The organism is Citrobacter sp. Ce006, assembly GCF_030336535.1.
GTDB lineage: Bacteria > Pseudomonadota > Gammaproteobacteria > Enterobacterales > Enterobacteriaceae > Citrobacter > Citrobacter europaeus.
Genome location: NZ_JAOWDO010000029.1, coordinates 1 through 57,671, shown reverse-complemented (window position 1 = coordinate 57,671; position 57,671 = coordinate 1). Strand labels below are relative to the sequence as shown.

The window sequence follows — 57,671 nt, the reverse complement described above, 5'->3', positions numbered from 1 at the left end:
CCCCTGTCACTTACTGATGTAAGCTCCAGGGGATTCGTTGCGTCGCCGCCTTCCTGAAACGTGAATAATTTAGGGGGAATTCGCCTTCTCAAGACTTTCTGATAGTGCCAGCTTAATCGGTTCAACAGCGAAGGTCAGCCCCTTTTCCCCGTTATCTGCAACAACATAGCGAATTGCGCCTTCAGTTTCGGCGTAATAGTGCTTACCTTTGCCCGCTGCGAGCAGTTTTTGCAGCTTTTTCTGGCTCTGTTCTTTCGTCAGCAGCGGCGCGACGGTGCGGATGACGGCGCTCATATATTCCAGCGCTTTCGCTTTGGCCGCCTTTTGGTCTGGTCCCTGAATCGGCAACCAGGTTATTTGCATACTTTTGATTTTTAAGGTGCCGCGCTCAAGGGCGGAGGACGCATACAGGTTTTCATTGATTTTGCTGGCCGCGCGGGTGAGATTTGCCCGATCGCGACTGCTGTCGATGGCGCGGAACTCATTCAGGATAAGCTTCGGATTCTGCGTATTAAAGTTTTCGCGAAACTGGCTAATCGACAGGTCAAAAGTCGGCGCACCCGCCAGTAAATAGGGGGCCGTGGTTGCCGTCGATGGCGCTTCCGCCAGTGCCGCAGTGCTTGCGGTTAAGGCTGAAAACAATAATAAAAACAGTGTAAATCCTTGCTTCATCAATCGTACCTTTCATTCTCACTGCTCACGATTAAAACGGTAACCGTCGAGCTTGTCAAAAGGGTAAACTGTTCTGGAAGGTAATAATAAAGGAACTTACATGACCATACAGCAGTGGTTATTCTCATTTAAAGGGCGCCTCGGGCGCCGTGATTTCTGGATTTGGATAGGTCTGTGGATTGTCGGTATGTTGGTTCTGTTCTCGCTGGCGAGCAAGCAATTACTCGATATTCAGACCGCGGCATTTTGTCTGGTGTGTCTGCTGTGGCCGACGGCGGCAGTGACGGTAAAACGCCTGCACGATCGGGGACGTTCCGGGGCGTGGGCGCTGTTGATGATTCTGGCCTGGATGCTGCTTGCCGGAAATTGGGCGATGTTGCCCGGCGTCTGGCAATGGGCAGTTGGCCGCTTTGTTCCGACGCTGATTCTGGTCGGCATGCTCATCGATCTGGGCGCGTTCGTTGGCACCCAGGACGAAAATAAATATGGTAAAGATACGCAGGACGTGAAGTACAGAGCTGACTCGTAGGCCGGATAAGGCGCGTTAGCGTCGCCATTCGGCAAAATGCCCGGGGGCGCTTACCGGGCAAGTAAAACGTTCTTACCAGTAGTGCTCAGCAGTCATATGGCCCGGTCGACGGCGCAGATGTTTGGTCATCTGCCGGGTTTCTTTCAGCAGTTGCTGCGTATCGCGTACCATTTGTGGATTTCCGCACAGCATCACATGGCTGGTTTCTTTATCCATTGGCAGCCCTACCGCTTTTTCCAGTTCACCGTTTTCAATCAGCGCCGGTACGCGCCCGGTCAGCGAATCTGCAGCTGTCTCCCGGCTGACAACCGTCTGGATGCGTAATTTACCTTCATAGCGCTTTTCCAGCGCCTGCATCAACGGCAGGTAGCTCAAATCGGCGGCATAGCGCGCGGCGTGGACCAGCACCAGATTTTTAAAGCGATCCAGGTCTCTGCCTAACTGCAGAATCGACAAATACGGGCCGATAGCCGTGCCGGTTGCCAGCATCCATAGCGTTTCGCAATCAGGGACCTCATCCAGCACGAAGAAGCCAGCGGCTTCACTCACCACCTGGACTTCATCGCCAGGTTTTAGCGCCGCCAGGCGGGGGCTGAGTTTACCGTCGGGAACCGTCACCAGATAAAATTCTAAGTCGGGGTTGTCAGGCGCATTGACGTAGGAATAGGCGCGCTGGACGCGCTCGCCGTCGATCTCAAGGCCAAGCTTGGTGAACTGACCAGCAGTGAAAGGAAGAACCGGAGCTCGCACGGTCAAACTAAACAGGGCATCGGTCCAGTTCTGCACCTTTGTGACTTTGCCTGTTACCCAATCTGCCATGGTTTTCTCCTGTCTGCTTTGATTGCCTTATCTTCGTTCGTTGGAGGAAAGATTTCCAGCCCGGATGGGCTGGAAGGCTCTATTGATCAAATCAATTACAGGATGTGCGCCTGCACATCGGGATCTTTGCGATCGAGGTAGTGAATCGACTGAATGCGGCGGATCGTGCGCGATTTGCCGCGGATCAGCAGCGTTTCGGTGGTCGCGATATTGCCTTTACGGCTAATCCCTTCCAGCAGATCGCCTTTGGTGATGCCAGTGGCGGAGAAAATGACATTGTCGCTGCGCGCCATTTCATCCAGACGCAGCGCTTTGCCTGCTTCGATGCCCATAGCGGTACAGCGGGCCAGTTCCTGCTCGCCAATACGACGGTTCTCTTCGCTGTCGCCTTTGACGTCGTGACGCGCCAGCAGACGGCCCTGCATGTCGCCGTCCAGCGCGCGGATCACGGCTGCGGAAACCACGCCTTCCGGTGCGCCGCCAATGCCGTACAGCACATCAACTTCACTGTCTGGCATGCAGGTCAGAATCGAGGCCGCAACGTCGCCGTCAGGAATAGCGAAGACGCGCACGCCCAGTTTCGTCATCTCTGCAATAACTTCGTCATGACGTGGTTTTGCCAGAATGGTGACGGTCAGATCACTCAGCGGTTTGTTCATCGCGGCTGCAATGTTTCGCAGATTGGTTTCCAGCGACAGGTTCAGATCGATGGACCCTTTTGCGCCAGGGCCGACAATCAGCTTTTCCATGTACATGTCCGGCGCGTTCAGGAAACAGCCTTTATCGCCCACCGCCAGCACCGCCAGCGCATTCGCCTGGCCCATGGCCGTCATGCGCGTGCCCTCGATAGGATCGACGGCGATGTCGACTGCATCACCGTGACCGGTTCCGACTTTCTCGCCGATGAACAGCATCGGCGCTTCATCAATCTCACCTTCGCCAATCACGATGGTGCCGTCAATGTTGACCTGATTGAGCATAATACGCATGGCGTTTACCGCCGCGCCGTCAGCGGTATTTTTATCGCCGCGGCCCAGCCATTTATAGCCAGCCAGCGCGGCCGCTTCGGTCACGCGTGAAAATTCAATGGCAAGTTCTCGTCTCATTGCAAACTCGTAGCAGAAAGGAATGGCGCGAAGTGTAGCACAGGGGAGGGTGGGCGATTATTGATGTGTGTGCGGGGTTGCCCCCGCACGAAGATATTGCCGGATAAGGCACAGTCGCCATCCGGCAATGACGTATTACTCGTCGTGATCTTCCCACGCCATGGCGCGTTTGACCGCTTTTTTCCAGCCGCTGTAGCGGAAATTACGTTCGGTGGTTTCAATGCCAGGGCGGAATTCACGCTCGATAACCGCTTTCTCCTGCAGCTCATCCAGATTTTGCCAGAAGCCAACAGCCAGACCGGCGAGGTATGCCGCACCCAATGCGGTGACTTCGCGGACTTCCGGGCGCTCAACGCGTGTGCCGAGAATATCGGACTGGAACTGCATCAGGAAGTTGTTGGCTACCGCACCGCCATCGACGCGCAGGGCATGCAGACGAATACCGGAGTCAGCCTGCATCGCTTCCAGTACGTCACGGGTCTGATAAGCAATTGACTCAAGCGTTGCACGGATGATGTGGTTGGAGTTTACGCCACGGGTCAGACCGAAGATGGCCCCGCGTGCATACGGGTCCCAGTACGGTGCGCCAAGGCCGGTGAATGCCGGAACGACGTACACGCCGTTGGTATCTTTCACTTTGGTAGCGAAATATTCGGAGTCGAATGCATCGCTGATGAGTTTCATTTCATCACGCAGCCACTGGATGGAGGCGCCAGCCATAAATACCGCACCTTCCAGCGCGTAGTTCACTTCCCCGGTCGGTCCGCAGGCGATGGTGGTCAGCAGTCCGTTTTCGGACTTAACGGCTTTCTCGCCGGTGTTCATCAGCATGAAGCAGCCGGTACCGTAAGTGTTTTTCGCCATCCCTTCCTTCACGCATAGCTGGCCAAACAGTGCCGCCTGCTGGTCACCGGCAATACCGGAGATAGGAATACGCGTGCCGCCCTTACCACCGATGTTGGTCTGGCCGTACACTTCAGAAGAACGACGTACTTCTGGCAGCATGGCTCGCGGAATATCCAGCGCATCCAGCATCGTGTCATCCCAGTCCAGAGAGTGGATGTTGAACAGCATGGTACGCGAGGCGTTGGTGTAATCCGTTACGTGTACGCGTCCCTGCGTCATTTTCCAGATAAGCCAGGTGTCTACGGTACCGAACAGCAGTTCACCGCGACGAGCGCGCTCACGCGAGCCTTCTACGTGGTCGAGGATCCATTTCACTTTGGTGCCGGAGAAGTACGGGTCAATGACCAGACCGGTGTTATTGCGGATGTACTCTTCCATACCGTCGCGCTTGAGTTTTTCGCAGATATCCGCGGTACGACGACACTGCCACACAATGGCGTTATAGATTGGTTTACCGGTTTCACGCTCCCAGACGATGGTGGTTTCACGCTGGTTGGTAATACCGATCGCTGCAATCTCATCGGAACTGATATCGGCTTTCGCCAGAACTTCTACCAGCGTTGAGCTTTGGGTCGCCCAAATTTCCATTGGGTCGTGTTCTACCCAACCTGCTTTCGGGTAGATTTGCTCGAATTCGCGCTGTGAAACGGCAACGATATTCGCATCGTGGTCCATTACGACCGCGCGGGAGCTGGTGGTGCCCTGGTCGAGCGCAACGATATATTTTTTTTCAGTCATAATTTTTTTGTCCCGTAGTCACATTACTGCGAAGCTTTTTGTTGAGTGTTGGTCGCAACGTCTTTTTCTTCAATCGCGCAGACATCGCACGGTAAATGACGACCAATCAGTTTGCGATATGCCCATGCGCCTAAAATCGCGCCGGTAATCGGGCCAAACACCGGGACCAGGAAGTAAGGGATATCGCGACCACCCGTGAAGGCAATCTCACCCCATCCGGCCATCCAGGCGAAGAGTTTCGGTCCGAAGTCACGTGCCGGGTTCATGGCAAAACCTGTCAGCGGCCCCATGGAAGCACCAATAACGGCAATCAACAAACCGATCAGCAGCGGTGCCAGCGGACCACGAGGCACACCGTTACCATCGTCGGTCAGAGCCAGAATCAGCCCCATTAGAATAGCGGTAATGACCATTTCAACCGCGAAGGCCTGCACAAAATTGATATGCGGATTCGGGTAGGTGGAGAAAGTACCTGCCAGACCCAGGCTCTCGGTACTGCCGCGCACGATATGGTTAGTTTGTTCGAAATCGAGGAAAAGATTGTAATAAAGCCCGTAAACCAATGCCGCTGCGCAAAAGGCGCCGGCAATTTGCGAAATAATAAAAGGGACAACTTTGCGTTTATCAAAACAGGCGAACAGCCAGAGTGCGATGGTTACCGCTGGATTCAGATGTGCACCAGAAACGCCTGCGGTCAGGTAGATAGCCATTGCTACCCCCAGACCCCAGATGACACTGATTTCCCACTGACCAAAAGTAGCCCCAGCTACTTTGAGTGCAGCGACACAGCCCACACCGAAGAAAATCAACAACCCGGTACCGAGGAATTCAGCAATGCACTGGCCTTTTAAGGTTGAGGTTTGACTCATAATCGGATCCTGAAGAGAGTTTAATGTTTATTGTTTGCGAGAAGGTCACTGACATCCCCGGAGCCGGTAGGCACACTGTTAATTTATCGTTAACGCGCAAAAACGAGAAATATCGAAATTAAAATGTGTGTACTCCATCAACAAAATGAGCGTTTTCGCGCCATTGCGCGGTATTTGTTATACAAAAATAGTGTGAGCTGAATCATTTCACTGAACAACCTGTTAACACTTAAGAGTTATGACAGTAATGTCACCAGGAGAAAGACTAAAAGTGTTGCAAACCGCAATCTGCGCGGGATGCCGCTGGACAGGGATGACGCGGCTTCATACAATCGGTGTTAAGTAGAGTGCGCTCGTTTTTATTAAGGCGTCGCCGGTTATCGGGACGAGGATTTTTATCCATCAACGCCTTGCAATTCAGGAGAGGTATGACGATGTCATTAGAAGTGTTTGAGAAACTGGAAGCAAAAGTACAGCAGGCGATTGATACCATCACGCTGTTGCAGATGGAAATCGAAGAGCTGAAAGAAAAAAACAACTCACTGTCGCAGGAAGTTCAGTCTGCACAGCAGCAGCGTGAAGAGCTGGAGCGTGAGAACAACAACCTGAAAGAACAGCAGAACGGCTGGCAGGATCGTCTGCATGCCCTGCTGGGTCGTATGGAAGAAGTCTAATCCTCGTCATATTTCACGTTATGGCGGCGTTGGCTGCGTGCATTCACCCCAGTCACATAGTGGCCTATGCTCCTGGGGATTCACTTACTTGCCGCCTTGCCCTGACGCGAAATCTTTAGAGGATTTAGAGTACGAGTTTGTAGGCCGGATAAGGCGCAAGCTGTCATCCGGCAATACAATAGCTTACCGCAATACAACGTTCGTTTCAGGCATTCAAACCCCCATCTACGTCCAGACCGGTGCCGGAAATCTGCCCAGCCGCTGTGCTTGCCAGAAACGTCACCGCCGCTGCAACATCCTCCGGTGTTCCATAATGCCCTGTAGCAATAAGCTGCCGTTGGGATTCTGCCTGCTCGCCATCTGCTGGGTTCATATCACTGTCAGTTGGGCCAGGATGGACAAGGTTAACGGTAATACCCCGTGGGCCGAGATCGCGAGCCAGGCCACGGGTTAGCGAGTTGAGCGCTGATTTAGTCATCGCGTAAACAGCAATCCCCGGTTGGGCGACGCGGTTGGCAAGGCAACTGCCAATATTGATAATTCGCCCACCTTCAGGGAGATGTGGCAACGCGGCCTGTATGGCTACCACCACGCCACGGATATTCACGTTAATCAATGCGTCGATGTCTTCCAGTGACATCGACTCCAGCGGGCCGCCGCGTGCGATCCCAGCGTTGTTGATCAGAATATCCAGTCCTCCAAGTGACTGTACCGTGCGGTTTACGGCGTTCTGAATTGCCTGAGCGTCAGCACTGTTTGCCTGAATGGCCTCACCATGGCGGCCAAGCGCTGTAATTTCATCGGCAACGGCCTGGGCTTTCTCCGCAGATTTTTCATAGGTTATAACAACATCAGCACCGGCTTTCGCCAGCGACAGTGCGATGGCGCGCCCTAACCCTCGACTGGCCCCTGTGACCAGCGCTTTTTTACCTGTCAGATCGATATGCATGATGACCTCGTGATGAGAGTGATGAGATTCATCATTAGGTATAGAGAGAGTTTTTTCTTCGTCAATGCGCAGGATGGGGGAATCGAAAGGGGGAGCGGCAAAAAAAAGCCAGTCAGTTGTTTACCGACTGGCATCACACCGACTTGCGGTATTTTCTTTACTCGATATCGAGCGGGTCTTCGGAGAGGATTATCCCGGTGTTGTCGGCGTACAGGTGATCGCCGGAGAAGAACGTCACGCCGCCAAAGTTGACGCGCACATCGCTTTCCCCAATCCCTTCACCTGCAGCACCTACCGGAATGGCGGCAATCGCCTGAATGCCGATATCCAGTTCTCCCAGATCGTCTACCTGGCGGACTGAGCCGTAGATGACCAGACCTTCCCATTCATTCTGTACGGCCAGTCTTGCCAGTTCGGCATCGACCAGTGCACGACGGACAGAACCGCCGCCATCGACCAGCAGAACACGACCACGGCCGTTTTGTTCGAGCAGATCGTACAGCAACCCGTTGTCCTCGAAACATTTTACCGTGATGATTTGTCCGCCAAACGACGCCCGTCCTCCAAAGTTAGAGAACAGCGGTTCCACGACGTTGACATCTTCCTGATAGATGTCACAAAGCTCGGATGTATCGTATTTCATAGGCTTAACGTTCAGTTGCTGCGAGAATTTTTAGTATATCGCGCTATGTGTACTGTTGGCAAAATCATCAATTGTTAATTGATATTTGTCAGTTAAAGAGACCACTGACTTAAGAAAATCCCGATAACAAACAGTAAGTTAGTTAATAGCGCTGCTTTTACGGTGCGTTCCAGCATTGGGCGCATTGCCGCAGGATCCATCTCGCGCATCACGTAACGTGCCTGTTTGATTAGCAGCGGAGCGGCGAGAATAAACAGCCATCCCCACAGACTTTGCAGCGAAAACAGGTTAAACAGCGCCAGGCAGACCAGTGTCCCCATCAGCAGGCAGGCATGGTAGCGGCGGGCATTGACGGCGCCTAAACGCACGACCAACGTATTCTTGCCGTTCTCCCTGTCGCTGTTGATATCGCGCAGGTTGTTGACGTTGAGCACGGCGGTTGCCAGCAGGCCGCAGGCGGTGGCAGGCAGAATCAGCGCCGGAATCAACGTATGCGCCTGCAGATACCAGCTCCCCATCACGCTGAGCCAGCCGAAGAATACCAGCACGGAAATATCGCCCAGGCCGATGTATCCATAAGGGCGATTGCCCACGGTATAAGTGATCGCGGCGATAATTGACAGGCCTCCAAGCACCAGGAAGCCGACAAAATCCGCCAGCGTGTGACAGGCCAAAGCAACCAGGGCCAGACCGGACAGACAGATCAACACCACGGTGACGATCAGCGCGCGCTTCATCTGCTGTTGGGTGATAACCCCTTTTTGCATCCCGCGCAGTGGTCCAATACGGTCGGGCTTGTCGCTGCCTTTGACGGCATCGCCATAGTCGTTAGCGAGATTGGACAGAATTTGCAGCAGTCCTGCCGTAATCAATGCCAGCAGAGCAACCAGCGGATCGAAGTATCCTTGCCACCATGCTAATGCCGTACCGACGATGATCGCCGCGAAGGCGAGCGGTAAGGTCTTAGGTCGTAAACTTTCCAGCCAGGCTTGTGAGCGGCTAATTTGTTGTTGTTCAGTCATATTTAGCGCCAATAAAAATGGGGCTTTATCAGCCCCATCAACAGTGATGAAAATGCATTGAACGCGATTATAGGATAAAACGGCTCAGATCTTCATCTGCGACCAGCGCATCCAGATGTTTGCTCACATAATCGGCATCAATTGTGATGCTTTGGCCGTTTAAATCGCTCGCATCATAGGAAATATCTTCCATCAGACGCTCAAGAACGGTATGCAGACGACGCGCACCGATGTTTTCGGTGGTTTCGTTGACCTGCCAGGCCGCTTCGGCAATGCGTTTAATGCCCGATTCGGTGAAGTTGATGTCCACACCTTCGGTCGCCATCAGCGCTTTGTACTGAACGGTGATGGAGGCATTCGGTTCGGTAAGGATACGCTCAAAATCGCTGGTGGTCAGCGCCTGCAGCTCGACACGAATCGGCAGACGACCCTGCAGTTCCGGGATCAGGTCAGACGGTTTCGCGACCTGGAATGCGCCAGAAGCGATAAACAGAATGTGATCTGTTTTCACCATACCGTGCTTGGTAGAGACCGTGCAGCCTTCAACCAGCGGCAGCAGGTCGCGCTGTACGCCTTCACGGGACACGTCCGGGCCGGAGGATTCGCCGCGCTTACAGATTTTGTCGATTTCATCGATAAACACGATCCCGTGCTGCTCAACGGCGTCGATAGCTTCCTGTTTCAGCTCTTCCGGGTTTACCAGTTTGGCTGCTTCTTCTTCAATCAGCAGCTTCATCGCGTCTTTGATTTTCAGCTTACGCGGTTTTTGCTTCTGACCGCCCAGGTTCTGGAACATGGACTGTAGCTGGCTGGTCATCTCTTCCATTCCCGGAGGCGCCATAATTTCAACGCCCATCGGTGCGGCCGCGAGATCGATTTCGATCTCTTTGTCATCCAACTGGCCTTCACGCAGTTTTTTACGGAACGCCTGACGCGCTGCAGAAGGCTCCTGCGGCTGCTCAGACTGTCCCCAGTTATTTTTAGCTGGTGGGATCAGCACGTCGAGAATGCGCTCTTCCGCCATCTCTTCGGCACGGAAGCGGTTTTTCTCGATTGCCTGAACGCGGACCATTTTGATGGCTGCATCGGTCAGATCGCGGATGATGGAGTCAACTTCCTTACCAACATAGCCAACTTCGGTGAATTTTGTCGCTTCAACTTTGATGAACGGCGCATTGGCCAGTTTTGCCAGACGACGGGCGATTTCGGTTTTACCAACGCCGGTCGGGCCAATCATCAGGATGTTTTTCGGTGTGACTTCATGGCGCAGCTCTTCGTTAAGCTGCATACGGCGCCAGCGGTTACGCAGGGCAATCGCCACGGAACGCTTAGCGTTATCCTGGCCGATGATGTGTTTGTTCAGTTCGCTGACAATTTCGCGTGGGGTCATTTCAGACATGGGGGATCCTTACGCTTTGGAGTTCAATTCTTCGATGGTATGGAAGTGGTTGGTATAAATGCAGATATCCCCTGCAATATCCAACGCTTTCTCAGCAATCTCGCGTGCGCCAAGCTCGGTGTTTTCCAGCAGAGCGCGTGCAGCAGCCTGGGCGTAAGGGCCGCCGGAGCCGATGGCAATCAGATCGTTTTCTGGCTGGATGACGTCGCCGTTACCGGTGATGATGAGCGATGCCGTTTCATCTGCGACGGCCAGCAGCGCTTCGAGTTTGCGCAGCATACGGTCAGTACGCCAGTCTTTTGCCAGTTCAACGGCAGCTTTCACCAGGTGACCCTGATGCATTTCCAGCTTGCGTTCGAACAGTTCAAACAGCGTGAATGCATCCGCAGTACCGCCCGCAAAGCCCGCGATGACTTTGTCGTTATACAAACGGCGGACTTTCTTCACGTTGCCTTTCATTACGGTGTTACCCAGTGTGGCCTGACCATCACCGGCGATTACCACATGGCCGTTACGGCGTACGCTTACTATTGTTGTCACGAGCAGACCCCTTGGTTACAAATGCAAAATACAGGCCCCGCGCAGTGAGCGGGGCGTAATGCAAGTATAGATGGGGGGGATTTTGGGGGTTTCAACCCCCAGTGGCGAGTCGAATGCAGTTTGTGTGACCAGCAACCTTCAGGCGGCTGATGGTGTTGTCGGCATTCTCTTTGCCTTTGACCGGACCAATGACCACGCGATTCCAGCCGTTATTGGTGGTAATTCGTGAGTTGAAGCCTTCAAAGGCCAGCTGCGCACGCACCGTTTCTGCTTGCTCAGCACCTTTAAATGAGCCGCACTGTACCATCCAGCGGCGTTCATCTTTTTTCTCCGCCGTCTGTTTTGGCGGCTGCGTTTCATTGGTTATTGGCGCGGCCGGCTGTGTTTTCGGCTGAGCAGCGGCGGTATGCGCCGGCGTTTGCAGCAGATCCTGATACGGCTGTTGGGCTGCCGGTTTTGGCTGCGCTTTCGGCTGCTGTACCGGGGCGGCTTGCGCAGTACGCGTTTGCGGCTGCTGGTACGGCTGTTCTGCTGCCCGTTGGCGTGGCTGTTGAGCCTGCTGCTGGGTGTTGTTCCACTGCTGCTGTTGCACCTGACGCTGACGCTGCAGCGTTTGCTGGCGCTGTTCAGGCGTTTGTTCGTTCCACGGTACTTCGTTGAGCTGCGTTGGCTGTTGACGCATATCAGCCTGCATTTGCGCCAACAACTGGCGTTGCTCATTGGTTAGCTGGTCGGCGTTCAGCACCTCGCCGCCTGCAGACGGTTCGGTAGGCGCACGTACGCCAGGCTGACGGCTTTCCAGCTCTTTGATGTATCGCCAGCGCTCTTCCGGTTTTGGTGGAATGCCATTACCGGTGACTTTCTGGTTTTGCAGCGTTTCGGACTCTTCTTTCTTGTGATGCGTAATGAAGTACAGACCACCGATAAAGGTCACGAGTACGGCTGCAGCAATAGCAACCATAGCGGGCGATACCGCAGGCGTATTGCGTTGTTTTTTCCGTGATGTGCTCTTCTTGCGCCGCGAAGGTGCCGGTTGGCCGCGACGTACATAATCTCGTTGTGCCACTATCGTTTCGCTGTATTTATTCGTTCGTCAGCCCGCCATGTTACTTAAGCGGCGGGCCTTTGACCAGACAGGGGAGTCCGAAAGCACTTTACTTTACGTCAGTGCCCGGGTAGTACCCCGAATAATAAGCTCGCAGTCGAGTAAACGTGAGCCACTGCTGACGCTCTGCCCTTGTAATTGATCGAGCAGTAACAGCATAGCTTCGCGTCCGATATCGAAACGCGGCTGTGCAACGGTTGTCAGGGGTGGATCACAAAATTCCGTGAGCGAAATATTATCAAAGCCAATGATGGATAAATCGTCAGGTACCTTCAGACCCTGACGTTTGGCGTAAGAGAGGGCGCCCAGCGCCATGACATCGCTGTGGCAAAAGACCGCGGTAGGTGGTTGCGGTAGCTCAAGGAGCTGCTTCAGCGCATTGGCTCCCGCTTCATAGGTAAAGTCGCCGCGCGCGATAAAATGTGGATCGACCGTAATTCCGCTGCGGCGCAATGCCTGAACGTAACCTTGCAGACGGTAATGGCACAGCGGCATGTCCTCTGGGCCGGCGATACAGCCAATGCGTTTATGTCCCAGTTCCAGCAGATAGTTCATCGCGTTGAAGGCGGCGGTGAGGTTATCAATGTGCACGGTGGGGAGTTCCAGCTCTGGCGCGAACTCATTGGACATGACCATCGGCGGCAGGTTGCGCTGCTCTTCCACGCTGGCATCAAACGGCAGGCGCGAACTGAGCAGCACCATGCCATCGATCTGCTTGGTGATAATGAGGTTTAGGAAGGTCTTTTCCTGCTGATTCTGGTGCGCGCAATCGCCGATCAGAACCAGATATCCCTGTTCTGCGGCGGTGACTTCTATGCCGCGAATCACCTCGCTAAAAAACGGATCGCAGATATCCGGCACAATCACCAGAATGGTACGTGATTCATTACGCTTAACGTTGCGTCCCATTGATTGGGGTAAATATCCCACTTCCAGCGCGGCCTGCTCAACTTTGTTACGGGTTGACTGCGAGACTTTGTCCGGGTTCATTAATGCGCGGGATACGGTTGCCGTTGAGACTTTCGCCTTCAGAGCAACATCTTTCATCGTAGCGGCGGCAACCTGCTTATTCGGTTTCACTCTTTCTCCTCGCCAGAGGGCTGCTGGCACAGACTCGTCCCTGGGTAACCTTCATCTGAAACATTTTTATCAGATAGTTAATGGAAGCGGTTACAGAATTTTCATAAAAAGTGTGATGGATGTTTAATTTTACGATCCGCCTCGCATCATGAGGCATTATCCCTCGATGGGATCGACATCCAGCACCCATTTAACCTTACGTGCATCGGGTAACGTATTGATCAGCGCCAGCGTGCCGCTGATGATATGTTGCAGGCGAATTCGCGACGGGTGCTGCAATAAAATTTGCCAGCGATAGCGACCGCCGCGTTTGGGCGCCAGGGCGGGAACCGGGCCGAGCACCCAGAGCTTGTCATCGGCCAGCGGACTGGCCTGAATCAGATTTCGCAACTGTTGTAAGAACATTGGCGCATGCTGGTTGTTGTGATCTTCTGCCCGCACGATCACATGGCTGGTCCAGGGGGGAAGCTGGAGCGTTTGTCGCTCGGCCAGCGCCTGCTCGGCAAATGCGTCATAACCTTTATACAGCAAGGTTTGCAGCAGCGGATGTTCAGGATGGTGCGTTTGCAGCACGACTTCGCCTTGTTTCCCGGCGCGTCCTGCTCGCCCGGAAACCTGGGTGTAGAGCTGGGCGAAGCGTTCTGCTGACCGGAAATCTGCAGAGAATAGCGCGCCGTCGACGTCCAGCAGCGCCACCAGGGTGACGTCCGGGAAGTGGTGGCCTTTGGCCAGCATTTGCGTTCCGATCAGAATTCGCGCGCCGCCGCGATGCACTTCCGCCAGATGCTGCTCCAGCGACCCTTTACGGCTGGTGGTGTCGCGATCGATGCGTGAGATTGGCACGCCGGGGAAAAAAGGTGCCAGAGCCTGCTCAAGCTGTTCGGTGCCGAGTCCAACCGGAACCATATGCGTCGAGCCGCAGGAAGGACACTGGCGCGGTATCGGGCGCTGGCTGTCGCAGTGGTGACAGCGTAAATGGTGCTGTGCCTGATGTAGCGTGTAGTAGTGATCGCAACGCGGACATTCGGCAATCCAGCCGCAGTCGTGGCACAGCAGCGCAGGCGCAAAACCCCGGCGGTTCAAAAACAGGATCACCTGGTTATTCGCCTGCAGGTGCTGACGCATACGGGTGATAAGCGCAGGGGCGAGTCCGGCCTGCACCTGCTGACCTTTGAGATCCAGCACGTGCTGAGTGGCAGGGCGCGCATTTCCGGCGCGTCGCGTCAGGCGCAGCATACGATATTTGTTCTGCCGCACATTACACAGCGTTTCCAGCGCTGGGGTGGCTGAGCCGAGAATAATCGGGATCTGCTCGCTGTGGGCACGGTAAACCGCCAGGTCGCGCGCATGATAGCGCCAGCCTTCCTGCTGTTTATAAGAGCTGTCGTGCTCTTCGTCGATGACAATTACGCCAAGATTTTTAAACGGCGTAAACAGCGACGAGCGCGTGCCGATAACTATCGCCGCTTCGCCATTTTTGGCTTTCAGCCAGGCTGAAAGGCGTTCGCTGTCGTTCAAGCCAGAGTGCAGGACTTCGACCGGCGCATGGAAGCGTTCGCGAAAACGAGCAATAGTTTGCGGCGTCAGGCCAATCTCCGGCACCATCACCAGCGCCTGTTTGCCCTGGGCAAGAACATTTTCCAGAACGCTTAGATAGACCTCTGTTTTGCCTGAGCCCGTCACGCCCGCTAATAGCCATGCGCTAAAACTGTCCGATGCGCTGTGAATCGCCCCGACGGCGGTGGCCTGCTCGGTGTTCAGTCGCAGACGCTCACCGGAAACCGCGTAGTTTGTTCGCCAGTCACTAAAGCCAGGCGTTTCGCTCACCAGCTCGCACAGCCCTTTTTTCCGCAGCGCTTGTAATGCGGCGTCATTAAATTCCAGTTCAGCCACCTGGTCGCGCCAGATTTTTCCCTGGCGTAGCGCAGCCAGCGCCTGCTGCTGCTTGGGAGAGCGCTTCAGGCTGTTGAGATCGGTAACCTGACCTTCTTCAGTGGCAAACCAGTACCACATGGGCGCGTTTGTCGCCGGGCGCCCCTGGCGCAGTAAAATTGGCAGGGCATGAAACAGCACGTCGCCAATAGGATGATGGTAATAATCAGCCGCCCACAACAGCAGACGCCAGACGGAGGTCGAATAAACCGGTTCGCTGTCCAGCACTTCGAGAACGGCTTTCAATTCGCTCCGCGGCAGTTCGCTGTGCTCGCTGACGGACAGAACGATACCCACGCGCTCCTGTTGCTTGCCAAAGGGCACGCGTACACGACATCCGGCTTTGGCGCTCATGCCTTCCGGCAGGAGGTAGTCAAAGGTACGAGGAAGCGGAACGGGTAAGGCAACGTGCGCAACGGGCATTGAATCATCCTGACTTGAAATCTGGCGGGTTAGTATACACATTAGTGAAGGGTAGAATGCGGATCAGTTTGCATGAGCAGGTTAATTTCTGTATGATTCGCCGCCTTTGATGCAAATTGATTGCGTCAAATACTGACCATTACCCGAGAGTTTCGCGCGGCTGGAAGGCGGCAAGCGAGCGAATCTCTGGGAGCATAGTGAACTATGTGACCAGAGTGAGTGAACGCAGGCAACGCATCAGCAGTGTGAAAGGTGACGGGGAATAATTAACATCGCGTGGTGTCTGGCGTTAGGGCTGGAAGAGCGACGCGGCCTTAAACCGAGGTTTTCCCATGAAAAAAGATATTCACCCGAAATACGAAGAAATTACTGCAAACTGCTCTTGCGGTAACGTCATGAAAATCCGCTCTACCGTCGGTCACGATCTGAACCTGGACGTGTGCGGTCAGTGCCACCCGTTCTATACTGGCAAGCAGCGTGATGTTGCTACCGGTGGCCGTGTTGATCGCTTCAACAAGCGTTTCAGCATCCCAGGCAGCAAGTAAGTTTCAGCTGTCAGAAAAAAGCGCCTATGGCGCTTTTTTTGTTTCTGTGCATGCAGACTGAAATTCGTATTGATGTATTGAATGATGTCTTTTCTTTAATAAATAAAACAGTGTTTTTATTTTTACGATAAAATGTTTCAACTGGTGATCTGAATCCTTTTCATCTTCTGATTTTTGCCACTTATGCCAGTTTTTGGCAAAATACCAAAGGTTTCTTCCTTCTTTCTAAAATACACTTTCGTGGAAATATAAAATTATTCTTATTCCTTCATCGTTCCCTCATTTATTGATGGGACGAGATGGACAATTTCCTTGATATAGTGTGAAGAGGGATGGTCATGAAATTTAAATCCGCGTTATTACTGATTCCATTATTCTCTGCGGCCGCGCATGCGGGTTATGTTGATTATCGACATGAATATTATGACGATGGTCGCAATTACGACCGTGTTTATATGTCTCACCGTTTTGCTACGGGTTTTGGTGTGGCAGTGGAAGCCATTTCACGTTCCGAAGATACGCAATCTAATGATGCGTGGAATAATATGGAAAGTAATGGCAATGAGTATACGGCAAGCTACCAGTTCACCTGGCAAGGTCTTATCTGGCAGCCGGGCATTGCGATCGAAACGGGCGATAATATCGCGATATATAAGCCTTATATTCGCGTACAGTATAATATCAATGACAACTGGTGGACCGCGTTCCGCTATCGCCAGGAGTACATGCGCAGAAACTCCGACGGCAAAGATGACCGCATGGTCTATCGTCCGGAAGCATGGCTCGGTTACAACATCCATGACTGGATGTTTGAGCTAAATGGCATTTATAAAATTGCCGATAGCGAAGATTTATATAACAACCGAAAAGACGATTACGAATATAACTTCCGGGTGGCGTATAAAATAGGCTCATGGGTTCCATTTGTTGAGGTTGGTAACGTTTCCTCGGGCTATAACACTACCACCACGGACGATCGTCAGACCCGTTATCGCGTTGGTCTCGGTTATAACTTCTGACCATCAATACGCTTCTTATCGATTTATTACATTGAGCATCGGTATATACGCATAACTTGCGTGAATAATGTGTCTAAGGAGTTAACATCATGTCTAATGATGGAACTATGATCGGAAGTAATCAAAATATTACCGTCAGACCTTTCGGGTTAAGAGATAAATTCGGTTATTTATGTGGCGACCTCGGAACCTGTTTTATTCTTGGACTGGTAAATAGTTTTTTAATGATTTATTACACCAACGTCCTTGGTATTTCCGGCGTCATTGTTGGTTCACTCTATTTTGTGACCAAACTCTTTGATGCGTTTGTCGACGTTGGTGTAGGGCGCTTATGTGATACCTCTAAACTGACGGTTCATGGGCGTTTTAATCCATGGGTGCGGCGGATGAAGTATCCGTTCTGCATCATTGCGGTCGTCCTGTTCCTGCCGTTTGTGCATGATTTTTCTTATACGGCGAAAATTATCTACATCTGCTGTTCCTATTTTATTTACGGTTCGCTGTTATCGACGGTGAGTATTCCGTATGGCGCCATGTCTGCAGCTATTAGCTCGAACCCGGAGGATCGCGTATCGCTGTCAACCTGGCGCAGCGTTGGGTCTGCCATCGGCGGCGGGACAACCGGATTTTTTATTCCAATCCTGATGTACACCACCCTGGTGGACGGAAGCCAGGTGATTTCCGGGCAGCATTTCTTCTGGATTGCTATTGGTTGTTCAGTGCTGGGCTTTATCTTTTTAACGTTGACCTGTCAGTTAACGACGGAACGCGTGCGGGTGGAAAGAAAAGAGAGCATGCCTGTTTCTGTGCTGCTAAAGGGGCTGTTACGCAATAAGGCGCTGATTGTTTTAGTGGTTGTGGATCTACTGATCGTGATTAATCAGGGGTTGTCTGGTACCAACATGACTTACCTGTTTAACGACTATTTTCATAACAAAGAGGCTATGTCCGTTGCCTTGCTTTTCACCTTTGGCTCTCTGGTTTTGCTGGCGCCATCGGCATCCTGGCTCACAAGACGCTTTGGTAAGAAAGAAGCCAGCGTCGGCGCGTTGCTCTTTGCGGTAGCCATGTATCTGCTGATGTACTTCACCCACATTACCGACGCGAAGGTCTATTTGGTGTTCCTGTTCCTGGCAACGCTGGGGGCCGGATTATTCAATCTGATGATTTGGGCGTTTATGACTGATGTTTGTGATTATCACCAGTATGTCACCGGCGATCGTGAAGATGGAACCGTCTATGGCGTGAACTTCTTTGCCCGTAAAGTTGGTCAGGCGTGCGCAGGGGCTATTGGCGGCTTTATGCTGGCCATCATTGGATATCAATCTTCGTCAACGGGCGGCGCGGTGCAAACCAGCATCGTTCAGGAAAACATCTATACGATGGCGAATCTCTTACCGGCTTTATGTTTGTTTTTGGCGGCGGTCATTCTGATTTATTTCTATCCGTTGAACCGTAAAGAAACGCTCAAAATGGAAGAGACTTTGAATAAGCTCAATGGTATCAGTAAGTAACATAGTGAGAAGCGGCGGGAGTGATCCCGCCTTTTCTCATCTGTCTTCAACAATCAGTATTCCCACGTTTCTGGGTTGATACCCAGTTCACGCATGATTACCTTTGCTTCTTCCGGGATTTCATCGCTGCGCTCTTTACGCAGGTCGTCATCGTTGGGTAAGGGTTGCCCGGTAAAAGCATGCAAAAACGCTTCACACAGCAGTTCGCTGTTAGTGGCGTGACGCAGGTTGTTAACCTGACGACGCGTGCGTTCATCGGTAAGGATTTTTAACACCTTCAGAGGAATGGAAACCGTAATTTTTTTGACTTGCTCACTCTTCTTACCGTGCTCAGCGTATGGGCTGATATATTCGCCGCTCCATTCAGCCATGAGATACCTAATCCTCTTTGTCATTAATATTGAGGCCAGAACCTGAGCCCAGACCATAATTGCGCGTAGTTTATCGTAGTGGCGTGGCCCTGACACGAAGTAAGCCGACGCAGATGTACGCTAATGCATATAATTTTAACGGCTATTTCCAGTTTGCTCAATCTATACGCAAAGAAGTTTAGATGTCCAGATGTATTGACGGCTATCACAACTATGATTACTCTGGTGTCTGACTTTTCACCGACTCAGCCAGGATCTCCTCAATATGACGCGTAAACAGGCCACCATCGCAGTGCGTAGCGGATTAAATGACGACGAACAGTACGGTTGCGTTGTCCCGCCGATTCACCTCTCCAGCACCTATAACTTTACCGGTTTTAATGAGCCTCGCGCCCATGACTATTCGCGCCGCGGCAACCCAACGCGTGATGTCGTTCAGCGTGCGCTGGCGGAACTGGAAGGTGGTGCGGGGGCTGTACTGACCAATACCGGCATGTCGGCGATTCATCTGGTGACCACGGTATTCCTCAAGCCAGGCGATCTGCTGGTTGCACCGCACGACTGCTACGGTGGGAGCTATCGTCTGTTTGACAGCCTGGCAAAGCGTGGCTGTTATCGCGTCCTGTTTGTCGATCAAGGCGATGAGCAGGCGTTGCAAGCGGCACTGGCGGAAAAACCGAAGCTAGTGCTGGTAGAAAGCCCAAGCAACCCGCTGCTGCGCGTGGTGGATATTGCGAAAATCTGCCAGCTGGCGCGTGAAGCTGGCGCGGTCAGCGTTGTCGACAACACTTTTTTAAGCCCGGCCCTGCAAAATCCTCTGGCATTAGGCGCCGATCTGGTGTTGCATTCATGCACGAAATATTTAAATGGTCACTCCGACGTGGTGGCCGGTGTAGTGATAGCAAAAGATCCGGAAACGGTCACTGAACTGGCATGGTGGGCGAATAATATTGGTGTGACCGGCGGCGCGTTTGATAGTTATCTGCTGTTGCGCGGCCTGCGTACTCTGTCACCTCGCATGGAGGTGGCGCAACGTAATGCTCAGGCGATTGTGGATTATCTGCAAACTCAGCCGTTGGTGAAAAAATTGTATCACCCGTCATTGCCGGATAATCAGGGCCATGAGATTGCCGCGCGTCAGCAAAAAGGCTTTGGCGCGATGTTGAGTTTTGAGCTGGATGGCGATGAGCAAACGCTGCGCCGCTTCCTCAGTGGGTTGTCATTGTTTACGCTGGCGGAATCGTTAGGGGGCGTTGAAAGTCTGATCTCCCACGCCGCAACCATGACACACGCGGGTATGGCGCCAGAAGCGCGTGCTGCTGCCGGAATTTCGGAAACGCTGCTGCGTATCTCCACCGGTATTGAAGATGGCGAAGATTTAATTGCCGACCTGGAAAATGGCTTCCGGGCTGCAAACAAGGGGTAAACATGAGTGTGATTGCGCAGGCAGGGGCGAAGGGTCGTCAACTGCACAAATTTGGTGGTAGTAGTCTGGCTGATGTGAAATGTTATCTGCGTGTCGCAGGCATTATGGCGGAATACTCGCAGCCTGATGACATGATGGTTGTTTCAGCCGCAGGCAGTACCACTAACCAGTTGATTAGTTGGCTGAAGTTAAGCCAGACAGATCGTCTTTCTGCGCATCAGGTTCAACAGGCGTTACGTCGCTATCAAAGTGAGCTAATCAGCGGTTTGTTACCTCCCGAGGTGGCGGATGGACTGATCGCCGCGTTTATTCACGATCTGGAACGCCTGGCCGGGTTGCTCGACAGCGGTGTGAACGATGCCGTCTATGCCGAAGTCGTCGGGCATGGCGAGGTGTGGTCGGCGCGTTTGATGTCGGCCGTCCTTAACCAACAGGGGCTGGAGTCAGCCTGGCTGGATGCGCGCGATTTTTTGCGCGCTGAGCGCGGCGCTCAGCCGCAGGTAGATGAAGGTCTTTCTTACCCACTGCTGCAGCAACTGCTGGCGCAGCATCCGGGTAAACGTCTGGTCGTTACCGGCTTTATTAGCCGCAGCAACGGCGGCGAAACGGTGCTGCTGGGACGTAACGGCTCCGACTACTCGGCGACGCAGGTTGGCGCGCTGGCGGGCGTTTCCCGCGTAACTATCTGGAGTGATGTTGCCGGGGTATACAGCGCGGATCCGCGTAAAGTAAAAGATGCCTGTCTGCTGCCGCTGCTGCGTCTGGATGAAGCCAGCGAATTGGCGCGTCTGGCGGCGCCGGTTCTCCATGCCCGTACCCTACAGCCGGTTTCCGGCAGTGATATCGATCTCCAGTTGCGTTGTAGCTATACGCCGGAGCAAGGTTCAACGCGTATTGAACGCGTCCTGGCTTCTGGTACCGGGGCGCGTATTGTGACCAGCCATGACGACGTGTGCCTGATTGAGTTCCAGGTACCTGCCAGCCAGGACTTTAAACTGGCCTACAAAGAGATTGATCAGATTTTAAAACGCACTCAGGTGCGTCCGCTGGCGGTGGGTGTGCATCCTGACCGCCAACTGCTGCAATTTTGCTACACCTCAGAAGTCGCTGACGGCGCACTGAAAATTCTGGATGAAGCTGGCCTGCCGGGCGAGCTGCGTCTGCGCCAGGGGTTGGCGTTAGTGGCGATGGTCGGGGCCGGCGTCACCCGTAACCCGCTGCACTGCCATCGTTTCTGGCAACAGTTGAAAGGTCAGCCGGTCGAATTCACCTGGCAGTCGGAAGAGGGCATCAGCCTGGTCGCGGTACTGCGCACCGGCCCGACGGAGAGCCTGATTCAGGGTCTGCATCAGTCTATCTTCCGCGCGGAAAAACGCATTGGTCTGGTGCTGTTCGGCAAAGGCAACATTGGCTCGCGCTGGCTGGAGCTGTTTGCTCGTGAGCAGAGCACGCTCTCGGCGCGTACCGGATTAGAATTCGTACTGGCGGGTGTGGTTGATAGCCGTCGTAGCCTGCTGAATTACGAAGGGCTGGATGCCAGTCGCGCGTTGGCCTTCTTTGATGACGAGGCGGTAGAACAGGATGAAGAGTCGTTGTTCCTGTGGATGCGCGCCCACCCGTATGATGATTTAGTGGTGCTGGACGTTACAGCCAGCGAGCAGTTAGCGGATCAGTATCTGGATTTCGCCAGCCATGGCTTCCACGTCATCAGCGCCAATAAACTGGCAGGGGCGAGCAACAGTAATAATTACCGTCAGATCCATGACGCCTTTGAAAAGACCGGTCGCCACTGGCTGTATAACGCTACCGTAGGCGCGGGCTTGCCGATCAATCATACCGTACGCGATCTGATTGATAGCGGGGATACCATTCTGTCGATCAGCGGGATCTTCTCCGGCACGTTGTCGTGGTTGTTCCTGCAATTTGATGGCACGGTCCCATTCACCGATCTGGTGGATCAGGCGTGGCAACAGGGTCTGACTGAACCTGACCCGCGCGTGGATCTTTCAGGTAAAGATGTGATGCGTAAACTGGTGATTCTGGCGCGTGAAGCGGGTTACGACATCGAACCGGATCAGGTACGGGTAGAGTCGCTGGTGCCTGCGCACTGTGAAGAAGGCTCTATTGACCATTTCTTTGAAAATGGCGATGAGCTGAACGAGCAAATGGTGCAACGCCTGGAAGCGGCGCGTGAAATGGGGCTGGTGCTGCGCTATGTGGCGCGTTTTGATGCTAACGGTAAAGCACGCGTTGGCGTAGAAGCGGTACGTCCTGAACACCCGCTGGCGGCGCTGCTGCCGTGCGATAACGTTTTTGCTATTGAAAGCCGCTGGTATCGCGATAACCCGCTGGTGATCCGTGGACCGGGCGCAGGTCGTGACGTCACCGCCGGAGCTATTCAGTCAGACATCAACCGTCTGGCGCAGCTGCTGTAGTTTTTGTTGCCGGGTGGCGCTGCGCTTATCCGGCCTACGATTCGTGTGTAATGTAGGCCGGTAAGATGTGTAAGCTTCGCCATTTGGTATTGACTGGATGTTGTATTAATCCCCCCCTCTGTTAACAGACACACCATTTTACGCGTGTTGCCTTGTTGCCAAAAATATCGATAACCAGTTGCGCAATTGTTCATCGTTAAACAGTGGGGAAAAGCTCCCACATGCCCTTCAGCAATTGATAGTGAACAGTGATGTCATCCTGTTACCAACGATTTTTAATAGTCGTTGGTTTTGGCCCGCAACTATCACCGATGGATGTGAGTCTTCTCACATAAAAAAACCTTTCAGAACGTAACGTAGCGATTCTTTATATGACTGAAAGGGATTGATTATGAAGTTAAAAATGCTTGCTGTCGGTGTTCTGGTCTCTTTGCCGCTCTGGGCGAGTGCCAAAGATGTCACGATTATTTATACCAACGATCTTCATGCCCATGTCGAACCTTATAAAGTGCCCTGGATTGCCAATGGCACACGTGATATTGGCGGTTGGGCCAATATCACGACAATGGTAAAACAGGAGAAAGCGAAAAATAGCGCCACCTGGTTTTTGGATGCTGGCGACTATTTTACCGGGCCATATATCAGCAGCCTGACTAAGGGGAAGGCGATTATCGATATCATGAACACCATGAATTTTGACGCTGTCACCATGGGTAATCATGAATTCGATCACGGTTGGGACAATACGCTGCTGCAGCTGAGCCAGGCGAAGTTTCCGATCGTGCAGGGCAACATCTTTTACCAGAACAGCAGCAAAATGTTCTGGGATAAGCCTTACACCATTATTGAAAAAGATGGTGTGAAGATTGGCGTGATCGGTCTGCACGGCGTGTTTGCTTTTGATGATACGGTTTCCGCTGCGACACGTGTCGGGATCGAGGCGCGGGATGAAGTGAAGTGGTTGCAACGCTATATCGATGAGCTGAAAGGCAAAGTCGATCTCACCGTGGCGTTGATCCATGAAGGCACGCCAGCGCGTCAGTCCAGTCTGGGGGGCACCGATGTACGCCGTGCGCTGGATAAAGACATCCAGACCGCAGGCCAGGTGCAGGGGCTGGACATCCTGATCACCGGTCATGCGCATGTGGGCACGCCGGAGCCGATTAAAGTAGGTAACACCCTGATTCTGTCTACTGATAGCGGCGGCATTGATGTGGGTAAACTGGTGCTGGATTACCAGCAAAAACCGCATCAATTTACCGTGAAGAACTTCGAGCTGAAGACCATTTTTGCTGATGAATGGCAGCCAGACCCGCAAACGAAACAGGTCATTGATGGCTGGAATAAAAAGCTCGATAAAGTGGTGCAGCAGACGGTTGCCAACTCGCCGGTTGAGCTGACGCGTGCTTACGGTGAATCTTCTTCGCTGGGAAATCTGGCGGCAGATGCGTTGCTGGCTGCGGCGGGTAAAGATACCCAGTTAGCGCTTACGAACTCGGGCGGCATTCGGAATGAAATCCCTGCAGGATCCATCTCCATGGGCGCAGTCATTAGCACCTTCCCGTTCCCGAATGAGCTGGCAACCATGGATCTCACCGGGAAGCAGTTACGTAACCTGATGGAGCACGGCGCGGGTTTAAGCAACGGTGTATTGCAGGTGTCCAAAGGGCTGGAGATGAAGTATGACAGCAGTAAACCGGTTGGTCAGCGGGTTAGCGTATTGACGTTAAACGGCAAACCGATTGAGGATGCCACGATTTATCACATTGCCACCAATAGCTTCCTGGCGGACGGTGGTGATGGTTTCACGACATTTACTGAAGGTAAAGCGCGTAACACATCCGGCGGTTACTATGTCTCTAATGCGGTCGTTGATTATTTCAAAGCGGGAAATACGCTGACGGATGAGCAACTCAAAGGCATGCGTGTGGAAGATGTGAAACCGTAGTGAGGTCAGGCCAGCAGATATTCCGCTGGCCTTTGTTTTAACCTCTGTAGGAGGCAAACACCTCTTTTGCAGCGAACAAACCGTTGAGTGCCGCAGGGAAGCCAGCATAGACGGCCATCTGCATTATCACTTCAACGATCTCATCCTGCGTTAAACCCACGTGTAATGCCGCGCCAATATGCACTTTCAACTGCGGTGCAGCGTTGCCCAGAGCCGTTAATGCCGCGACGGTAGCGATTTCTCTACTGCGTAAATCCAGCCCCGGCCTTGAATAGATGTCGCCAAAAGGAAATTCAATCAGGTACTGGGCGAAGTCTGGCGCAATATCCTGCAGACTTTCGACGACCGCATCGCCCCCTTTACCATCCACTTTTTGCAACATTTCCTGACCGGTAATAAAGCGTTCTGAAGGCATCATTTCTTCCTCTTTCGTGTGGTCTGTGGCGTGAGGATAGAGCGTGCGGAATGATTGGGATAATACCGTTTCCGTGATACCTTTTCGGTATGACAACATCGTCTTTGCACTCTCTGGATATTCGCCTGCTGCGTTACTTTTCCGTAGTAGCGGAAGAGAACAATATGAGCCGGGCGGCGCAGCGCTTGTTTATGTCGCAGCCGCCGCTGAGTCGCCACATTCGCCAGCTTGAAGAACGCCTGGGGGTGACGCTTTTTGTCCGTCATACCCGGGGGCTTACGCTGACGGAGGACGGGCAGCGCGTACTTGAAATCGTACGCCCGCTATTGGCGCTACAGGATAAAACCTGGGCGACGCTGAGTCAGTTAGCGAAAACGGGGGAGCAATCTCTGCGCTTAGGACTAAGTACGGCGTTTGAGCAGGGCGTTTTTGCGGCGCTTGAGTCGCAGCTTAATATGCGCGTACAGAAGCTACATATTGTCCGGCATAGTTCGCCGGAACTGGCCCGCCAGGTGCGGCGGGGAAAACTGGATGCCGCGCTGGTGGCACTACCGCTTGAAACTTCGGGGCTTAGCGTCACGCCGCTTGGCTGGCAAGAATCGATGATCGCCGCTTTACCCGCGCTCTGGCCAGAGGCGGCGCTGTCGTCACTCTCATTAACCGCGCTGAGCCACCGACCGCTGTTCTGGTTCAAACGCGAACGTAACCCTGCCTTCTTTGATTACGCCCGACATATTTTTCGTCGTGCGGGTTACTTGCCTGCCTGTATTGAAGAGCCACTTGAACATGACGTATTGCTGGCGCGGATCGCGCAGGGTGACGGTCTGAGCCTGATTCCAGCCTCCTTTTGTGCGATCCAGCGTCAGGGCGTGATCTTCCTTCCGCTTACCGATACAGAATTGCGTATTAGCATGGGGTTGCTGATGCTGCCTGAGAACGTAACAAAATTAGGATGGCTGCAGACGGTCGTGACGCAATCCCTCATCATTTCAGGCTGATGTGAATTTTTTTCACATTGGCTGAGTATTCCTCACCTTTAACGATGATTTTTGTGTTGACGCCAGCGTGCTTTTCCGTCATTTTTACATCTAGACGTCTAAACGTATAGCAGTTCACAACACAACATATAACGACAAAAGATTGATGAGGTAAGGTATGAGCTTTTTTCACGCCAACCAGCGGGAAGCCCTGAATCAGAGCCTGGCGGAAGTACAGGGTCAGATTAACGTTTCGTTTGAGTTTTTCCCGCCGCGCACCAGTGAAATGGAGCAAACCCTGTGGAACTCCATCGATCGCCTGAGCAGCCTGAAGCCGAAGTTTGTTTCAGTCACTTACGGTGCAAACTCTGGTGAACGCGACCGTACGCACAGCATTATTAAAGGTATTAAGGATCGCACGGGTCTTGAAGCGGCCCCGCACCTGACCTGTATTGATGCGACCCGCGATGAGCTGCGCACCATTGCTCAGGACTACTGGAATAACGGTATTCGTCATATTGTTGCCCTGCGCGGTGATCTGCCGCCGGGAAGCGGTAAACCAGATATGTATGCCTCTGACCTGGTGACTTTGCTGAAAGAGGTTGCGGACTTTGATATCTCCGTTGCGGCTTACCCGGAAGTGCACCCGGAAGCGAAGAGCGCTCAGGCCGATCTGCTGAACCTGAAGCGTAAGGTTGATGCCGGTGCGAACCGCGCGATCACCCAATTTTTCTTCGATGTAGAAAGCTATCTGCGTTTTCGCGATCGCTGCGTGTCTGCGGGAATCGATGTGGAAATTATTCCGGGTATCCTGCCGGTATCTAACTTTAAACAGGCGAAAAAATTTGCCGACATGACCAACGTCCGCATTCCGGCGTGGATGTCGACCATGTTTGATGGCCTTGATGACGATGCGGAAACCCGCAAGCTGGTGGGGGCAAACATCGCCATGGACATGGTGAAAATTCTCAGTCGCGAAGGGGTGAAAGATTTTCATTTCTATACCCTTAATCGCGCTGAAATGAGCTACGCAATTTGTCACACGCTGGGAGTAAGACCAGCATAATCAGTACGTCAGCCCTCTTCGGAGGGTTTTTTGTTGATCACTTTGATCTACATCTCTGTAACTTTAAATATAAAAGGAATTAGCTATCGAATCTGTGGGTTTTTTCGACTATATCTTATCTCTGGTGGTGTATATCGTAGTCAGAACACTGTAAAGGGAGCATATAGATGAGCATGTCCGACGATAGCCAGAACGCATCAACTGCCGGTAAGTGTCCTTTCCATCAGGGCGGGCCGGATCACAGCGCGGGTGCAGGAAGAAATAACCGCGACTGGTGGCCTAATCAACTCCGCGTTGATCTTTTAAACCAACATTCCAATCGTTCGAACCCGCTGGGTGAGGACTTCGACTACCGCAAAGAATTTAGCAAACTTGATTACTCTGCCCTGAAAGGGGATCTCAGAGCCCTTCTGTCCGAATCTCAACCGTGGTGGCCTGCTGACTGGGGCTCTTATGCCGGTTTGTTTATCCGCATGGCATGGCACGGTGCTGGGACCTATCGCTCCATCGATGGACGCGGTGGCGCGGGTCGCGGACAGCAGCGTTTTGCACCACTGAACTCCTGGCCAGACAACGTCAGCCTGGATAAAGCGCGTCGTCTGCTGTGGCCAATCAAGCAGAAATATGGTCAGAAAATTTCCTGGGCCGACCTGTTTATCCTCGCGGGTAACGTGGCGCTGGAAAACTCAGGTTTTCGCACCTTCGGCTTTGGCGCCGGTCGTGAAGATGTCTGGGAACCGGACCTCGATGTAAACTGGGGTGATGAAAAAGCCTGGCTGACCCACCGTCATCCGGAAGAGCTGGCAAAAGCGCCGTTGGGCGCAACCGAAATGGGCCTTATCTATGTGAACCCGGAAGGGCCGGACCATAGCGGCGAACCGCTTTCTGCGGCAGCGGCTATTCGCGCGACCTTCGGTAACATGGGGATGAACGACGAAGAAACCGTGGCGCTGATTGGCGGCGGCCATACGTTGGGCAAAACCCACGGCGCAGCACCGGCATCGCACGTTGGGGCAGATCCAGAATCCGCGCCGATTGAAGCGCAGGGCCTGGGCTGGGCCAGCAGCTACGGTAGCGGCGCGGGCGCAGACGCAATTACTTCCGGTCTGGAAGTTGTGTGGACGCAGACGCCTACCCAATGGAGCAACTATTTCTTCGAGAACCTGTTCAAATATGAGTGGGTGCAAACTCGCAGCCCGGCAGGTGCGATTCAGTTTGAAGCGGTTGACGCGCCAGAAATTATTCCCGATCCGTTTGATCCGTCGAAAAAACGTAAGCCGACAATGTTGGTTACCGACCTGACGCTGCGTTTCGATCCTGAGTTCGAAAAGATCTCCCGACGTTTCCTGAACGATCCGCAGGCGTTTAACGAAGCGTTTGCCCGTGCGTGGTTTAAACTGACGCACCGTGATATGGGGCCAAAAGCGCGTTACATCGGACCGGAAGTGCCAAAAGAAGATCTGATTTGGCAAGACCCGCTGCCGCATGCGTTCTTCAACCCAAGTGAAGAAGATATCCTGAAATTGAAGGCGACCATCGCTGCTTCCGGGTTGTCCGTGGGCGAACTGGTATCGGTGGCGTGGGCTTCGGCATCGACTTTCCGCGGTGGGGATAAACGTGGCGGCGCTAACGGCGCACGTCTGGCGCTGGATCCACAGCGCGGCTGGGATGTGAATGCCACCGCGGCACGCGTTCTGCCTGTGCTGGAAGGTATTTATAAGTCTGCCCATACCGCTTCGTTAGCCGATATTATCGTGCTGGCCGGGGTTGTTGGTATAGAGCAAGCGGCTAGCGCTGCCGGTGTCAGCATCAAGGTACCTTTTGCGCCGGGCCGCGTGGATGCGCGTCAGGATCAAACGGATATTGAGATGTTCGAACTGCTCGAGCCGATTGCCGATGGTTTCCGTAACTACCGCGCTCGTCCTGACGTGTCGACCACCGAGTCGCTGCTGATCGATAAAGCGCAGCAACTGACGCTAACCGCACCGGAAATGACCGTGCTGGTGGGTGGTATGCGCGTACTGGGCACCAACTTCGATGGCAGCCAGCACGGTGTCTTTACCGATCGTCCAGGCGTACTCAGCACTGACTTCTTCGTCAATTTGCTGGATATGCGTCATGAGTGGAAGGCGGTTGATGAGTCACAAGAGCTGTTTGAAGGTCGTGACCGTCTGAGCGGTGAAGTAAAATACACCGCAACCCGCGCCGATCTGGTGTTTGGTTCTAACTCTGTACTGCGCGCAGTGGCTGAAGTTTATGCCTGCAGCGATGCCCACGAGAAGTTCGTGAGAGATTTCGTTGCCGCATGGGTGAAAGTGATGAACCTGGATCGTTTCGACCTGCTGTAACAGACGATGCCGGATGTCGCTTGCGCGGGTCCGGTATGGCATGAATAAAAAAATCCCCGCCTTTGCGGGGATTTTCTATTTGCAGCTTATTCCCACTCTTGCAGGTAACGTTGACCGTATTGGTCAGCCACCAGCAGGGCGGCATACACCTGGTCCGGCGTTGCGCCGCCAGGCATGTTGTGGATGGTTTCGCCTTCGGCGCAGGCTGCTTCAGCCACAATGCGCATTTTCGCCGGGATATCCTGTTTGATATCCAGTTGCGCCAGGGTAATCGGCAGGCCAACGGAATGACACAGTGCCGCGACGGTTTCAATTTCATCAACCGGCGCGTTTTCCAGCACCAGCTGCGTCAGCGTACCGAAAGCTACTTTCTCGCCGTGATAGTAGTGATGCGCATCCGGGATTGCCGTCAGACCGTTATGAATGGCGTGAGCCGCTGCCAGACCACCGCTTTCGAAACCGACACCGCTCAGATAGGTATTGGCTTCAATAACGCGCTCCAGCGCAGGCGTTACCACGTGCTGCTCGGCTGCCAGCATCGCTTTTTCACCTTCTTCGATCAGCGTATTAAAGCACAGTTCAGCCAGCGCCAGCGCCGCCTGGGTACACTGGCCGCCAGCCATGGTGGTTGCGCCGCTGCGTGAACAGGCACGCGCTTCGAACCAGGTCGCCAGCGCATCGCCAATACCTGCGGCTAACAGACGCGCCGGTGCGCCTGCGACAATTTTGGTATCAACAATCACCCTGTCCGGGTTGTTCGGCAGCAGCAGATAGCGATCGAATTCACCCGCATCGGTGTAAATGACGGACAGCGCGCTGCATGGCGCATCGGTGGAGGCAATAGTTGGCGCAATGGCGACAGGCACGCCCATAAAGTGCGCCAGCGCTTTGGCGGTATCCAGCGTTTTACCGCCGCCAATACCAAGTACGGCGCCACACTGCGCTTTCTCCGCCACGCCGCGCAGACGATCGATCTCGTTTTGTGAACACTCGCCGCCAAACGGTGCAATTTCCAGCGCCAGTCCGGCATCCTGGAAGCTTTTTTCCAGCGCGCTCTGGGCAAAGCCTAAGACAAACTTGTCCCCAACGACCAGCCAGCGCTCTGCCAGTGGTTTGAGGTAGCTGCCAAGACGGGTAATAACATCAGCACCCTGGATGTACTTACCAGGTGATTGAATAATGCGATCCATACTTTATTTCCCTCACAGGTTGATGTGACCAAATGCGTTGTTCCAGTCCTGCTCAAACTTCTCTATTGCTGACTCTACCGCAGGAGTATTGAGCATTTGTTGCGCTACATCTAATGGCAGGGTGATTGCTTCGCATCCTGCCAGTAAGCAATCCAGCGCCTGACGCGGGGTTTTAAAGCTGGCGGCCAATACCATGCTGTTTGGCGCATGCAGTTCCAGTAACGTTTGCAGCTCTTGTACCGTGCGAATTCCGTCGCCGCCCTGTGCGTCAATACGGTTAACGTAAGGTGCGATATACTTAGCCCCCGCCAACGCAGCCAGCAGCCCCTGAGAAGCACTGTATACGGCGGTTCCCAGCGTGGTGATACCCTCTTTTTTCAGCATTTTGATCGCGGCCAGACCTTCGGAGGTCACCGGGATTTTTACCACCAGCCCGGGGACCGCGTTGCTCAGACGTTTGGCTTCCTCCACCATGCCCTGCGCGTCGCGGCTCATGGTTTGAGCAAACAGAATGCCCTCTTCGCCAATGGCGTTTTGCAGGCGCGGCAGCACATCCCAGATGGATTCTTTGCTTGCCGCCACAATGCTTGGGTTGGTGGTGACCCCCGCAATAGGGAAGATGCGTGCCAGACGTTCAACTTCCGCGACGTTGGCGGTATCAAGGTACAGTTCCATACAAAAACACCCTCTTTAAAGTTCAAGTTCATGTTGCAGCAGGCTAGCGATAGCGTCGGAAGAGGCGGCATTAACCAGCGCGTTACGGAATTCTTCATGCATAATGCGACGTGCCAGACGCGAGAAAATACGCATATGTTGGTCGCCAGCGGCGTGTTTGTTGAGCGTCAGCATAATGATGAACTGCGCATCATCATCACCCCAACGTACCGGCGCTTGCAGGCGCGCTACGCTGATGGTGGATTGCTCAATATGTTCGGACTTGCTGTGCGGAATGGCGAAGCTAAAACCTAATCCAGTAGAAAAGACCGCTTCGCGTGCCCACAGATCGGCCTCCAGTTTACGTGGATAGCGGCAGCGGCCTGCCAACAACAGATTGTCAGTCATCCCTTTGATGGCCTCCTCTTTACTACGCCAGTCGCTATCCAGCGTGATGCACTCGGCGGTAACCAGAGGTGTATCCTGTTGGGTCATGCGGAACTGGGCCAGCAGATGTTCTACCTCCAGCGAAGTTCGACAGGCCATTGCTTGGTTCAGCAACTGACGGCAGGCGCGGCTGTCGAGCTGCGCCATTCGTGCTTTAGCGGCGGGAATGGCGGGGGCGCTCATGCTGATCTCGTCCAGACCCAGTCCCACCAGCAGCGGCAGGACCGAACCTTTGGCGCCCAGTTCGCCGCACAGGCCAATCCATTTTCCCTGACGATGTACCGCCTGCACGGCGTAATCCAGTGCGCGCAGGAAGGCAGGGTTCAGGCTGTTGTAGTGGCGGGTAACTTTGGCGTTGTCGCGGTCGACCGCCAGCAGATATTGCGTCAGGTCATTGCTGCCAATACTAAAGAAATCAATTTCTTCACAGCATTGATCGATGATGAACATCACCGACGGAACCTCCAGCATAATACCGAGCTGGATCTTCTCATCAAATGGGATGTGTTCACTGCGCAACTGCTGTTTGGCTTCAGCCAGCTTCTCTTTGACCCATAGGATCTCTTCCATAGAGGAGATCATTGGGATCATGATTTTCAGGTTACCGTGTGCTGATGCGCGCAGGATCGAGCGCAACTGGGTGGTAAACAATGCAGCGTATTCTTCATAGATACGCACCGCGCGATAGCCGAGAAACGGGTTGGCTTCGGCAGGAATATTCAGGTAATCAACGGGTTTATCACCGCCGATATCCATGGTGCGCACAATAATGCTGCGTCCCTGTGCAGGCTCCAGCGCCTGGCAGAAAATGTTGTATAGCTCGTTCTCATCCGGGGCGCTGGTACGATCCATATACAGCATTTCCGTACGGAACAGGCCAACTGCTTCCGCGCCGTTGCCAAAAGCTGCCTGCGCTTCCACGGAATGGGCGATGTTGGCGGCCACTTCCATGCGGATGCCATCAGCCGTACGCGCCTCCTGGGTCAGCCAGATACGTTGCTGTTCTCGAAGGGCATCCTGAATACGGGCTTCCTGCTGATAGTAACGCACCACGGATTCCTCAGGGGCAACGACGACCGCTCCTGCGTTACCATCGATATAAATCGTTTGCTGCAGCCATGGCATCAAAGATTCAATATCCACGCCAACCAACGTAGGGATGTTAAATGATCGGGCGAGAATCACCGTGTGTGAAGTGGTGCCGCCGCTTTTTAACAGCAGGCCTTTCAGCAGTGTTTTGTCGAGTTCAAGGAACTGGCTCGGTGTTAGCTCATCCGCCATACAGACCGTAGGCTGGGTTAATTTTCCAGGCGCAGGGAAACGCTGCTCCCCATAAATTTGCTGCAGAAGCTGGAAGCAGACATCGCGTACATCCAGCGCGCGTTCCTGTAAATAGCTGCTACTGGAACGGGCGAATTCATCACAAAAATGTCTGGCACTTTCGATAATCGCCTGGGCGCAGCTTAACCCGCGTGATACGCCGGCGAGCAGGTGCTGACGCAGTGAGAGGTCGCTTGCCAGCGAGCGGTGTGCTTCCAGAATCGCACTGGTCGCGCCGTCACTATCGAGTAACCGAAATTCAATATTCTTCACCAGCAGCGTTAAACCGTTATCCAGTGCCGCCTGCTCGGTTTCAATATCTTTAGCGGACGGGAGATTGTTAAGCGCGTTGAGATCCAGCGAAGAGAGCAAGTTCAGAACGCCTCCCGAACTGCCGCTGCAGACAGTACGAGCGCGGAAAAGCTGGGGATTGAGATTGGTGAGGGATGCCGGAAGTGGCTCCAGTTCGTTGTTTTTGGCTTCCGCTAACGGTGCATCACAGTGCGGAAACTCATTACGTAACCATTGGCTCAAATGCTGGTGGGCTGCCTGTTCATCTGTACCAGAAATCAGCAACTGACAGCTATCTCCCACCAGAGTATCGGTGCCAATCAGCGACAGCGCACTCTTGGCGTTGCCCTTACGTTCGGTACGCAGGTTATGCCATTCAATGTGCGAGGTAAATGTGTTGCACTGCGTTTCTATGTGGCTTGCCGGACGCGCATGTACGCCATTGGGCAGCTCACAGGTAAATTCCACAATCAGGGCCATAGCCTCATCTCCCATAACGATTTCTCGCTACAGGATAAAAGGGCAACGCCTGAGCCTGCCATGTGACAAATCTGCCAAAAACTGGATAAATGTAATGTAACCATCAAAGTGAGATATCCCTCACAAGTCAGCATATCCCTTATAAATTCCGAGAGTCTGCAAGTTATGAGGCGGATCGCATTTTTGTACTGACATTACAAAAGTCCAGCAAATGGCCTTTTTATCCACTGTTTGCGTCGCGTCGGATTGCCTATTGTTTTCCGCAACAAGTTTATGGATATGGGCTTTAGGCAGCCCGGGAGCGACTTATGAAAGAGTTGGTACAAATCCTGAAAAATACCCGTCAGCACCTGATGACCGGTGTTTCGCATATGATCCCCTTCGTCGTAGCGGGCGGTATTTTGCTTGCTGTCTCCGTCATGCTGTATGGCAAGGGTGCGGTACCGGATGCTGCGACCGATCCTAATCTCAAAAAGCTGTTTGATATTGGCGTCGCTGGGTTGACGCTGATGGTGCCATTCCTTGCCGCTTACATTGGTTATTCCATTGCTGAACGTTCTGCTCTGGCCCCTTGTGCGATTGGTGCATGGGTGGGAAACAGCTTCGGCGCAGGTTTTTTCGGCGCATTAATTGCCGGGATCATTGGCGGTATCGTCGTCCATTATCTGAAGAAGATCCCCGTACATAAGGTGTTGCGCTCGGTAATGCCTATTTTCGTTATTCCGATCGTCGGCACTTTTATCACCGCAGGCATCATGATGTGGGGGCTGGGTGAACCCGTCGGCGCGTTAACCACTAGCCTGACCGAGTGGCTGCAGGGTATGCAGCAGGGCAGTATCGTACTGCTGGCGGTAATCATGGGACTGATGTTGGCCTTCGATATGGGAGGACCGATTAACAAAGTTGCCTACGCCTTCATGCTGATTTGTGTGGCGCAGGGGGTTTATACCGTAGTGGCAATTGCGGCGGTAGGGATCTGCGTGCCGCCGCTGGGTTTAGGTTTGGCGACGCTGATTGGTCGTAAGAATTTCTCTTCTGAAGAACGCGAAGCCGGTAAAGCTGCGCTGGTAATGGGCTGCGTTGGCGTAACTGAAGGCGCAATTCCGTTTGCTGCGGCCGATCCGCTGCGCGTTATCCCATCAATTATGGTTGGTTCCGCCTGTGGCACGGTAACCGCCGCCCTGTTTGGCGCGCAGTGTTATGCCGGCTGGGGCGGGCTGATTGTTCTACCCGTTGTGGAAGGAAAACTGGGTTATATCGCGGCGGTTGCCGTTGGCGCTGTAGTGACCGCAGTGTGCGTTAACGTACTGAAAAGTCTGGCGCGGAAAAAAGTGTCTCAGGTCGACCAGAAAGAAGACGACCTGGATTTAGATTTTGAAATGAATTAAGTGAGGAATGAGTCATGACCAAGATTATCGCAGTAACCGCATGTCCTTCTGGCGTTGCCCACACCTATATGGCAGCCGAAGCGCTGGAAAGCGCCGCTAAAGCCAAAGGCTGGCAAGTAAAGGTTGAGACTCAGGGGTCGATCGGTCTGGAAAACGAACTTACCGCGGCGGATGTGGCGGAAGCCGACATGGTCATTCTGACCAAGGATATTGGTATCAAGTTTGAAGAGCGCTTTGCGGGCAAAACTATCGTTCGCGTCAACATCAGCGATGCGGTGAAACGTGCTGACGCCATCATGAACAAGATTGGCGCGCACCTTGCGCAAACCGCTTAACTTTTCATTTTTAGAGCCAGCTTCATCAGGCGTTATCGTTGCAGGCAGTTTGAACACGGACAGCGCGCAGGAACCCAAGCGTACACACAGTACGTGAAGGGTGCGAGCACTGCCCTGGTTCAAAATGACAAATAAGATAGCCTGATGGACAGGTTCCAGGGAGTTCCTCATGACTAACCGTATCCAACGTTTAAAAAACGCTCTGTTTCAGAACAACCGTGAAATTTCGCTTGAGCGCGCGCTGCTATACACAGCCAGTCACCAGCAGACGGAGGGAGAGCCGGTAATTCTGCGTCGGGCGAAAGCCACCGCATATATTCTTGAGCACGTTGAGATTTCGATTCGTGATGAGGAACTGATTGCCGGGAACCGTACCGTTAAACCGCGTGCGGGCATTATGTCGCCGGAAATGGATCCTTACTGGTTACTTAAAGAGCTGGAGCAGTTTCCAACCCGTCCGCAGGACCGTTTTGACATCAGCGAAGAGGATAAGCATCTCTATCGCGATGTGCTGTATCCGTACTGGGAAACGCGGTCGATGAAAGATTTCATCAACGGTCAGATGACCGATGAGGTAAAAGCCGCCGTCAGTACACAGATTTTTAGCATTAACCAGACTGACAAAGGTCAGGGACATATCATTATTGATTATCCACGCCTGTTGAATCACGGGCTTGACGAGCTGGTAGCGCAGATGCGGGCGCATTGTCTGCAGCAGCCGGATAATCACTTTTATCAGGCTGCGCTGCTGCTGCTTGAGGCTTCGCAAAACCATATTCTGCGTTACGCGATGTTGGCAGAGAAGATGGCGGGAAGCTGCCTGGATGCGCGTCGGCGCCAGGAATTACTGAAGATTGCTGAAAACTCCCGGCATAACGCCCAGCACAAGCCGCAAACCTTCTGGCAGGCATGTCAGCTGTTCTGGTACATGAACATTATTCTGCAATATGAATCCAACGCCAGTTCGCTCTCGCTGGGACGCTTCGACCAGTATATGCTGCCGTTTTATCAGGCCTCGCTGACGCAGGGGGAAGACCCGGCATTCTTACAAGAGATCCTCGAATCACTGTGGGTGAAATGTAATGACATTGTGCTGCTGCGATCCACCAGCAGTGCGCGCTATTTCGCTGGTTTCCCAACGGGCTACACCGCACTGCTCGGGGGATTGATGGAGAATGGTCGTAGTGCGGTAAACGTACTGTCGTTCCTCTGCCTTGATGCGTATCAGAGCGTGCAACTGCCGCAACCAAACCTCGGTGTGCGCACGAACGCGTTGATCGATACGCCGTTCCTGATGAAAACTGCACAGACAATTCGCCTCGGGACCGGTATCCCGCAAATCTTTAATGATGAAGTGGTGGTGCCCGCGTTTCTTAACCGTGGTGTCTCGCTGGAGGATGCGCGGGACTACGCGGTAGTTGGTTGTGTCGAGCTGTCTATTCCAGGCAGAACATACGGTTTGCACGATATCGCCATGTTTAATCTGCTGAAAGTAATGGAAATCTGTCTGCATGAGAATGAAGGCAACCGCACGCTGACTTACGAAGACCTCCTGACGCATATTCGTGCCAAAATCAGCCACTACATCACGCTGATGGTTGAGGGCAGTAATATCTGCGATATCGGTCATCGCGACTGGGCGCCGGTGCCGCTGCTCTCCTCGTTTATTAGCGATTGTCTGGATAAAGGGTGTGATATTACCGACGGTGGTGCACGCTATAACTTCTCCGGCGTACAGGGGATCGGCATTGCGAACCTGAGCGATTCGCTGCATGCGCTCAATGGGTTGGTATTTGAACAACAGCGCTTATCTTTTAACGAGCTTCTGTCGGTGCTAAAAGACAACTTTGCTACCCCGGAAGGCGAGAAAATTCGCGCCAGGCTGATTAACCGATTCGAGAAATACGGCAACGATATTGATGATGTAGATAACATCAGCGCCGAACTGCTGCGTCATTACTGTAAAGAGGTAGAGAAATACCAGAATCCACGCGGCGGGCAATTTACGCCGGGTTCGTATACCGTCTCTGCGCACGTGCCGTTGGGTTCGGTCGTTGGGGCGACACCGGACGGCCGCTTCGCCGGGGAACAACTGGCGGACGGGGGCCTGTCGCCGATGCTGGGGCAGGATATGCAAGGGCCGACGGCGGTCTTGAAATCGGTCAGCAAGCTGGATAACACGCTGCTTTCCAATGGGACGTTGCTGAACGTGAAGTTTACGCCAGCCACACTGGAAGGTGAGGCCGGTTTACGCAAGCTGGCGGATTTTCTGCGAGCATTTACCCAGCTCAAGCTCCAGCACATCCAGTTTAACGTGGTGAATGCCGACACATTGCGCGAAGCGCAGCAGCGCCCGCAGGATTTCGCCGGGCTGGTGGTGCGCGTGGCGGGATACAGCGCCTTTTTTGTCGAGCTGTCGAAGGAGATCCAGGATGACATCATTCGCCGCACCGCGCATCAACTGTGAGGTTATTCACCCATATGGCGAGGATGTCGCGCGTATATTCAATATTCAGCGTTACTCGCTGAATGATGGGCAGGGTATTCGTACGGTCGTCTTTTTTAAAGGCTGCCCGCATACCTGCCCGTGGTGCGCTAACCCTGAATCACTCTCCCCACGCATAGAAACGGTGCGACGGGAGAGTAAATGTCTGCACTGCACACCCTGTCTGCGTGATGCTGACGAGTGTCCTTCCGGTGCGTTTGAACGTATTGGTCGTGATATCACGCTGGACGAGCTGGAACGTGAAGTGATGAAAGATGATATTTTCTTTCGCGCCTCTGGCGGAGGAGTGACGCTTTCTGGCGGTGAAGTGCTGATGCAAGCGCCTTTTGCCGTACGATTCCTGCAACGTCTGCGGCGCTGGGATGTGCGCTGCGCAATTGAAACGGCTGGCGATGCGCCGGGCAGCCGTTTGTTATCGCTGGCAAAAGAGTGTGATGAAGTACTGTTCGACCTTAAAATTATGGATGTAAGTTTGGCTCGTGAGACCATTAACATGAACCTGCCGCGCGTGCTGGCGAATTTTCGGCTATTGGTGGAGGAAGGGGTTAATGTCATACCCCGCCTGCCGCTGGTTCCGGGTTTTACGATGAATGCCGATAATACGCAGCATGCGTTGATGCTGTTGTCATCATTAGGCATAAAGCAGGTACACCTGCTACCGTTTCATCAATATGGCGAACCGAAATACAACCTGCTCGGATTGCCCTGGCCGATGAAAGATGTGCCCGTCCCGTCGGCTCAAGAGGTAGACACCATGCGTAAGATGGCAGAATACGCCGGATTTCAGGTAACAGTAGGAGGATAGTATGACCATCGCACCTGTACGATATCTGGTTGCTGTCACCGCGTGCGTAAGCGGCGTGGCCCATACTTATATGGCCGCTGAACGGCTGGAGAAACTCTGCCAGCAGGAAAAATGGGGCATCAAGATTGAAACTCAGGGGGCGTTGGGTACCGAAAACCGTCTGACGGAGGAGGATATTAACCGCGCTGATGTGGTGTTGCTCATTACCGATATAGAACTGGCAGGAGCAGAGCGTTTTACGCAGAGCCGATACGTCCAGTCGGGCATTAGCGCATTTCTGCGTGAGCCGCAGCGGGTGATGAGCGCTGTGCGAAAATTGCTTTCAGCGCCACAGCACACGCATCTTACTCTGGATTAGCTTTTATCTCCGTCAACTGGCTATGATATTGCCGACGATATTCTGACGGCGAGCGTTCGGTATTTTTACGAAACAGTCGGCAGAAGTAGTTGCTGTCAACAAACCCGCAGGTGTGCGCCACTTCTTTAATCTTCAGCTCATAACCTTTCAGTAACGTCTTCGCGTGTTCCAGACGTGTGTGGTTCAGGTATTCGTTAAACCCGATGGCGCCCGTTTTTTGAAACAGATGGGAGAGGTAATTGGGAGAAATGTAAAACGCCTGCGCGACGGACTCTCGGGTGAGCGGCGAAGCGTAGCGTTCATCAATATAGTCGCGAATGGCTTCGAACAGCGCCTGACTGCGTGACGCGGTCTGGATCTGGCTGCCGAGCAGATCGCGGCAGTGGCTGAGTAAACTCGCGACGATTAACCTGGCGGTTTGCTGCTCCTGTGGTTGCATCTGCATTTCATTGAGCGTTTGCAGCAGGAAAGAGCCAATGCGTGGCCCACGCCGCGCGACGTGCTGGCGGGTAACATTTTGATATTGCTTACCGTCCCACTGGACGATGCTGAAACCCAACTGCTGTTTACCGAACAGGATGCTGAGTGTGGTCACCGGTGTGCGCCACTGGGGAAAGTTCCAGCCGCCAGCCGGAACGAACAGCACATCGCAAGGCAGTAACGTCGCGGGTGCGCCTGCAACGCCGTTATCGGTGAACTCACCTTCCAGCACAATCTCCAGCCGGGGGAAATCGACCTGATATGCCAGTTCCGGCGTTGAGCTATTGGTGCTGGCAAAATACACCTGGCGCAGCGGCGTGGGGCCGTTAATCAGGCGGGAGAGAAGATGACTGACGTCGTGATACATGTTAATCCCTTGCAGGCAGCAGACAGGGAGAACAGTAACCGCCATCATAAAAAAAGGCCACTCTTAAAGAGTGGCCGGTGTGGGATTACTGATTACCGATTTGATCGCCGTAAGGCAGTGTATCGTAATCAATCAGGCCATTCTTTTTATACGGGTCGCCAATCCAGCGGGTCGTCTCTTTGAACTGCGGGTTAGTAATGGCGCGAGTTGGATCAAAACCATCGTAGGTGAATCCCGCTAAATCAGACCAGGTGTGGATAAGCTCAGAGCTGCTGTACTTACGATCCACATCCTGTGAGAAGTCGCGGGGGTGTGCGGCCTGCCATTTTTCAGAGGTCCACAGCAGGAACGGTACCGTATACATATGGCGCGTCGGGTTGTCTTCATTACGACCCTGCGTTTTATGCGGAGGCGTATCGTATACCTCTTCCCCGTGATCGGAGAAGTACAGCAGGAAGCCGTTCGGATCGGTCGCTTTATAGTCTTTGATCAGACTGGCGATGATATGGTCATTGTAGGCATTCGCGCTGTCGTAATCGTTGTAAGCTTCCAGCTCATCATTACTCAGGCCAGCGGGAACATTGTCGATATTGTTATCGAATTTACCCTGGCCATCCGGATAGCGGAATTTGTACTTAATATGCGTTCCCAGCAGGTGCACGATGATGAACTTTTTCGGTGCCGGGTCAGCCAGTACTTCTTTAAATGGCGCCAGCACGTTGCTGTCATATTCGCGCGCGCTTTGCGTACGCTGCTGGTTCATATAGAACTGCTTATCCGTCTGCTTCGAGAACACGGTCAACATGGTGTTGCGGGCAGTCATCGTCTGCTGGTTGGTTATCCAGAAGGTTTTATAACCGGCCTGTTTCATCATGTTCATCAGGGACGGCTGAGTCAGATACAGGTCCGGGTTCTTCTCGTTGGCGAAAGTCAGCGCCTGCTGCAGGATTTCAATGGTGTACGGACGTGAGGTCACGACATTATTGAACACGGTGAAGTTAGGATCGGATTTATGCAACGCATCCAGTTCTGGCGTCGTTTCGCGCGGGTAGCCATACAGGCTCATGCGGCCACGCTGCGTTGACTCCCCAATCACCAGCACCAGCGTACGTGGAGCATCGCCGGAGTTATCTTTGAAGTTGGCCAGCGGCGGCAGGGCATTGTTCTCATTCAGCAGGCTATTCAACGAGGTCAACTGCTGACGATATTGATAATAACCAGAGATGATCTGCCACGGGGCCGCAGGCTCCATACGTGAGGCGAGACCATCTAACGTTTTTTCAAACGGTTTATGTTTGATGAACGTATTAACCGCCATTGGGTGCAGAATCAAACCGTATAACAGCGCGAAAGACACCAGATAACGCCAGGGCGATGGAATATGCACAGGGCGCAAACGCGTCCACAGCAGAATAGCCACAGCCGTATAGGCCAGAGCGATAAGGACAATTTTCAGGCTGAAATATTGGCTCAGATATTCGCTGGCTTCGTTCGCATTGGTTTCAAACATTACGTACAGAACGCTTTGCGAAAACTCTTGTCCGTAAATGACGTAATAGCTCAGAGCCGCCAGCGAGGCCGCCCATAGCATGACGCCAATAATGGCAGCGATCGCGCGGATACGGTTTGGAAATAAGAATACCGGGATCAACCACAGCGAACTGAATAGTAACGAGTCGCGTAACCCATTAGTTCCGCTATAACCGGTTAAACAAATAATGACCTGGAGTAAACTGGAAAAAAACCAAAAATAGAGGAGCGCCCAACCCAGGGCTTTCCAGCTAAATTTAGGTTTAGACTGGAGTTGTAAGGATTGCATAATGTGAGCCTGTCTTTAATCGTAGCGCCAAGAATAGCGACTAAACATTAAGAGGAACTGAAGCATCACGATCTCAGGATCGTGTTTTGCTGTTGATACATTCGTATAGTGAATATATTCAGGCGGGAATATATTGAAAAAGAAGCGGTTATGACAGCAGTTTTTGCCGTCGCCTTCATACAATAGCACGAAGGCGACGGGAGGGGACGTTAGCCTGTATTACGCATGCCGGCTGCGACACCAGCGATAGTCACCATCAACGCTTGTTCAACGCGCGGGTCCGGTGCATTGCCTTGCTCTTCCGCCTGGCGTGAGCGGTGTAACAGCTCTGCCTGTAAGACGTTCAGCGGGTCAGTATAAATATTTCTTAACTGAATTGACTCGGCAATCCACGGCAGGTCGGCCATCAAATGTGAGTCATTGGCAATTGCCAGTACGACATCGATATCGGCTTCCAGGCGCTGACGCAGCTCTTTACCCAGTGGCCACAGCTCTTTTTTGACCAGGCGTTGATCGTAGTACTCTGCCAGCCACAGGTCTGCTTTGGCGAAAACCATTTCCAGCATGCCAAGACGCGTGGAGAAGAATGGCCAGTCGCGGCACATGGCTTCGAGTTCGCTTTGCTTGCCGTCTTCAACCACTTTTTGCAGCGCGGTACCTGCGCCCAGCCAGGCCGGGAGCATCAGGCGGTTCTGCGTCCAGGCGAAGATCCACGGAATAGCGCGCAGAGACTCTACCCCGCCGGTTGGACGGCGTTTTGCCGGACGTGAACCGAGCGGCAGTTTACCCAGTTCCTGCTCCGGCGTCGCGGAACGGAAGTAAGGAACGAAGTCTTTGTTTTCACGCACATATCCGCGATAGAGCTCGCAGGAAATATCGGAAAGCTCATCCATGATATGACGCCAGTTATCCTTCGGCTCTGGCGGTGGTAACAGGTTGGCCTCCAGAATTGCTCCGGTATACAGCGACAGGCTGCTGATGGTCACTTCCGGCAGGCCGTACTTAAAGCGGATCATCTCCCCTTGTTCTGTCACGCGCAGACCGCCTTTCAGGCTGCCTGGTGGTTGAGAGAGCAGCGCCGCATGCGCAGGCGCGCCGCCGCGACCAATGGAACCGCCACGACCATGGAACAGCGTCAGTTCGATACCGGCTTTTTCGCAGGTTTTGATCAGCGCGTCCTGTGCCTGATATTGCGCCCAGGAGGCCGCCATCACGCCCGCGTCCTTTGCGGAGTCAGAGTAGCCGATCATGACCATCTGCTTGCCCTGAATAAAGCCACGATACCAGTCAATATTCAGCAGTTGGGACATGACGTCATCGGCGTTATTGAGGTCATCCAGCGTTTCAAATAACGGGGCAACCGGCATAGCAAAACCGATACCGGCTTCTTTCAGCAGCAGGTGCACGGCCAGCACATCCGATGGCGTTTTCGCCATGGAGATAACATAGGCGGCAATGGAGCCATAAGGGGCTTCGGCAATGACCTGACAGGTGTCGAGCACTTCGCGGGTGTCGTTGCTCGGTTCCCAGTTACGCGGGAGCAGCGGACGCTTGGAGTTCAGCTCGCGGATCAGGAAAGCCTGTTTATCCGCTTCCGACCAGTTTTCGTAGTCGCCAATGCCCAGATAACGGGTCAGTTCGCCAAGGGCTTCAGTGTGACGGGTGCTTTCCTGACGAATATCAATACGTACCAGCGGTACGCCGAAACATTTCACGCGGCGTAGGGTATCGAGCAATTCGCCATTGGCGATAATGCCCATGCCACAGGCCTGCAGAGACTGGTAGCACGCATATAGCGGGTCCCAGAGCTGTTCGTTTTGGGTGAGAAGTCCCGCCGGTTTCGGCAATTTCTCGCCTTTAAGACGGGCTTCCAGCCAGGCCTGGGTTGCCATCAGACGAGAACGCAGGGTTTTCATCAGATAGCGGTAAGGTTCTGCTGCGCCTTCTTCGCCCACCAGCGCCAGCAGTTCCGGCGTGGCATCCACCATCGACAGTTCAGAAATCAGAAACTGGATGTCTTTCAGAAACAGGTCGGTGGCTTTCCAGCGGCTGAGCAGCAGCACGTGACGGGTGATATCCGCCGTTACGTTCGGGTTGCCATCGCGGTCACCGCCCATCCAGGAGGTAAAGCGAACCGGGACAAAATCAACCGGCAGCTTATAGCCCAGATGCTCTTCCAACTGTTCGTTCAGCTCGCGCAGATAGTTTGGTACGCCTTCCCACAGGCTGTTTTCGACCACGGCGAAGCCCCATTTGGCTTCATCAACCGGGCTTGGGCGTATCTTGCGGATCTCATCCGTATGCCAGGACTGGGCAATCAACTGGCGCAGACGGCGCATCAGTTGATGGCGTTCATAATCGACGAGATCTTTGTTATCAAGCTGTTTGAGGCAGGCGTTCACTTCACCCATTTTATGGATCAGCGTACGGCGGGTGATCTCGGTCGGATGGGCGGTAAGAACCAGCTCCAGGGAGAGAGATTCCACGGCTTTTTTGATGGTGGCTTCATCGAGGTTGGGCTGCTCTTTCAGTTTACGCAGCGTGCGGGCAATCACTTCCGGGTTGCTGGCTGCTTCGCCTTTTGGCGAAATGCTATGGTGCTGCTCGGCGGTGTTGGCCAGGTTCAGAAACTGGCTAAACGCGCGGGCAACCGGCAGCAGCTCGTCGTTAGACAGGTTTTGCAGCGTAGTAAGCAGCTCCTGGCGATTGACTTCATTGCCAGCGCGGGATGATTTGGACAGCTTACGGATTGTTTCTACGCGGTCGAGAATGTTCTCTCCCAACGCATCCTTGATGGTTTCTCCCAGCACTTTGCCGAGCATACTGACATTACTACGCAACGCGGAATATTGTTCGTTCATTAACCCAGACACCCCATCTTTAATTTATGCGTCCTGTATCTTTCGCGCCTCAGCGGCGTTGGCTGTGCCACGAAATCTCTCGGACTTTGTTTGTTCGCCGTCTTTTATAAAGCCACGTAAAACTCGTGACGTCAATTGCTGCGAAATCGGTTCAGCAAACGAAAAAATGGCGGGAATTTACGTTATTTAATTCACATCGAATCAAATAAGCTTTGCTTATGGAAATGTTAATATTTCACCTCGATTACCACTAAAGGGGTAACGAGGTGATTTGTGGTTAATGCCAGCAGAAATGATGTACGACCTGGGTAATTAACTCCCGCGTCGGCTTAATAAAACGCGTTTCCAGATACTCATCCGGCTGATGTGCCTGATTAATAGAACCTGGGCCCAACACCAGCGTTGGGCAAAGCGTCTGGATAAACGGCGCTTCGGTGCAGTAGTTCACCACTTCCGTTTGCGCTCCCAGTAGCTTCTCAACCACTTGTACCAGTTGATGATCCGGCGGGCATTCATAGCCCGGAATTGGCGGATGCAGTTCCGAGACCGTCAGGCGACCCGGCCAGCGCTCGCTGACAGGGGCCAGCGCATCGTTAAGTAAGCCATTGAGATCGTTGAGCGTCATGCCGGGCAATGGGCGAATATCCATATGCAGTTCGCAGCAGGCGCAGATTCGGTTGGCGGCGTCGCCACCGTGGATGTGACCCAAATTCAGCGTCGGGTACGGGACGGTAAAGGCGTCATGGTGATAGCGCTCTTTCAGGTCATCGCGCAGAGTCATGATATGGCCGATGGCATCATGCATTAGTTCAATCGCATTAACGCCACGCGCGGGATCGCTTGAGTGACCCGATTGTCCCAAAATGCGAATCGCATTAGAAATATGACCCTTGTGCGCGCGGACCGGTTGCAGGGAAGTGGGTTCGCCAATGATCGCGCAGTCCGGGCGCAGAGCGGTGGTTTCAGAGAAATAACGTGCTCCCGCCATGCTGGTCTCTTCGTCGGCAGTGGCCAGAATGTACAGGGGCTTTTTCAGCTTCGTGACGTCGACATCACGCAATGCGTCGAGGATAAACGCGAAGAAGCCCTTCATATCTGCCGTACCCAGACCGTAGAGCTTATTGTCATGCTCGGTCAGGGTGAACGGATCGCGCGTCCAGCGTCCGTCGTCAAAGGGGACGGTATCGGTATGGCCCGCCAACAGCAGACCGCCAGCGCCTTGTCCAATGCTCGCCAGCATATTGAATTTATTTCGCGTGTCGGGAACCGGCTGGACCTCCACATTGAAGCCTAAATCTTTAAACCAGCCCGCCAACAGAGTGATTAAACCTGCATTGCTTTGATCGAGCGCTTCTTCGGTAGCGCTTATCGATGGCGTGGCAATCAGAGCGCGGTAAATCTCGATAAATGGCGGTAAATTGTTTTTCATTGTTGACACACCTCGGGTCATGATAGTATCAATATTCATGCAGTATTTGTGAATAAAAATACATTAACGTTAAGCGTAATAAAACCCACCAAGTGTAAGGTGAGGTGATAAAGGCTTATACCTGGCAACAGAATCTAAGAAGGTGAGCAGCCCCGATGTTGAATACGCTGATTGTGGGCGCCAGTGGCTATGCCGGCGCAGAGCTTGTGACCTATGTAAATCGCCATCCTGATATGAACATAACCGCTTTGACCGTCTCAGCGCAAAGCAATGATGCAGGAAAATTAATCTCCGATTTGCATCCGCAGTTGAAAGGTATTGTCGATTTACCGTTGCAGCCGATGTCAGATATCAGCGAGTTTAGCCCAGGGGTGGATGTTGTGTTCCTCGCAACGGCTCATGAGGTGAGTCATGACCTGGCCCCGCAGTTTTTGCAGGCCGGTTGCGTCGTGTTTGACCTCTCAGGCGCATTTCGTGTAAACGACGGCGCGTTTTATGAAAAATATTATGGCTTTACCCATCAGCATCCCGACCTGCTGGAGCAGGCAGTTTACGGGTTGGCGGAATGGAACGAAGACCAACTGAAAGAAGCTAATCTGATTGCCGTGCCGGGTTGTTATCCGACCGCGGCGCAGCTGTCGTTGAAACCACTGATTGATGCCGGGCTGCTGGATCTCAGCCAGTGGCCGGTGATTAACGCCACCAGCGGCGTGAGCGGTGCGGGCCGTAAAGCGGCTATCTCTAACAGTTTTTGTGAGGTGAGCCTGCAGCCGTATGGCGTGTTTACCCATCGTCATCAGCCGGAAATCGCCACTCATCTTGGCGCGGAGGTGATCTTCACTCCGCATCTGGGCAACTTCCCACGCGGAATTCTGGAAACCATTACCTGCCGTTTGCAAGCGGGCGTAACCCATGCGCAGGTGGCCCAGACGTTGCAGCAGGCGTATGGTGATAAGCCACTGGTGCGTTTATATGACAACGGCGTTCCGGCGCTGAAGAATGTGGTTGGCTTACCATTCTGTGATATTGGGTTTGCCGTGCAAGGTGAGCACCTGATCGTGGTGGCGACGGAAGACAACTTATTGAAAGGCGCGGCGGCACAGGCGATGCAGTGCGCAAATATTCGTTTTGGCTTTGCCCAAACGCAGTCTCTTATTTAAGGGTGCAACAATGAATCCATTAATTATCAAGCTGGGCGGCGTTTTACTGGATAGCGAAGAGGCGCTGGAGCGTCTGTTTACCGCACTGGTGAATTATCGTGAGTCGCACCAGCGTCCGCTGGTCATTGTGCACGGCGGCGGCTGCGTGGTCGACGAGCTGATGAAACAGCTGAATCTGCCGGTGAAAAAGAAAAATGGTCTGCGCGTCACGCCTGCCGATCAAATTGATATTATTACCGGAGCCCTGGCGGGAACAGCGAATAAAACCTTACTGGCCTGGGCGAAAAAGCATCAGATTGCGTCCGTGGGTCTGTTTCTTGGCGATGGCGACAGCGTAAAAGTGACGCCGCTCGATAAAGAGCTCGGTCATGTTGGACTGGCGCAGCCGGGTTCGCCTAAGCTGATTAACACGCTGCTGGAAAACGGTTTTTTACCGGTAGTAAGCTCCATTGGCGTTACGGAAGACGGACTGCTGATGAACGTTAATGCCGATCAGGCGGCAACGGCGCTGGCGGCTACGCTGGGGGCGGATCTGATCCTGCTCTCTGACGTAAGCGGCATTCTGGATGGTAAAGGCCAGCGTATTGCCGAAATGACCGCCGCGAAAGCGGAGCAGTTGATTGACCAGGGAATTATTACCGATGGCATGATCGTGAAGGTCAATGCGGCGCTGGATGCCGCGCGTACGCTGGGCCGTCCGGTGGATATCGCCTCCTGGCGCCATGCCGAGCAACTGCCGGCGCTGTTTAACGGTACGCCGATCGGTACGCGTATTCTGGCTTAACTATTAATGGCCGGATGGCGGCTTCGCCTTATCCGGCCTGGATGGGTTTTGTAGGCCCGGTAAGCGCAGCGCCACCGGGCAAAAATATCATATTAAGGAAATTCGTTATGGCACTTTGGGGTGGGCGTTTTACACAGGCAGCAGATCAGCGGTTCAAACAGTTCAACGACTCGTTACGTTTTGACTACCGCCTGGCTGAACAGGATATTATCGGCTCTGTGGCCTGGTCCAAAGCGTTGGTAACGGTCGGTGTACTGACTGCCGATGAACAACTGCAACTGGAAGAGGCGCTGAATAACCTGCTGGAAGAAGTGCGCCTGGATCCGCAGCAAATCCTTCAAAGCGATGCCGAAGATATTCACAGCTGGGTGGAAGGTAAGCTGATTGATAAAGTCGGCCAGCTAGGTAAAAAACTGCATACCGGACGTAGCCGGAATGACCAGGTCGCGACCGATCTTAAACTGTGGTGTAAAGACACGGTTATTGAATTACTGTCGGCTAACCGTCAGTTGCAAAGTGCGCTGGTGGTGACGGCAGAGAATAACCAGGACGCCGTTATGCCGGGTTACACCCACCTGCAACGCGCGCAGCCGGTGACGTTTGCCCACTGGTGTCTGGCCTATGTCGAAATGCTTGCGCGTGACGAGAGCCGTCTGCAGGATGCGCTCAAGCGCCTGGACGTAAGTCCGTTAGGCTGCGGCGCGCTGGCGGGTACGGCGTATGAAATCGATCGCGAGCAGTTGGCCGGTTGGTTGGGCTTTGCCTCGGCGACGCGTAACAGTCTGGACAGCGTTTCTGACCGTGACCACGTGCTGGAGTTACTCTCCGATGCCTCTATCGGTATGGTGCATCTGTCGCGTTTTGCTGAAGATCTGATTTTCTTTAATACCGGCGAAGCGGGCTTTGTCGAACTGTCCGACCGTGTGACTTCGGGGTCATCTCTGATGCCGCAGAAGAAAAACCCGGATGCGCTGGAGTTAATCCGTGGCAAATGCGGTCGCGTACAGGGTGCGCTGACCGGCATGATGATGACCTTAAAAGGTCTCCCGCTGGCGTACAACAAAGATATGCAGGAAGACAAGGAAGGGCTGTTTGACGCGCTCGACACCTGGCTGGACTGCCTGCATATGGCCGCGCTGGTGCTGGATGGCATTCAGGTGAAACGTCCGCGTTGTCAGGAAGCGGCGCAGCAAGGCTATGCTAACGCCACTGAGCTGGCGGATTATCTGGTGGCGAAAGGTGTTCCGTTCCGCGAAGCGCATCATATCGTGGGGGAAACGGTGGTCGAGGCAATTCGTCAGGGCAAACCGCTGGAAGCGCTGTCGCTTGCCGACTTACAAAAGTTTAGCCAGGTGATTGGCGATGACGTTTACCCGATCCTCTCGTTGCAATCTTGCCTGGATAAACGTGCGGCGAAAGGTGGCGTGTCGCCGCAGCAGGTTGCGCAAGCGATCGACTACGCGAAGGCGCGTTTGGCGTAACCTTTGTCTTTGTAAGCCTGATATGCGTAGCGCCATCAGGCAAACAGTTATCAGAGCCTGGCATTACGCCGGGCTTTTTTATGCAAAAAAAATGCGGACTCAAGGTCCGCAAAAGTTCACGTTGGCTTTAGTTATTTCGAGTATGAGAGAAACTCTCAAAACGGACAGTAGCTTCAAGGGTTAAAGGGGTACCGTTCCGTTTCTGTGGTGCATTATTAAACAGAAAGCTTGATAGGGATAATCGTTCGTTGCTATGCTACCTATCGCTACGAACTATCGTGGCGATGGAGGATGAATAATGAATATTCGTGATCTTGAATACCTGGTGGCGCTAGCCGAACATCGTCACTTCCGACGTGCGGCAGACTCCTGTCACGTTAGCCAGCCAACGCTGAGCGGACAGATCCGCAAACTGGAAGATGAGCTTGGTGTCATGCTGCTGGAGCGTACGAGTCGCAAGGTGCTGTTCACTCAGGCAGGTCTACTGCTGGTGGATCAGGCGCGCACCGTGCTGCGCGAGGTCAAAGTGCTCAAGGAGATGGCAAGCCAACAGGGTGAGACAATGTCTGGCCCGCTGCATATTGGTTTGATCCCAACGGTGGGGCCATACCTGCTGCCGCATATTATCCCTATGTTGCACCAGACCTTTCCAAAACTGGAAATGTATCTTCATGAGGCGCAGACGCATCAGCTGTTGGCGCAACTGGATAGCGGTAAGCTCGACTGCGTCATCCTGGCGCTGGTGAAAGAGAGTGAGGCGTTCATCGAAGTACCATTATTTGATGAGCCTATGCTGCTGGCTATCTATGAAGATCACCCATGGGCAAACCGCGACTGTGTGCCGATGTCCGATCTGGCGGGTGAGAAATTGCTAATGCTGGAGGATGGCCACTGTCTGCGCGATCAGGCGATGGGCTTCTGCTTTGAAGCGGGCGCTGATGAGGATACTCATTTCCGGGCAACCAGCCTGGAAACGCTGCGCAACATGGTGGCGGCAGGCAGCGGTATTACCTTACTGCCTGCGCTGGCCGTGCCGCCGGAGCGTAAACGTGATGGCGTTGTCTATCTGCCCTGCATCAAGCCTGAACCGCGTCGCACGATTGGTCTGGTGTATCGTCCAGGCTCGCCGCTGCGCAGCCGTTATGAACAGCTGGCAGAGGCCATCCGTGGGTCAATGGATGGCCATTTCGACAGTGCGTTAAAAAAGGCGGTTTAAGCCATTTAGCGCCGCTACCCGATAGGCTTCTGCCATGGTTGGGTAGTTAAAGGTGGTGTTAACGAAGTATTCGATGGTGTTACCACCACCTTTTTGCTCCATTATCGCCTGACCGATGTGAATAATTTCGGCCGCGCGTTCCCCAAAGCAGTGGATCCCCAAAATCTCTTTGGTTTCGCGATGGAACAGGATCTTCAGCGTCCCGACACTCATACCCACGATTTGCGCACGTGCCAGATGTTTAAACTGGGCGCGGCCAACCTCGTAGGGAACTTTCATTGCCGTGAGCTGCTGTTCGGTTTTACCGACGGAGCTGATTTCCGGAATGGTATAAATCCCGGTCGGGATATCTTCAATCAGATGCGCGGTTGCCTCGCCTTTTACCAATGCCTGGGCGGCAATGCGTCCCTGATCGTAGGCCGCCGATGCCAGACTCGGATAGCCGATCACATCCCCTACGGCATACACGTGCGGCAGCGCCGTCTGGTACATGCTGTTGACCTTCAGCTGTCCGCGGCTGTCGGTTTTCAGACCAATATTTTCCAGCGCCAGCGAATCGGTATTACCGGTACGACCATTGGCGTACAGCAGGCAGTCAGCCTTCAGTTTCTTGCCAGATTTCAGGTGCATGATGACGCCGTCATCGCAACCTTCAATCTTCTCGTATTCTTCGTTGTGGCGAATGACCACACCGCTGTTCCAGAAGTGGTAAGAGAGCGAGTCGGACATCTCTTGATCGAGGAACGCAAGCAGACGATCGCGGGTGTTGATTAAATCAACTTTGACGTCCATTCCGCGGAAGATCGACGCATATTCGCAGCCAATTACCCCCGCGCCATAAATCAAAACGTGGCGGGGTTCATGGTGCAGACTCAGGATAGAGTCGCTGTCATACACCCGGGGATGCGAGAAGTCGACATCAACTGGGTGATATGGGCGTGAGCCGCAAGCGATAACGAACTTATCCGCGGTCAGCGTTTCCACCGTGCCGTCGTGGCATTCCAGGGCGATCGTGTGTTCATCAACAAAACGGGCATTTCCCTGCAAAATTTCGCAGTGGTTACGCTCGTAAAAGCCTTGCCGCATACGCGTTTGCTGATTAATAACGTTATCAGCGTGGTTGAGAATATCGGCGAAAGAAGAACGAAGGAGTCGGGAGTGGTCGCTGTAAAGTGGGTTCTGATTGAATTCAATAATACGGCTGACGGCGTGGCGGAGAGCTTTCGACGGGATGGTGCCCCAGTGGGTACAGCCTCCACCGACGTTATGATAGCGCTCAATCACCGCGACGCGCGCTCCTTGCTTAACCAGCCCCATTGCAGCGCCTTCGCCGCCGGGACCGGAACCTATTACTATTGCATCGTAATCGTAGGAATGTGACATGGTCAGGCTTACCTGTTCTTATACATAAAAGCAACAGAATAGTAACATCGTTGGCGAGATAACCCAATTATCGTTGTGCTTTTTTGCGAACCCGAAGCACAAACTGCGCGTAAACAATCATTCACAAAGCCATGCCAACCGCCTAATCTCTGGTATAGTGCCAGCAAGGTATGTGGAAGGATTCAGACATCGTGATGGGCGTTAGAGCGCAACAAAAAGAAAAAACCCGGCGTTCGCTGGTAGAAGCCGCATTTAGTCAACTCAGCGCTGAGCGTAGTTTTGCCAGTCTCAGTTTACGCGAAGTCGCTCGTGAAGCGGGCATAGCGCCAACCTCGTTTTATCGCCACTTCCGCGATGTGGATGAACTCGGCCTGACGATGGTGGACGAGAGCGGTCTGATGCTGCGTCAGTTGATGCGCCAGGCGCGTCAGCGTATCGCGAAGGGCGGGAGTGTGATCCGCACCTCGGTCTCAACATTTATGGAGTTCATCGGCAACAATCCCAACGCCTTCCGTTTATTATTGCGCGAGCGGTCTGGTACCTCCGCGGCGTTTCGTGCCGCAGTGGCTCGTGAAATTCAGCACTTCATTGCGGAACTTGCGGACTATCTGGAACTCGAAAACCATATGCCTCGTGCGTTTACTGAAGCGCAAGCCGAAGCCATGGTAACGATTGTGTTCAGCGCCGGGGCAGAAGCACTGGATGTTGGCGCCGAACAGCGTCGACAGCTGGAAGAGCGGCTGGTATTGCAACTGCGGATGATCGCCAAAGGCGCATTTTATTGGTACCGCCGTGAACAAGAGAAGATGACGCACCACTCCGAGTAACGAGAAGGACGAGCAATGAAACAGTCAGGTCAAGATAAAGGTACGCTGCTGCTGGCGCTGGTTGCTGGCTTATCGATTAATGGTACATTTGCGGCGCTGTTTAGCTCCATTGTGCCATTCTCAGTATTCCCGATTATTTCGCTGGTGCTGACGGTTTATTGTCTGCATCAACGCTATCAGAATCGCACCATGCCTGTGGGGCTACCGGGCCTGGCCGCCGCCTGTTTTATTCTCGGCGTTTTGTTGTACAGCACCGTAGTTCGCGCTGAATATCCGGATATTGGTTCTAACTTCTTCCCAGCGGTACTGTCGGTGATTCTGGTGTTCTGGATTGGCTTTAAGGTGCGTAACCGTAAACAGGAAATAGCGGAGTAGTAATAGTTGTAGGCCGGGCAAGCGACCGGCCAGCACATCACTTACTTTGCGGTCAGTAATACACCGCACTCCATATGGTGCGTGTACGGGAACTGATCGAACAGAGCCAGACGTGAAACCTTGTGGGTCTGGCTTAACGTTTCCAGGTTCTTACACAATGTCTCCGGGTTGCAGGAGATGTACAGAATTCGCGGATACGCCTGCACCATTTTCTCCGTTTCGCTGTCCAGACCGCTGCGCGGTGGATCAACGAAAATGGTTTCACACTGGTAACTCTTCAGATCGATCCCCTGCAAACGGTTGAACTCGCGCACCCCGTTCATCGCCTGAGTAAACTCCTCGGCCGCCATGCGGATAATTTGTACATTATCAATATGGTTCGCCGCAATGTTGTACTGTGCAGCAGCCACAGATGGCTTGGCGATTTCAGTGGCCAGCACGCGGTTGAAGTTTTGTGCGAGGGCGAGAGAGAAATTGCCATTGCCGCAGTACAGCTCAAGCAGATCGCCTTTTGACCCCCTGGTGACATCAATCGCCCATTCCAGCATCTGAATATTCATGGCGGCATTCGGCTGGGTGAAGCTGTTCTCAACCTGACGATAGATAATCTCTTTACCCGCAACCGGCAAGCGTTCGTCAATGTAGTCCTGGTCCAGTTCGATTTTGGTTTTAGTTGCCCGGCCAATCAGATGCACGTTCAGGTTTTGCGCCCGCAGCGCATCCCGCAGCGCTTCGGCTTCCTGACGCCATTCATCATCCAGCTTTTTATGGTACAGCATCGATACCACCGCCTGATCGCTCAGGGTTGTGAGGTAATCAATCTGGAACAGTTTGTGGCGCAGGACGCGGTTATTGCGTACCCCTTCGATCATTGCCGTCATCAGCGTGTTGATAAGCTCGCTGGCCGCCGGGAAGCTGTCGACACGAATACGGTTTTTGGTCTGGCTGTCGAACATGATGTGGTACAGGTCATCCCCGTCATGCCACAGACGAAATTCCGCGCGCATACGGTAGTGGCTGACCGGTGAGCGAAACACTTCCGGAGCCTGTGCATAAAATGGCGTCATTAAGCTCTGCAGACGCACTACTTTTTCAGCTAACTGGGCGTCGTACTGTTCTGTCGGAAGGTGTTCGGGGGTCATGATGCGTCCTGAAAAATAAAAGTACGCGGGGATTGTAGGGATTGCTCAACAGATGTCCAGTCATTGATGATTTTCGATATTGTGATACGCAGTCTGGACAGTGGGTTGTAACAAACTGTAGCATCCGTTTTCCGGTCCTGTGAGTTAAAAGGGAATCCAGTGTGAATCTGGAGCTGACGCGCAGCGGTAAGGAAGGTAGGAGATGAGCGCACCTGGTGCAGACACTGCGGCTTGCCGTGGGAAGTCATCATCTCTTTAAGTTGCCTCCAAGCCCGAAGACCTGCCGGCTAACGTCGCATCTGGCTTTCATCATCGCGTACTATCGGTGGGACCTGCGGCATCCTTCTTATATTGTGGATGCTTTACAATGATTAAAAAATCGCTGTTGTGCACGGCACTGTCCGTCACGGCATTTTCTGGTTGGGCGCAGGACACTAGCCCAGATACTCTTGTCGTCACTGCCAACCGTTTTCAGCAGCCTCGTAGCGCAGTACTTGCTCCTATCACCGTTGTTACGCGTCAGGATATCGATCGCTGGCAATCCACCTCCGTGAATGATGTGCTTCGTCGCCTGCCCGGCGTCGATATCGCGCAAAGCGGCGGCATGGGACAAAACTCCTCAATTTTTATTCGTGGAACCAATTCCAGCCATGTTCTGGTGCTGATTGACGGTGTGCGTCTGAACTTAGCGGGTGTGAGCGGATCTGCCGATCTCAGCCAGTTCCCTGTCTCGCTAGTACAACGTATCGAATACATTCGTGGGCCGCGTTCGGCGGTTTATGGTTCTGATGCGATTGGCGGCGTGGTGAATATCATTACCACGCGCGAAAAGCCGGGGACAGAACTTACGGCCGGTGTGGGGAGCAATGGGTATCAGAATTACGATGTCTCAACCCAACAGCAGCTCGGCGAAAATACGCGTGTCACGCTGATGGGTGATTATGCCTATACCAAAGGCTTTGATGTTGTAGCATACGGCAGCACCGGCTCTCAGGCTCAGCCCGATAAAGACGGTTTTTTAAGTAAGACGCTGTATGGCGCGCTGGAACACAACTTTTCCGATACATGGAGCGGGTTTGTTCGTGGCTATGGTTATGATAACCGCACGAATTACGACGCATATTACTCCCCTGGCTCGCCGCTCCTCGATACCCGAAAACTCTACAGCCAAAGCTGGGATGCCGGACTACGTTTTAATGGCGAGCTTATCCAGTCGCAGCTGGTTTCGAGCTATAGCCATAGCAAAGACTACAACTATGATCCGGATTATGGCCGCTATGACTCCTCGGCCACACTGGATGATATGAAGCAATATAATGTTCAGTGGTCCAACAGTATGGTGCTGGGGCACGGTAACGTAGGCGCAGGCGTCGACTGGCAAAAACAAACCACAACGCCAGGCACCGGGTATGTTACGGACGGTTACGATCAGCGTAATACGGGGCTCTATCTGACCGGGTTGCAGCAACTGGGCGACTTTACCTTTGAAGGCGCGGCGCGTAGCGATGACAACTCCGAGTTTGGACGTCATGGCACATGGCAAACCAGCGCCGGATGGGAGTTTATTGAGGGCTATCGCTTTATTGCGTCATACGGTACATCTTACAAAGCGCCTAATCTTGGACAACTGCATGGTTATTACGGCAATTCGAACCTGGATCCTGAGCAAAGTAAGCAATGGGAAGGGGCGTTTGAAGGCTTAACGGCGGGCGTGAACTGGCGAGTTTCAGGGTATCGCAACGATATTGATGACATGATCGATTACGACCCGCATACCGAAAAATACTTTAACGAAGGCAAAGTACGCATTAAAGGTGTGGAAGCGACCGCAAACTTTGATACCGGTCCGCTGGCACATACGCTGAGCTACGATTATGTCGATTCGCGCAATGCGATTACGGACAAGCCGCTTGCGCGCCGTTCTAAACAGCAGGTGAAGTACCAGCTTGACTGGCAGGTCTATGATTTTGACTGGGGCCTGACGTATCACTACCTGGGAACGCGTTATGACACGGACTACGTAACCTACCAGCCGGTAAAAATGGGTGGGGTTAGCCTGTGGGATCTTGCCGTGTCATATCCAATCACCTCACAGCTGACAGTTCGTGGTAAAATCGCCAACCTGTTCGATAAAGATTACGAGACAGTTTATGGCTACGCAACTGCAGGACGGGAATACACCTTGTCTGGCAGCTACACCTTCTGATCCACGTCCCACCGTGCTGGTGTTTGATTCCGGTGTCGGTGGGTTGTCGGTCTATGACGAGATCCGGCGTCTTCTGCCGGATCTCCACTATATCTACGCTTTCGACAATGTCGCCTTTCCTTATGGAGAGAAGAGCGAGGAGTTTATCGTCGAACGTGTTGTTGAGATTGTGACTGCGGTCCAGCAGCGCTATCCCCTCTCTCTTGCTGTCATCGCGTGTAATACAGCAAGCACGGTGTCGCTTCCTGCGTTACGTGAGAAATTTGCCTTCCCGGTTGTGGGCGTGGTGCCTGCGATTAAACCGGCGGCGCGACTCACGGCGAATGGCGTAGTGGGGCTGCTGGCTACACGTGCAACGGTGAAGCGTTCGTATACTCATGAGTTGATTGCGCGATTTGCTAACGAATGTCAGATAGCGATGTTGGGTTCCGCCGAGCTGGTGGAACTGGCTGAAGCGAAGCTACACGGTGAAACAGTTTCTCTGGAAGAACTGCGCCGCATCCTGCGCCCTTGGCTGAGGATGACGGAACCACCTGACACGGTAGTGCTCGGCTGCACCCATTTCCCTCTATTACAGGAAGAACTTTTACAGGTACTGCCCGAGGGAACGCGGTTGGTGGATTCTGGTGCCGCAATTGCGCGTCGCACGGCCTGGTTATTAGAACATGAGGCGCCAGATGCAAAATCAACTGACGAGAATGTCGCATTCTGTATGGCAATGACCACAGAAGCCGAACAATTATTACCCGTACTGCAGCGTTATGGCTTTAAGTCGCTCGAAAAACTGGCGGTTTAGGTCGTTTTGGTGGAAAAGTAGGCACTCGGAAGATTATTTTAAATTTCCCCTTGTCAGCCTGAAATAACTCCCTATAATGCGCCTCCACTGACACGGAACAA

At 53.3% G+C, this 57,671-nt stretch carries 48 protein-coding genes and 1 riboswitch; of the genes, 24 read left to right on the top strand and 24 right to left on the bottom strand.

Going from position 1 to position 57,671, the window contains the following annotated elements:
* Window positions 1-69 precede the first annotated feature (69 nt).
* Window positions 70-672, bottom strand: coding sequence for a YiiQ family protein (locus OGV94_RS00370; RefSeq protein WP_043018919.1), 603 nt, complete (start codon window positions 670-672; stop codon window positions 70-72).
* A 100-nt stretch (window positions 673-772) separates the two neighbouring features.
* Here OGV94_RS00370 and OGV94_RS00365 point away from each other — a divergent pair, with 100 nt between their 5' ends.
* Window positions 773-1,201: a DUF805 domain-containing protein gene (locus OGV94_RS00365; protein ID WP_043018920.1), complete on the top strand. Its 429-nt coding sequence runs from the start codon at window positions 773-775 to the stop codon at window positions 1,199-1,201.
* A gap of 72 nt (window positions 1,202-1,273) precedes the next feature.
* Here OGV94_RS00365 and fpr read toward each other — a convergent pair whose 3' ends face one another.
* From fpr to OGV94_RS00345, 4 genes are all read right to left on the bottom strand, one after another.
* A complete protein-coding gene (gene fpr / locus OGV94_RS00360; RefSeq protein WP_087050704.1) occupies window positions 1,274-2,020 on the bottom strand; it encodes a ferredoxin--NADP(+) reductase in 747 nt (248 codons plus the stop codon).
* Window positions 2,021-2,115: 95 nt separating this feature from the next.
* The gene (gene glpX / locus OGV94_RS00355; RefSeq protein ID WP_043018922.1) at window positions 2,116-3,126 is read right to left on the bottom strand and encodes a class II fructose-bisphosphatase; all 1,011 of its coding nucleotides are present in this window, start codon (window positions 3,124-3,126) and stop codon (window positions 2,116-2,118) included.
* 135 nt (window positions 3,127-3,261) lie between these two features.
* A complete protein-coding gene (gene glpK, locus OGV94_RS00350) occupies window positions 3,262-4,770 on the bottom strand; it encodes a glycerol kinase GlpK (protein ID WP_043018923.1) in 1,509 nt (502 codons plus the stop codon).
* Window positions 4,771-4,793: 23 nt separating this feature from the next.
* The gene (locus OGV94_RS00345) at window positions 4,794-5,639 is read right to left on the bottom strand and encodes an MIP/aquaporin family protein (RefSeq protein ID WP_043018924.1); all 846 of its coding nucleotides are present in this window, start codon (window positions 5,637-5,639) and stop codon (window positions 4,794-4,796) included.
* Window positions 5,640-6,067: 428 nt separating this feature from the next.
* On the opposite strand from OGV94_RS00345, the gene zapB reads away from it, so the two are divergent.
* Window positions 6,068-6,313 carry a septal ring assembly protein ZapB gene (gene zapB / locus OGV94_RS00340; protein ID WP_019077914.1) on the top strand — a complete coding sequence of 82 codons (246 nt, stop codon included), beginning with the start codon at window positions 6,068-6,070 and terminating at the stop codon, window positions 6,311-6,313.
* 205 nt (window positions 6,314-6,518) lie between these two features.
* On the opposite strand, the gene OGV94_RS00335 is transcribed toward zapB, so the two are convergent.
* From OGV94_RS00335 to priA, 8 genes are all read right to left on the bottom strand, one after another.
* Window positions 6,519-7,262: an SDR family NAD(P)-dependent oxidoreductase gene (locus OGV94_RS00335; RefSeq protein WP_080625889.1), complete on the bottom strand. Its 744-nt coding sequence runs from the start codon at window positions 7,260-7,262 to the stop codon at window positions 6,519-6,521.
* Between the two features lie 157 nt (window positions 7,263-7,419).
* On the bottom strand, window positions 7,420-7,905 hold the full coding sequence (gene rraA, locus OGV94_RS00330) for a ribonuclease E activity regulator RraA (protein ID WP_043018926.1): 486 nt from the start codon (window positions 7,903-7,905) through the stop codon (window positions 7,420-7,422).
* A gap of 92 nt (window positions 7,906-7,997) precedes the next feature.
* Window positions 7,998-8,927, bottom strand: a complete 930-nt coding sequence (gene menA, locus OGV94_RS00325; protein ID WP_286522129.1) for a 1,4-dihydroxy-2-naphthoate polyprenyltransferase — start codon at window positions 8,925-8,927, stop codon at window positions 7,998-8,000.
* A gap of 67 nt (window positions 8,928-8,994) precedes the next feature.
* Window positions 8,995-10,326 carry an ATP-dependent protease ATPase subunit HslU gene (gene hslU / locus OGV94_RS00320; RefSeq protein WP_038636017.1) on the bottom strand — a complete coding sequence of 444 codons (1,332 nt, stop codon included), beginning with the start codon at window positions 10,324-10,326 and terminating at the stop codon, window positions 8,995-8,997.
* Between the two features lie 9 nt (window positions 10,327-10,335).
* Window positions 10,336-10,866, bottom strand: a complete 531-nt coding sequence (gene hslV / locus OGV94_RS00315; protein WP_003028805.1) for an ATP-dependent protease subunit HslV — start codon at window positions 10,864-10,866, stop codon at window positions 10,336-10,338.
* A 91-nt stretch (window positions 10,867-10,957) separates the two neighbouring features.
* On the bottom strand, window positions 10,958-11,932 hold the full coding sequence (gene ftsN, locus OGV94_RS00310; RefSeq protein ID WP_072033419.1) for a cell division protein FtsN: 975 nt from the start codon (window positions 11,930-11,932) through the stop codon (window positions 10,958-10,960).
* Between the two features lie 93 nt (window positions 11,933-12,025).
* Entirely contained in the window at window positions 12,026-13,051 is a 1,026-nt protein-coding gene (gene cytR, locus OGV94_RS00305; protein ID WP_003825179.1) for a DNA-binding transcriptional regulator CytR, read from the bottom strand.
* Between the two features lie 156 nt (window positions 13,052-13,207).
* Window positions 13,208-15,406 carry a primosomal protein N' gene (gene priA, locus OGV94_RS00300; protein ID WP_100193814.1) on the bottom strand — a complete coding sequence of 733 codons (2,199 nt, stop codon included), beginning with the start codon at window positions 15,404-15,406 and terminating at the stop codon, window positions 13,208-13,210.
* Window positions 15,407-15,738: 332 nt separating this feature from the next.
* Between priA and rpmE the strand changes: the two genes are divergently transcribed.
* The 3 genes from rpmE to OGV94_RS00285 all read left to right on the top strand — a co-directional run bounded on the left by rpmE (window position 15,739) and on the right by OGV94_RS00285 (window position 18,484).
* A complete protein-coding gene (rpmE, locus tag OGV94_RS00295; protein WP_008787040.1) occupies window positions 15,739-15,951 on the top strand; it encodes a 50S ribosomal protein L31 in 213 nt (70 codons plus the stop codon).
* Window positions 15,952-16,289: 338 nt separating this feature from the next.
* Window positions 16,290-16,970, top strand: a complete 681-nt coding sequence (locus OGV94_RS00290; protein ID WP_043018929.1) for an oligogalacturonate-specific porin KdgM family protein — start codon at window positions 16,290-16,292, stop codon at window positions 16,968-16,970.
* An 89-nt stretch (window positions 16,971-17,059) separates the two neighbouring features.
* Window positions 17,060-18,484: an MFS transporter gene (locus OGV94_RS00285; protein WP_047407403.1), complete on the top strand. Its 1,425-nt coding sequence runs from the start codon at window positions 17,060-17,062 to the stop codon at window positions 18,482-18,484.
* Between the two features lie 53 nt (window positions 18,485-18,537).
* On the opposite strand, the gene metJ is transcribed toward OGV94_RS00285, so the two are convergent.
* Entirely contained in the window at window positions 18,538-18,855 is a 318-nt protein-coding gene (gene metJ, locus OGV94_RS00280; protein ID WP_003825168.1) for a met regulon transcriptional regulator MetJ, read from the bottom strand.
* A 265-nt stretch (window positions 18,856-19,120) separates the two neighbouring features.
* Between metJ and metB the strand changes: the two genes are divergently transcribed.
* The 3 genes from metB to OGV94_RS00265 all read left to right on the top strand — a co-directional run bounded on the left by metB (window position 19,121) and on the right by OGV94_RS00265 (window position 24,664).
* The gene (gene metB, locus OGV94_RS00275) at window positions 19,121-20,281 is read left to right on the top strand and encodes a cystathionine gamma-synthase (RefSeq protein WP_047407401.1); all 1,161 of its coding nucleotides are present in this window, start codon (window positions 19,121-19,123) and stop codon (window positions 20,279-20,281) included.
* Between the two features lie 2 nt (window positions 20,282-20,283).
* On the top strand, window positions 20,284-22,716 hold the full coding sequence (gene metL, locus OGV94_RS00270; protein WP_100193815.1) for a bifunctional aspartate kinase/homoserine dehydrogenase II: 2,433 nt from the start codon (window positions 20,284-20,286) through the stop codon (window positions 22,714-22,716).
* Window positions 22,717-23,107: 391 nt separating this feature from the next.
* Window positions 23,108-24,664, top strand: a complete 1,557-nt coding sequence (locus tag OGV94_RS00265) for a bifunctional metallophosphatase/5'-nucleotidase (RefSeq protein ID WP_181230914.1) — start codon at window positions 23,108-23,110, stop codon at window positions 24,662-24,664.
* A gap of 37 nt (window positions 24,665-24,701) precedes the next feature.
* Here OGV94_RS00265 and OGV94_RS00260 read toward each other — a convergent pair whose 3' ends face one another.
* Complete coding sequence (locus OGV94_RS00260) at window positions 24,702-25,079, bottom strand: carboxymuconolactone decarboxylase family protein (protein ID WP_075145390.1); 378 nt, start codon at window positions 25,077-25,079, stop codon at window positions 24,702-24,704.
* Between the two features lie 89 nt (window positions 25,080-25,168).
* Between OGV94_RS00260 and OGV94_RS00255 the strand changes: the two genes are divergently transcribed.
* The 3 genes from OGV94_RS00255 (at window position 25,169) to katG (ending at window position 29,470) form a co-directional block, all read left to right on the top strand.
* Window positions 25,169-26,077 carry a LysR family transcriptional regulator gene (locus OGV94_RS00255; protein ID WP_181634174.1) on the top strand — a complete coding sequence of 303 codons (909 nt, stop codon included), beginning with the start codon at window positions 25,169-25,171 and terminating at the stop codon, window positions 26,075-26,077.
* Between the two features lie 157 nt (window positions 26,078-26,234).
* The gene (gene metF / locus OGV94_RS00250) at window positions 26,235-27,122 is read left to right on the top strand and encodes a methylenetetrahydrofolate reductase (protein ID WP_043018935.1); all 888 of its coding nucleotides are present in this window, start codon (window positions 26,235-26,237) and stop codon (window positions 27,120-27,122) included.
* Between the two features lie 167 nt (window positions 27,123-27,289).
* Window positions 27,290-29,470, top strand: coding sequence for a catalase/peroxidase HPI (gene katG, locus OGV94_RS00245; RefSeq protein WP_043018936.1), 2,181 nt, complete (start codon window positions 27,290-27,292; stop codon window positions 29,468-29,470).
* Window positions 29,471-29,556: 86 nt separating this feature from the next.
* Here the strand turns inward: katG and gldA are convergent, their stop codons facing one another.
* Genes gldA through ptsP form a run of 3 tightly spaced genes read right to left on the bottom strand, consistent with a single transcriptional unit; the run spans window position 29,557 to window position 33,852 of the window.
* Window positions 29,557-30,660, bottom strand: coding sequence for a bifunctional L-1,2-propanediol dehydrogenase/glycerol dehydrogenase (gene gldA, locus OGV94_RS00240; RefSeq protein WP_006686227.1), 1,104 nt, complete (start codon window positions 30,658-30,660; stop codon window positions 29,557-29,559).
* Window positions 30,661-30,672: 12 nt separating this feature from the next.
* Window positions 30,673-31,335 carry a fructose-6-phosphate aldolase gene (gene fsa, locus OGV94_RS00235; protein WP_003825157.1) on the bottom strand — a complete coding sequence of 221 codons (663 nt, stop codon included), beginning with the start codon at window positions 31,333-31,335 and terminating at the stop codon, window positions 30,673-30,675.
* A 15-nt stretch (window positions 31,336-31,350) separates the two neighbouring features.
* Window positions 31,351-33,852, bottom strand: coding sequence for a phosphoenolpyruvate--protein phosphotransferase (gene ptsP, locus OGV94_RS00230; RefSeq protein WP_286522150.1), 2,502 nt, complete (start codon window positions 33,850-33,852; stop codon window positions 31,351-31,353).
* A 308-nt stretch (window positions 33,853-34,160) separates the two neighbouring features.
* On the opposite strand from ptsP, the gene OGV94_RS00225 reads away from it, so the two are divergent.
* From OGV94_RS00225 to OGV94_RS00205, 5 genes are all read left to right on the top strand, one after another.
* Entirely contained in the window at window positions 34,161-35,240 is a 1,080-nt protein-coding gene (locus tag OGV94_RS00225) for a PTS fructose transporter subunit EIIC (RefSeq protein ID WP_003825153.1), read from the top strand.
* Window positions 35,241-35,254: 14 nt separating this feature from the next.
* The gene (locus OGV94_RS00220) at window positions 35,255-35,575 is read left to right on the top strand and encodes a PTS fructose-like transporter subunit IIB (RefSeq protein ID WP_003825151.1); all 321 of its coding nucleotides are present in this window, start codon (window positions 35,255-35,257) and stop codon (window positions 35,573-35,575) included.
* A 169-nt stretch (window positions 35,576-35,744) separates the two neighbouring features.
* The gene (locus tag OGV94_RS00215) at window positions 35,745-38,042 is read left to right on the top strand and encodes a formate C-acetyltransferase (protein ID WP_286522121.1); all 2,298 of its coding nucleotides are present in this window, start codon (window positions 35,745-35,747) and stop codon (window positions 38,040-38,042) included.
* The gene (locus OGV94_RS00210; protein ID WP_199995157.1) at window positions 38,008-38,886 is read left to right on the top strand and encodes a [formate-C-acetyltransferase]-activating enzyme; all 879 of its coding nucleotides are present in this window, start codon (window positions 38,008-38,010) and stop codon (window positions 38,884-38,886) included. The genes OGV94_RS00215 and OGV94_RS00210 overlap by 35 nt, the downstream gene beginning before the upstream one ends.
* Window position 38,887: 1 nt before the next feature.
* Complete coding sequence (locus tag OGV94_RS00205; protein WP_043018942.1) at window positions 38,888-39,244, top strand: PTS fructose-like transporter subunit IIB; 357 nt, start codon at window positions 38,888-38,890, stop codon at window positions 39,242-39,244.
* On the opposite strand, the gene OGV94_RS00200 is transcribed toward OGV94_RS00205, so the two are convergent.
* The 4 genes from OGV94_RS00200 to argE form a co-directional block, all read right to left on the bottom strand.
* Window positions 39,231-40,091 (bottom strand): helix-turn-helix transcriptional regulator, encoded by an 861-nt coding sequence (locus tag OGV94_RS00200; RefSeq protein WP_286522118.1) that lies wholly within the window; start codon window positions 40,089-40,091, stop codon window positions 39,231-39,233. The two genes, OGV94_RS00205 and OGV94_RS00200, sit on opposite strands and share 14 nt — an antisense overlap.
* An 85-nt stretch (window positions 40,092-40,176) precedes the next feature.
* Window positions 40,177-41,910: a phosphoethanolamine transferase CptA gene (locus OGV94_RS00195; RefSeq protein WP_043018944.1), complete on the bottom strand. Its 1,734-nt coding sequence runs from the start codon at window positions 41,908-41,910 to the stop codon at window positions 40,177-40,179.
* A gap of 209 nt (window positions 41,911-42,119) precedes the next feature.
* Window positions 42,120-44,771, bottom strand: coding sequence for a phosphoenolpyruvate carboxylase (gene ppc / locus OGV94_RS00190; protein WP_075145385.1), 2,652 nt, complete (start codon window positions 44,769-44,771; stop codon window positions 42,120-42,122).
* A 277-nt stretch (window positions 44,772-45,048) separates the two neighbouring features.
* The gene (argE, locus tag OGV94_RS00185) at window positions 45,049-46,200 is read right to left on the bottom strand and encodes an acetylornithine deacetylase (RefSeq protein WP_043018946.1); all 1,152 of its coding nucleotides are present in this window, start codon (window positions 46,198-46,200) and stop codon (window positions 45,049-45,051) included.
* A gap of 155 nt (window positions 46,201-46,355) precedes the next feature.
* Here argE and argC point away from each other — a divergent pair, with 155 nt between their 5' ends.
* The 4 genes from argC to oxyR all read left to right on the top strand — a co-directional run bounded on the left by argC (window position 46,356) and on the right by oxyR (window position 50,841).
* A complete protein-coding gene (gene argC, locus OGV94_RS00180) occupies window positions 46,356-47,360 on the top strand; it encodes an N-acetyl-gamma-glutamyl-phosphate reductase (RefSeq protein WP_043018947.1) in 1,005 nt (334 codons plus the stop codon).
* A 10-nt stretch (window positions 47,361-47,370) separates the two neighbouring features.
* Window positions 47,371-48,144, top strand: coding sequence for an acetylglutamate kinase (gene argB, locus OGV94_RS00175; protein ID WP_043018948.1), 774 nt, complete (start codon window positions 47,371-47,373; stop codon window positions 48,142-48,144).
* Between the two features lie 107 nt (window positions 48,145-48,251).
* A complete protein-coding gene (argH, locus tag OGV94_RS00170) occupies window positions 48,252-49,625 on the top strand; it encodes an argininosuccinate lyase (protein ID WP_286522116.1) in 1,374 nt (457 codons plus the stop codon).
* Between the two features lie 298 nt (window positions 49,626-49,923).
* Window positions 49,924-50,841, top strand: coding sequence for a DNA-binding transcriptional regulator OxyR (gene oxyR, locus OGV94_RS00165; protein ID WP_043018950.1), 918 nt, complete (start codon window positions 49,924-49,926; stop codon window positions 50,839-50,841).
* Here the strand turns inward: oxyR and sthA are convergent.
* Complete coding sequence (gene sthA, locus OGV94_RS00160; RefSeq protein ID WP_043018951.1) at window positions 50,824-52,224, bottom strand: Si-specific NAD(P)(+) transhydrogenase; 1,401 nt, start codon at window positions 52,222-52,224, stop codon at window positions 50,824-50,826. The genes oxyR and sthA overlap by 18 nt on opposite strands.
* 191 nt (window positions 52,225-52,415) lie before the next feature.
* On the opposite strand from sthA, the gene fabR reads away from it, so the two are divergent.
* Together fabR and OGV94_RS00150 are read left to right on the top strand one after the other, a co-directional pair.
* Window positions 52,416-53,051 (top strand): HTH-type transcriptional repressor FabR, encoded by a 636-nt coding sequence (fabR, locus tag OGV94_RS00155; protein WP_003028862.1) that lies wholly within the window; start codon window positions 52,416-52,418, stop codon window positions 53,049-53,051.
* 15 nt (window positions 53,052-53,066) lie between these two features.
* The gene (locus tag OGV94_RS00150) at window positions 53,067-53,426 is read left to right on the top strand and encodes a YijD family membrane protein (RefSeq protein ID WP_003825114.1); all 360 of its coding nucleotides are present in this window, start codon (window positions 53,067-53,069) and stop codon (window positions 53,424-53,426) included.
* Between the two features lie 41 nt (window positions 53,427-53,467).
* Here OGV94_RS00150 and trmA read toward each other — a convergent pair whose 3' ends face one another.
* Window positions 53,468-54,568 (bottom strand): tRNA (uridine(54)-C5)-methyltransferase TrmA, encoded by a 1,101-nt coding sequence (gene trmA, locus OGV94_RS00145; RefSeq protein ID WP_286522114.1) that lies wholly within the window; start codon window positions 54,566-54,568, stop codon window positions 53,468-53,470.
* A 115-nt stretch (window positions 54,569-54,683) separates the two neighbouring features.
* A riboswitch (cobalamin riboswitch) is annotated at window positions 54,684-54,870 on the top strand.
* 65 nt (window positions 54,871-54,935) lie between these two features.
* On the opposite strand from trmA, the gene btuB reads away from it, so the two are divergent.
* On the top strand, window positions 54,936-56,774 hold the full coding sequence (gene btuB / locus OGV94_RS00140) for a TonB-dependent vitamin B12 receptor BtuB (RefSeq protein WP_043018953.1): 1,839 nt from the start codon (window positions 54,936-54,938) through the stop codon (window positions 56,772-56,774).
* Entirely contained in the window at window positions 56,719-57,570 is an 852-nt protein-coding gene (murI, locus tag OGV94_RS00135) for a glutamate racemase (protein WP_043018954.1), read from the top strand. The genes btuB and murI overlap by 56 nt, the downstream gene beginning before the upstream one ends.
* Window positions 57,571-57,671 lie beyond the last annotated feature (101 nt).

Bases quoted from the DNA above. Each gene is read 5' to 3' on its own strand.
- OGV94_RS00195 (WP_043018944.1), bottom strand. From the start codon at position 41,910: ATGCAATCCTTACAACTCCAGTCTAAACCTAAATTTAGCTGGAAAGCC.
- argB (WP_043018948.1), top strand. From the start codon at position 47,371: ATGAATCCATTAATTATCAAGCTGGGCGGCGTTTTACTGGATAGCGAA.
- metJ (WP_003825168.1), bottom strand. From the start codon at position 18,855: ATGGCTGAATGGAGCGGCGAATATATCAGCCCATACGCTGAGCACGGT.
- OGV94_RS00215 (WP_286522121.1), top strand. From the start codon at position 35,745: ATGACTAACCGTATCCAACGTTTAAAAAACGCTCTGTTTCAGAACAAC.
- OGV94_RS00290 (WP_043018929.1), top strand. From the start codon at position 16,290: ATGAAATTTAAATCCGCGTTATTACTGATTCCATTATTCTCTGCGGCC.
- metL (WP_100193815.1), top strand. From the start codon at position 20,284: ATGAGTGTGATTGCGCAGGCAGGGGCGAAGGGTCGTCAACTGCACAAA.
- metF (WP_043018935.1), top strand. From the start codon at position 26,235: ATGAGCTTTTTTCACGCCAACCAGCGGGAAGCCCTGAATCAGAGCCTG.
- trmA (WP_286522114.1), bottom strand. From the start codon at position 54,568: ATGACCCCCGAACACCTTCCGACAGAACAGTACGACGCCCAGTTAGCT.
- fsa (WP_003825157.1), bottom strand. From the start codon at position 31,335: ATGGAACTGTACCTTGATACCGCCAACGTCGCGGAAGTTGAACGTCTG.
- fpr (WP_087050704.1), bottom strand. From the start codon at position 2,020: ATGGCAGATTGGGTAACAGGCAAAGTCACAAAGGTGCAGAACTGGACC.
- sthA (WP_043018951.1), bottom strand. From the start codon at position 52,224: ATGTCACATTCCTACGATTACGATGCAATAGTAATAGGTTCCGGTCCC.
- oxyR (WP_043018950.1), top strand. From the start codon at position 49,924: ATGAATATTCGTGATCTTGAATACCTGGTGGCGCTAGCCGAACATCGT.
- OGV94_RS00260 (WP_075145390.1), bottom strand. From the start codon at position 25,079: ATGCCTTCAGAACGCTTTATTACCGGTCAGGAAATGTTGCAAAAAGTG.
- btuB (WP_043018953.1), top strand. From the start codon at position 54,936: ATGATTAAAAAATCGCTGTTGTGCACGGCACTGTCCGTCACGGCATTT.
- zapB (WP_019077914.1), top strand. From the start codon at position 6,068: ATGACGATGTCATTAGAAGTGTTTGAGAAACTGGAAGCAAAAGTACAG.
- ptsP (WP_286522150.1), bottom strand. From the start codon at position 33,852: ATGGCCCTGATTGTGGAATTTACCTGTGAGCTGCCCAATGGCGTACAT.
- rraA (WP_043018926.1), bottom strand. From the start codon at position 7,905: ATGAAATACGATACATCCGAGCTTTGTGACATCTATCAGGAAGATGTC.
- OGV94_RS00210 (WP_199995157.1), top strand. From the start codon at position 38,008: ATGACATCATTCGCCGCACCGCGCATCAACTGTGAGGTTATTCACCCA.
- OGV94_RS00370 (WP_043018919.1), bottom strand. From the start codon at position 672: ATGAAGCAAGGATTTACACTGTTTTTATTATTGTTTTCAGCCTTAACC.
- OGV94_RS00255 (WP_181634174.1), top strand. From the start codon at position 25,169: ATGACAACATCGTCTTTGCACTCTCTGGATATTCGCCTGCTGCGTTAC.
- argE (WP_043018946.1), bottom strand. From the start codon at position 46,200: ATGAAAAACAATTTACCGCCATTTATCGAGATTTACCGCGCTCTGATT.
- murI (WP_043018954.1), top strand. From the start codon at position 56,719: ATGGCTACGCAACTGCAGGACGGGAATACACCTTGTCTGGCAGCTACA.
- katG (WP_043018936.1), top strand. From the start codon at position 27,290: ATGAGCATGTCCGACGATAGCCAGAACGCATCAACTGCCGGTAAGTGT.
- hslU (WP_038636017.1), bottom strand. From the start codon at position 10,326: ATGTCTGAAATGACCCCACGCGAAATTGTCAGCGAACTGAACAAACAC.
- OGV94_RS00345 (WP_043018924.1), bottom strand. From the start codon at position 5,639: ATGAGTCAAACCTCAACCTTAAAAGGCCAGTGCATTGCTGAATTCCTC.
- OGV94_RS00225 (WP_003825153.1), top strand. From the start codon at position 34,161: ATGAAAGAGTTGGTACAAATCCTGAAAAATACCCGTCAGCACCTGATG.
- glpX (WP_043018922.1), bottom strand. From the start codon at position 3,126: ATGAGACGAGAACTTGCCATTGAATTTTCACGCGTGACCGAAGCGGCC.
- OGV94_RS00205 (WP_043018942.1), top strand. From the start codon at position 38,888: ATGACCATCGCACCTGTACGATATCTGGTTGCTGTCACCGCGTGCGTA.
- metB (WP_047407401.1), top strand. From the start codon at position 19,121: ATGACGCGTAAACAGGCCACCATCGCAGTGCGTAGCGGATTAAATGAC.
- argH (WP_286522116.1), top strand. From the start codon at position 48,252: ATGGCACTTTGGGGTGGGCGTTTTACACAGGCAGCAGATCAGCGGTTC.
- OGV94_RS00335 (WP_080625889.1), bottom strand. From the start codon at position 7,262: ATGCATATCGATCTGACAGGTAAAAAAGCGCTGGTCACAGGGGCCAGT.
- OGV94_RS00200 (WP_286522118.1), bottom strand. From the start codon at position 40,091: ATGTATCACGACGTCAGTCATCTTCTCTCCCGCCTGATTAACGGCCCC.
- menA (WP_286522129.1), bottom strand. From the start codon at position 8,927: ATGACTGAACAACAACAAATTAGCCGCTCACAAGCCTGGCTGGAAAGT.
- OGV94_RS00285 (WP_047407403.1), top strand. From the start codon at position 17,060: ATGTCTAATGATGGAACTATGATCGGAAGTAATCAAAATATTACCGTC.
- priA (WP_100193814.1), bottom strand. From the start codon at position 15,406: ATGCCCGTTGCGCACGTTGCCTTACCCGTTCCGCTTCCTCGTACCTTT.
- OGV94_RS00265 (WP_181230914.1), top strand. From the start codon at position 23,108: ATGAAGTTAAAAATGCTTGCTGTCGGTGTTCTGGTCTCTTTGCCGCTC.
- gldA (WP_006686227.1), bottom strand. From the start codon at position 30,660: ATGGATCGCATTATTCAATCACCTGGTAAGTACATCCAGGGTGCTGAT.
- rpmE (WP_008787040.1), top strand. From the start codon at position 15,739: ATGAAAAAAGATATTCACCCGAAATACGAAGAAATTACTGCAAACTGC.
- OGV94_RS00150 (WP_003825114.1), top strand. From the start codon at position 53,067: ATGAAACAGTCAGGTCAAGATAAAGGTACGCTGCTGCTGGCGCTGGTT.
- glpK (WP_043018923.1), bottom strand. From the start codon at position 4,770: ATGACTGAAAAAAAATATATCGTTGCGCTCGACCAGGGCACCACCAGC.
- OGV94_RS00365 (WP_043018920.1), top strand. From the start codon at position 773: ATGACCATACAGCAGTGGTTATTCTCATTTAAAGGGCGCCTCGGGCGC.
- OGV94_RS00220 (WP_003825151.1), top strand. From the start codon at position 35,255: ATGACCAAGATTATCGCAGTAACCGCATGTCCTTCTGGCGTTGCCCAC.
- ppc (WP_075145385.1), bottom strand. From the start codon at position 44,771: ATGAACGAACAATATTCCGCGTTGCGTAGTAATGTCAGTATGCTCGGC.
- argC (WP_043018947.1), top strand. From the start codon at position 46,356: ATGTTGAATACGCTGATTGTGGGCGCCAGTGGCTATGCCGGCGCAGAG.